At 66.6% G+C, this 56,952-nt stretch carries 48 protein-coding genes, 1 tRNA gene and 2 rRNA genes (1 of these 51 only partly in view); 28 read left to right on the plus strand and 23 right to left on the minus strand.

Annotated features, from left to right (window positions below; translation table 11 throughout):
- The 4 genes from MU521_RS04050 to MU521_RS04065 form a co-directional block, all read right to left on the minus strand.
- Nucleotides 1-2,588: ribosomal RNA gene (locus MU521_RS04050) — 23S ribosomal RNA — on the minus strand; the annotation flags it as partial.
- 343 nt (nt 2,589-2,931) lie between these two features.
- Nucleotides 2,932-3,003 (minus strand) — tRNA-Ala (locus tag MU521_RS04055).
- A 109-nt stretch (nt 3,004-3,112) separates the two neighbouring features.
- A 16S ribosomal RNA gene (locus MU521_RS04060) occupies nt 3,113-4,585 on the minus strand.
- Nucleotides 4,586-5,342: 757 nt separating this feature from the next.
- Entirely contained in the window at nt 5,343-5,654 is a 312-nt protein-coding gene (locus MU521_RS04065) for a non-histone chromosomal MC1 family protein (RefSeq protein WP_092688381.1), read from the minus strand.
- 282 nt (nt 5,655-5,936) lie between these two features.
- On the opposite strand from MU521_RS04065, the gene MU521_RS04070 reads away from it, so the two are divergent.
- The 4 genes from MU521_RS04070 to MU521_RS04085 all read left to right on the plus strand — a co-directional run bounded on the left by MU521_RS04070 (nt 5,937) and on the right by MU521_RS04085 (nt 10,950).
- A complete protein-coding gene (locus tag MU521_RS04070; protein ID WP_049995293.1) occupies nt 5,937-6,134 on the plus strand; it encodes a hypothetical protein in 198 nt (65 codons plus the stop codon).
- Nucleotides 6,135-6,185: 51 nt separating this feature from the next.
- Nucleotides 6,186-7,238, plus strand: a complete 1,053-nt coding sequence (locus tag MU521_RS04075; RefSeq protein WP_092688378.1) for a quinone-dependent dihydroorotate dehydrogenase — start codon at nt 6,186-6,188, stop codon at nt 7,236-7,238.
- A gap of 64 nt (nt 7,239-7,302) precedes the next feature.
- On the plus strand, nt 7,303-9,093 hold the full coding sequence (locus MU521_RS04080; RefSeq protein ID WP_092688375.1) for a histidine kinase N-terminal 7TM domain-containing protein: 1,791 nt from the start codon (nt 7,303-7,305) through the stop codon (nt 9,091-9,093).
- Between the two features lie 63 nt (nt 9,094-9,156).
- Nucleotides 9,157-10,950, plus strand: coding sequence for a sensor histidine kinase (locus MU521_RS04085; RefSeq protein WP_092688372.1), 1,794 nt, complete (start codon nt 9,157-9,159; stop codon nt 10,948-10,950).
- Nucleotides 10,951-11,271: 321 nt separating this feature from the next.
- On the opposite strand, the gene pheT is transcribed toward MU521_RS04085, so the two are convergent.
- Together pheT and pheS are read right to left on the minus strand one after the other, a co-directional pair.
- Nucleotides 11,272-13,017 carry a phenylalanine--tRNA ligase subunit beta gene (gene pheT / locus MU521_RS04090; RefSeq protein WP_092688369.1) on the minus strand — a complete coding sequence of 582 codons (1,746 nt, stop codon included), beginning with the start codon at nt 13,015-13,017 and terminating at the stop codon, nt 11,272-11,274.
- Complete coding sequence (pheS, locus tag MU521_RS04095) at nt 13,017-14,528, minus strand: phenylalanine--tRNA ligase subunit alpha (protein WP_092688366.1); 1,512 nt, start codon at nt 14,526-14,528, stop codon at nt 13,017-13,019. Before pheS ends, pheT begins: the two co-directional genes overlap by 1 nt.
- 299 nt (nt 14,529-14,827) lie before the next feature.
- Here pheS and MU521_RS04100 point away from each other — a divergent pair, with 299 nt between their 5' ends.
- A complete protein-coding gene (locus MU521_RS04100) occupies nt 14,828-15,253 on the plus strand; it encodes a hypothetical protein (protein WP_092688363.1) in 426 nt (141 codons plus the stop codon).
- Between the two features lie 3 nt (nt 15,254-15,256).
- Here the strand turns inward: MU521_RS04100 and MU521_RS04105 are convergent, their stop codons facing one another.
- The 7 genes from MU521_RS04105 to MU521_RS04130 form a co-directional block, all read right to left on the minus strand.
- Nucleotides 15,257-16,861, minus strand: coding sequence for a tryptophan--tRNA ligase (locus tag MU521_RS04105; RefSeq protein WP_092688417.1), 1,605 nt, complete (start codon nt 16,859-16,861; stop codon nt 15,257-15,259).
- A 226-nt stretch (nt 16,862-17,087) separates the two neighbouring features.
- Nucleotides 17,088-17,420 carry a hypothetical protein gene (locus tag MU521_RS04110; RefSeq protein WP_092688360.1) on the minus strand — a complete coding sequence of 111 codons (333 nt, stop codon included), beginning with the start codon at nt 17,418-17,420 and terminating at the stop codon, nt 17,088-17,090.
- A 114-nt stretch (nt 17,421-17,534) separates the two neighbouring features.
- A complete protein-coding gene (locus tag MU521_RS21410; protein ID WP_281186996.1) occupies nt 17,535-17,657 on the minus strand; it encodes a hypothetical protein in 123 nt (40 codons plus the stop codon).
- Nucleotides 17,658-17,707: 50 nt separating this feature from the next.
- Nucleotides 17,708-18,730 (minus strand): tRNA-intron lyase, encoded by a 1,023-nt coding sequence (gene endA / locus MU521_RS04115; protein WP_092688357.1) that lies wholly within the window; start codon nt 18,728-18,730, stop codon nt 17,708-17,710.
- A gap of 51 nt (nt 18,731-18,781) precedes the next feature.
- On the minus strand, nt 18,782-19,525 hold the full coding sequence (locus tag MU521_RS04120) for a DUF91 domain-containing protein (protein WP_092688354.1): 744 nt from the start codon (nt 19,523-19,525) through the stop codon (nt 18,782-18,784).
- A gap of 201 nt (nt 19,526-19,726) precedes the next feature.
- Entirely contained in the window at nt 19,727-19,969 is a 243-nt protein-coding gene (locus MU521_RS04125; protein ID WP_092688351.1) for a DUF8028 family protein, read from the minus strand.
- A gap of 214 nt (nt 19,970-20,183) precedes the next feature.
- On the minus strand, nt 20,184-22,544 hold the full coding sequence (locus MU521_RS04130) for a DEAD/DEAH box helicase (RefSeq protein WP_092688414.1): 2,361 nt from the start codon (nt 22,542-22,544) through the stop codon (nt 20,184-20,186).
- Nucleotides 22,545-22,695: 151 nt separating this feature from the next.
- Between MU521_RS04130 and MU521_RS04135 the strand changes: the two genes are divergently transcribed.
- The 5 genes from MU521_RS04135 to MU521_RS04155 all read left to right on the plus strand — a co-directional run bounded on the left by MU521_RS04135 (nt 22,696) and on the right by MU521_RS04155 (nt 28,838).
- A complete protein-coding gene (locus MU521_RS04135; protein WP_092688348.1) occupies nt 22,696-23,796 on the plus strand; it encodes an outer membrane protein assembly factor BamB family protein in 1,101 nt (366 codons plus the stop codon).
- Nucleotides 23,797-23,860: 64 nt separating this feature from the next.
- Nucleotides 23,861-24,787 carry a lipoyl synthase gene (lipA, locus tag MU521_RS04140; RefSeq protein WP_092688345.1) on the plus strand — a complete coding sequence of 309 codons (927 nt, stop codon included), beginning with the start codon at nt 23,861-23,863 and terminating at the stop codon, nt 24,785-24,787.
- A 227-nt stretch (nt 24,788-25,014) separates the two neighbouring features.
- Entirely contained in the window at nt 25,015-26,121 is a 1,107-nt protein-coding gene (gene pdhA, locus MU521_RS04145; RefSeq protein ID WP_092688412.1) for a pyruvate dehydrogenase (acetyl-transferring) E1 component subunit alpha, read from the plus strand.
- 1 nt (nt 26,122) lies between these two features.
- Nucleotides 26,123-27,130, plus strand: coding sequence for an alpha-ketoacid dehydrogenase subunit beta (locus tag MU521_RS04150; RefSeq protein ID WP_092688342.1), 1,008 nt, complete (start codon nt 26,123-26,125; stop codon nt 27,128-27,130).
- Between the two features lies 1 nt (nt 27,131).
- Nucleotides 27,132-28,838: a dihydrolipoamide acetyltransferase family protein gene (locus tag MU521_RS04155; protein ID WP_092688339.1), complete on the plus strand. Its 1,707-nt coding sequence runs from the start codon at nt 27,132-27,134 to the stop codon at nt 28,836-28,838.
- A 20-nt stretch (nt 28,839-28,858) separates the two neighbouring features.
- Here MU521_RS04155 and MU521_RS04160 read toward each other — a convergent pair whose 3' ends face one another.
- Nucleotides 28,859-29,383 carry an HVO_2922 family protein gene (locus MU521_RS04160; protein WP_092688336.1) on the minus strand — a complete coding sequence of 175 codons (525 nt, stop codon included), beginning with the start codon at nt 29,381-29,383 and terminating at the stop codon, nt 28,859-28,861.
- Nucleotides 29,384-29,456: 73 nt separating this feature from the next.
- On the opposite strand from MU521_RS04160, the gene lpdA reads away from it, so the two are divergent.
- From lpdA to MU521_RS04215, 11 genes are all read left to right on the plus strand, one after another.
- Entirely contained in the window at nt 29,457-30,881 is a 1,425-nt protein-coding gene (gene lpdA / locus MU521_RS04165) for a dihydrolipoyl dehydrogenase (protein ID WP_092688333.1), read from the plus strand.
- Between the two features lie 145 nt (nt 30,882-31,026).
- Nucleotides 31,027-31,677, plus strand: coding sequence for a hypothetical protein (locus tag MU521_RS04170; RefSeq protein ID WP_092688330.1), 651 nt, complete (start codon nt 31,027-31,029; stop codon nt 31,675-31,677).
- A gap of 90 nt (nt 31,678-31,767) precedes the next feature.
- On the plus strand, nt 31,768-32,763 hold the full coding sequence (locus tag MU521_RS04175; RefSeq protein ID WP_092688327.1) for a hypothetical protein: 996 nt from the start codon (nt 31,768-31,770) through the stop codon (nt 32,761-32,763).
- Between the two features lie 134 nt (nt 32,764-32,897).
- A complete protein-coding gene (locus MU521_RS04180) occupies nt 32,898-33,848 on the plus strand; it encodes a hypothetical protein (protein ID WP_092688325.1) in 951 nt (316 codons plus the stop codon).
- 89 nt (nt 33,849-33,937) lie between these two features.
- Nucleotides 33,938-34,750, plus strand: coding sequence for a prephenate dehydratase (gene pheA / locus MU521_RS04185; RefSeq protein ID WP_092688323.1), 813 nt, complete (start codon nt 33,938-33,940; stop codon nt 34,748-34,750).
- Nucleotides 34,751-34,824: 74 nt separating this feature from the next.
- The gene (locus MU521_RS04190) at nt 34,825-35,262 is read left to right on the plus strand and encodes a peroxiredoxin (protein WP_092688321.1); all 438 of its coding nucleotides are present in this window, start codon (nt 34,825-34,827) and stop codon (nt 35,260-35,262) included.
- A 67-nt stretch (nt 35,263-35,329) separates the two neighbouring features.
- Nucleotides 35,330-36,646, plus strand: coding sequence for a methyl-accepting chemotaxis protein (locus tag MU521_RS04195; RefSeq protein WP_092688319.1), 1,317 nt, complete (start codon nt 35,330-35,332; stop codon nt 36,644-36,646).
- A gap of 66 nt (nt 36,647-36,712) precedes the next feature.
- A complete protein-coding gene (locus MU521_RS04200) occupies nt 36,713-37,138 on the plus strand; it encodes an Hsp20/alpha crystallin family protein (protein WP_092688317.1) in 426 nt (141 codons plus the stop codon).
- A 37-nt stretch (nt 37,139-37,175) separates the two neighbouring features.
- Nucleotides 37,176-37,631 carry a peroxiredoxin gene (locus MU521_RS04205; protein WP_092688315.1) on the plus strand — a complete coding sequence of 152 codons (456 nt, stop codon included), beginning with the start codon at nt 37,176-37,178 and terminating at the stop codon, nt 37,629-37,631.
- 141 nt (nt 37,632-37,772) lie between these two features.
- Nucleotides 37,773-40,745 carry a leucine--tRNA ligase gene (leuS, locus tag MU521_RS04210; protein ID WP_092688313.1) on the plus strand — a complete coding sequence of 991 codons (2,973 nt, stop codon included), beginning with the start codon at nt 37,773-37,775 and terminating at the stop codon, nt 40,743-40,745.
- A 72-nt stretch (nt 40,746-40,817) separates the two neighbouring features.
- Nucleotides 40,818-42,359, plus strand: a complete 1,542-nt coding sequence (locus tag MU521_RS04215; protein ID WP_092688311.1) for a methyl-accepting chemotaxis protein — start codon at nt 40,818-40,820, stop codon at nt 42,357-42,359.
- On the opposite strand, the gene MU521_RS04220 is transcribed toward MU521_RS04215, so the two are convergent.
- Nucleotides 42,356-42,517 carry a hypothetical protein gene (locus MU521_RS04220; RefSeq protein ID WP_175452772.1) on the minus strand — a complete coding sequence of 54 codons (162 nt, stop codon included), beginning with the start codon at nt 42,515-42,517 and terminating at the stop codon, nt 42,356-42,358. The two genes, MU521_RS04215 and MU521_RS04220, sit on opposite strands and share 4 nt — an antisense overlap.
- Before the next feature lie 43 nt (nt 42,518-42,560).
- On the opposite strand from MU521_RS04220, the gene MU521_RS04225 reads away from it, so the two are divergent.
- On the plus strand, nt 42,561-42,737 hold the full coding sequence (locus tag MU521_RS04225) for a hypothetical protein (protein ID WP_175452771.1): 177 nt from the start codon (nt 42,561-42,563) through the stop codon (nt 42,735-42,737).
- A gap of 12 nt (nt 42,738-42,749) precedes the next feature.
- On the opposite strand, the gene MU521_RS04230 is transcribed toward MU521_RS04225, so the two are convergent.
- Complete coding sequence (locus MU521_RS04230; protein ID WP_092688309.1) at nt 42,750-43,739, minus strand: ornithine cyclodeaminase family protein; 990 nt, start codon at nt 43,737-43,739, stop codon at nt 42,750-42,752.
- 93 nt (nt 43,740-43,832) lie between these two features.
- Here MU521_RS04230 and MU521_RS04235 point away from each other — a divergent pair, with 93 nt between their 5' ends.
- A complete protein-coding gene (locus MU521_RS04235; protein WP_092688307.1) occupies nt 43,833-44,537 on the plus strand; it encodes a hypothetical protein in 705 nt (234 codons plus the stop codon).
- 221 nt (nt 44,538-44,758) lie between these two features.
- Here MU521_RS04235 and thsA read toward each other — a convergent pair whose 3' ends face one another.
- Nucleotides 44,759-46,441 (minus strand): thermosome subunit alpha, encoded by a 1,683-nt coding sequence (gene thsA / locus MU521_RS04240; protein WP_092688305.1) that lies wholly within the window; start codon nt 46,439-46,441, stop codon nt 44,759-44,761.
- Between the two features lie 209 nt (nt 46,442-46,650).
- On the opposite strand from thsA, the gene MU521_RS04245 reads away from it, so the two are divergent.
- Both MU521_RS04245 and MU521_RS04250 read left to right on the plus strand, forming a co-directional pair.
- Nucleotides 46,651-47,145, plus strand: coding sequence for a hypothetical protein (locus MU521_RS04245; protein WP_092688302.1), 495 nt, complete (start codon nt 46,651-46,653; stop codon nt 47,143-47,145).
- Between the two features lie 51 nt (nt 47,146-47,196).
- Complete coding sequence (locus MU521_RS04250) at nt 47,197-48,735, plus strand: uracil-xanthine permease family protein (RefSeq protein ID WP_092688300.1); 1,539 nt, start codon at nt 47,197-47,199, stop codon at nt 48,733-48,735.
- Nucleotides 48,736-48,789: 54 nt separating this feature from the next.
- Here the strand turns inward: MU521_RS04250 and MU521_RS04255 are convergent, their stop codons facing one another.
- From MU521_RS04255 to eif1A, 3 genes are all read right to left on the minus strand, one after another.
- Nucleotides 48,790-49,338, minus strand: coding sequence for a KH domain-containing protein (locus MU521_RS04255; protein WP_092688298.1), 549 nt, complete (start codon nt 49,336-49,338; stop codon nt 48,790-48,792).
- 82 nt (nt 49,339-49,420) lie between these two features.
- Nucleotides 49,421-50,308 carry a serine/threonine-protein kinase Rio1 gene (gene rio1 / locus MU521_RS04260; RefSeq protein ID WP_092688409.1) on the minus strand — a complete coding sequence of 296 codons (888 nt, stop codon included), beginning with the start codon at nt 50,306-50,308 and terminating at the stop codon, nt 49,421-49,423.
- A gap of 192 nt (nt 50,309-50,500) precedes the next feature.
- On the minus strand, nt 50,501-50,788 hold the full coding sequence (eif1A, locus tag MU521_RS04265) for a translation initiation factor eIF-1A (RefSeq protein WP_092658708.1): 288 nt from the start codon (nt 50,786-50,788) through the stop codon (nt 50,501-50,503).
- A gap of 206 nt (nt 50,789-50,994) precedes the next feature.
- On the opposite strand from eif1A, the gene MU521_RS04270 reads away from it, so the two are divergent.
- On the plus strand, nt 50,995-52,062 hold the full coding sequence (locus tag MU521_RS04270) for a zinc-dependent alcohol dehydrogenase family protein (RefSeq protein WP_092688296.1): 1,068 nt from the start codon (nt 50,995-50,997) through the stop codon (nt 52,060-52,062).
- A gap of 39 nt (nt 52,063-52,101) precedes the next feature.
- On the opposite strand, the gene MU521_RS04275 is transcribed toward MU521_RS04270, so the two are convergent.
- Nucleotides 52,102-53,859, minus strand: coding sequence for a carboxypeptidase regulatory-like domain-containing protein (locus MU521_RS04275; RefSeq protein WP_092688294.1), 1,758 nt, complete (start codon nt 53,857-53,859; stop codon nt 52,102-52,104).
- 164 nt (nt 53,860-54,023) lie between these two features.
- Here MU521_RS04275 and MU521_RS04280 point away from each other — a divergent pair, with 164 nt between their 5' ends.
- Nucleotides 54,024-54,218: a DUF7470 family protein gene (locus MU521_RS04280; protein ID WP_092688292.1), complete on the plus strand. Its 195-nt coding sequence runs from the start codon at nt 54,024-54,026 to the stop codon at nt 54,216-54,218.
- Here MU521_RS04280 and MU521_RS04285 read toward each other — a convergent pair.
- Nucleotides 54,215-56,191 carry a DUF460 domain-containing protein gene (locus MU521_RS04285; protein WP_092688289.1) on the minus strand — a complete coding sequence of 659 codons (1,977 nt, stop codon included), beginning with the start codon at nt 56,189-56,191 and terminating at the stop codon, nt 54,215-54,217. The genes MU521_RS04280 and MU521_RS04285 overlap by 4 nt on opposite strands.
- 81 nt (nt 56,192-56,272) lie before the next feature.
- A complete protein-coding gene (locus tag MU521_RS04290; RefSeq protein WP_092688286.1) occupies nt 56,273-56,689 on the minus strand; it encodes an HIT family protein in 417 nt (138 codons plus the stop codon).
- A 78-nt stretch (nt 56,690-56,767) separates the two neighbouring features.
- Here MU521_RS04290 and MU521_RS04295 point away from each other — a divergent pair, with 78 nt between their 5' ends.
- On the plus strand, nt 56,768-56,952 hold the 5' portion of the coding sequence (locus MU521_RS04295) for a DUF433 domain-containing protein (protein ID WP_092688283.1). The gene runs 118 nt beyond the window's last position; only the first 185 of its 303 coding nucleotides appear in the window; it begins with the start codon at nt 56,768-56,770; its stop codon lies beyond the right edge, outside the window.

Below are 56,952 nucleotides of genomic sequence, written 5' to 3' on the forward strand. Positions count from 1 at the left end.
TAGGCGAACAACCTCACCCTTGCCCGCTTCTGCACGGGCAGGATGGAGGGAACCGACATCGAGGTAGCAAGCCACTCGGTCGATATGTGCTCTTGCGAGTGACGACTCTGTTATCCCTAGGGTAGCTTTTCTGTCATCAATGGCCCGCATCGGGCGGGCGCATTGGTTCGCTAGACCACGCTTTCGCGTCAGCGTTCCTTGTTGTGCAGAACACTGTCAAGCCATCTTTTGCTCTTGCGCTCTTCGCCGCGTCTCCGACACGGCTGAGATGGCCTTAGGGCGCGCTCGATATTCTTTCAAGCGCGTACCGCCCCAGTCAAACTGCCCGGCTATTGGTGTCCTCCTCCCGGAGTGAGGGTCACAGTCACTAACGGGTAGTGTTTCATGTGTGCCTGGGTGGCCCGCTAGCGCGGGTACCTCTGTAACGGCTCCTACCTACTCTGCACATTAGCGACCATGTCCCAGCAACAGCCTGCAGTAAAGCTCCATAGGGTCTTCGCTTCCCCTTGGGGGTCTCCAGACTCCGCACTGGAACGTACAGTTCACCGGGCCCAACGTTGGGACAGTGGCGCTCTCGTTAATCCATTCATGCAAGCCGCTACTGAAGCGGCAAGGTACTACGCTACCTTAAGAGGGTCATAGTTACCCCCGCCGTTGACGGGTCCTTCGTCCTATTGTACTAGGTGTTCAGATACCCGCACTGGGCAGGATTCAGTGACCGTACGAGTCCTTGCGGATTTGCGGTCACCTATGTTGTTACTAGACAGTCGGAGCGCCCGAGTCACTGCGACCTGCCCCTTTCCGGGGCAGGCATCCCTTATCGCGAACTTGCGGGACTAACTTGCCGAATTCCCTAACGTCGGTTGTCCCCGACAGGCCTTGGCTTTCGCCGCCACGAGCACCTGTGTCGGATCTCGGTACGGATTCTCTGCTCCCTTTTCACGGGCCCCAGGTTGAACCGGCTTGCGCTATCCCGCCGTTCGTCCGCTTCGTGCCGTTACGGCTTCCACGGATTTGGACGGTTCGTCCGGGCGAAGGCCCGGACCGGTCGACCCCGAGGCGTCGGTTTCACTGCAGAGAAGCACTGGAATATTAACCAGTTTCCCTTTTGTCCGTCGCGAGTTACGAACGGACTTAGGACCGGCTAACCCTCGGTTGACGAACAGTGCCGAGGAACCCTTGCTCGTAAGGCCGTCGGGATTCTTACCCGACTATCGCTGCTACTATGGCCAGGATTTTCGTCACTGATCGGTCCACAGGAGTCCTCACCCCTGCTTCCACCCAATCAGAGCGCCGACCTACGCGGTCGCCCGGTAAAGGGCGCGGCCAGGTCTCGGTGGTGGACTTGAGCCCCGATCATTTTGGGCGCCCCGAACCTCGGCCGGTAAGCTGTTACGCTTTTCTTAGAGGGTAGCTGCTTCTAAGCTCACCTCCCGGCTGTTTAGGGCTCGGGACAACCTTCGATCGCACTTAGTCCACACTTTGGGACCTTAACCCAGCTCTGGGTTGTCTCCCTCACGGTACACAGGCTTACCCCGCATACCGGACTCCCCGCGTCGACAGCGTCCGTAGGTTTGGAGTTTGACAGTGGAGCCGACTCCTCTCGGAGGCGGACACCACAATCGGTCGCTCTACCCCACGGACTACCTCGGCGGAGGTCATGCTTCGACATGTTTCGGTCGGAACCAGCTGTTGCCGGATTCGATGGGCCTTTCACCCCTACACGTAGGTCACGGGAGGGTATTGTAGGACACCATCCCTAACAGGCTTCCACGTGCCTTTCGGTACGCTTCACCTTGCCCACGCGTAGATCATCCGGTTTCGGGTCGTACCCGTTTGACTCCCCGCGCTTGAACACGGCGGCCCTGGTGCAAAGCACTGCGGCCATGTCGGTTTCCCTGTGCCTTCCCCGATGACCGGGTTAGACTCGCCAAACTGGTACACTCCCTGGCTCGTTTTTCAAAACGTACGACGGAACACCGGCTTCCTGTGGGTCCTACTGGAGGGTCGCCCCTCGGTCGTTTGCCACAGGACCTTTCATGCCCCGTCGCTCCATCGCCAACTGATTTCAAGCCCTATTGCACCTCCCTTCTGAGGGTGCTTTTCAGCGTTCGCTCACGCTACTTGTTCACTGTCGGTCTCAGGTAGTATTTAGCCTTGGCAGTCGATGCCTGCCGTGTTCACGAGGGATTTCCAACCCCCGATACTCTGGAACTGACGCACACCGTACTGGTCTTCACTACGGGGTTGTCACCCTGTTTCACGCTCCGTTCCAGGAGACTTCGTGAAGACGATCCGGTGATGAGGGTCAGCCCGAACACCACATTGCCCGAAGGCTTCGGTTTGGGCTGTGTCGCGTTTACTCGCGGTTACTAACGACATCACATTCGTTTTCTCTTCCTGCCGGTACTGAGATGTTTCAATTCCCGGCGTTCCCCATTGCGCGAAGCAATTGCGGTGAGGATTCCTATTCGGAAATCTCCAGTTCTTCCCCTCCGTGCGGGTCCCTGGAGCTTATCGCAGCTTGGCACGTCCTTCATCGGCACCTGAGCCGAGCTATCCACCAGCTGGCATAGTAGCCAATCGCTGATGATGACCTGGAATGACTCCAGATCATGTTGGTGACCCGGACGAGGTCCGGGTCGTGTAGTGACTCGGATATGATTCCGAGTCGCGTCCGCCAGACTACGTCTGGCGTGCTGTCAGACTCAGAGAGTCTGACAACGTCTTAAGACTCGATGAACTGCACACGAGTCCAGTGGACGCCTGGATCGCACGTACACACAGTCTCATCTGCAACGCCCGGTGGTTGCCGGTGCGTGCATCAACCCTTCCCACTCGCGTTCACACGGAGTGGTGCATCGGTCTTCCGTACACGGATCGAACGTCGTGTCCCACTTAAGGGGCACGGTTCGGATCCGGGACGGGATATGGACCCACTGGGATTTGAACCCAGGGCCTCCGCCTTGCAAAGGCGGCGCTCTGCCGCTGAGCTATGGGCCCTTCCCTGCGGACAAATGTTAGCCCTGGCAGTTCATAGGTGCTCGGTCGGTTCGTGGCTCGAACGCGATCCTCCAAAGGTGGGCTGGGTGTGACCCCAGTCCCGGTCAGTAGGAGGTGATCCAGCCGCAGATTCCCCTACGGCTACCTTGTTACGACTTAAGCCCCCTTGCGAAGCCCAGATTCGACCACCGCATGGTGGCCTCATCCGGACCTCACTCGGGTGCTTTGACGGGCGGTGTGTGCAAGGAGCAGGGACGTATTCGCCGCGCGCTAATGACACGCGACTACTACCGAATCCAGCTTCATGCGGGCGGGTTTCAGCCCGCAATCCGAACTACGACCGGGTTTAGGAGATTAGCTCTCCCTCTCGGGGTCGCATCCCACTGTCCCGGCCATTGTAGCCCGCGTGTTGCCCAGCACATTCGGGGCATACTGACCTACCGTTGCCCGTTCCTTCCTCCGCTTTGGCAGCGGCAGTCTCCCTAGTGTACCCAGCCAACACGAGGTTGCTGCTGGCAACTAGGGATGCGGGTCTCGCTCGTTGCCTGACTTAACAGGACGCCTCACGGTACGAGCTGACGGCGGCCATGCACCTCCTCTCAGTGGCTCCAGTAAGATCATCAACCTGACCTTCACTGCACACTGTCGGTGCTGGTGAGATGTCCGGCGTTGAGTCCAATTAAACCGCAGGCTCCTCCGGTTGTAGTGCTCCCCCGCCAATTCCTTTAAGTTTCATCCTTGCAGACGTACTTCCCAGGCGGCTCGCTTCACGGCTTCCCTACGGCACAGCGCAGGCTCGTAGCCTGCGCCACACCTAGCGAGCATCGTTTACAGCTAGGACTACCCGGGTATCTAATCCGGTTCGAGACCCTAGCTTTCGTCCCTCACCGTCGGGTCCGTTTTTCTGAGGCGCTTTCGCCACCGGTGGTCCGTCCAGGATTACAGGATTTCACTCCTACCCCAGACGTACCCCTCAGATCTCCCGGCCCCAAGCCGAACAGTTTTCGCCGGACGCCTGCCCGTTAAGCGGGCAGATTTCCCAACGAACTTGCTCGGCCGGCTACGGACGCTTTAGGCCCAATAATAGCGGCCATCACTCGTGCTGCCGGTATTACCGCGGCGGCTGGCACCGGTCTTGCCCAGCACTTGTTCCTGTACCGCCTTACGGTACAGAAAAGCGAGGACTGTATGCCCTCGCACTCGGAGTCCCCTTATCGCACTGTCGTGCAGTGTAAAGGTTTCGCGCCTGCTGCGCCCCGTAGGGCCCGGAATCTTGTCTCAGATTCCGTCTCCGGGCTCTTGCTCTCACAACCCGTACCGATTATCGGCACGGTGGGCCGTTACCCCACCGTCTACCTAATCGGCCGCAGCCACATCCTATGGCGCCGGAGCGTTTCCAGCTCTCTGCACTCCAGCATGAGAGCTGTATTGGAGATTGACCTCAGTTTCCCGAGGTTGTCTCCATCCATAGGGCAGTTTGGCCACGTGTTACTGAGCTATCTGCCACGAGTCTGAACTCGTGCGACTAGCATGGCTAAATCGGACTCCGATAGCAATGGCCTCCGGCAGGATCAACCGGAATGTCTCCTGGCCGAAGCCAGGAGGGTTAGGCGGGACACACTCTCGAAAGAGTGTGACTATCGAAGGTATAACACGTTCGACGACACACGGACCGACCGAGTGTCACCGAACTGCCAGGGCTAACATCAGATCCCATCTATACGGCGGACCGCAGGGGTGGAATCCTCATTCATTGCGGACCTAATTGTACACCGGGACACCACATAAGGGCTTCGGTGTTCGTTCGGACCGCTGCCGGGCGATGTCGGCCCCGGACCGGCCGTGTCTGCATTCCGTCCGAGTGCCCTGTTCCACTTAAGGGCATCGGATCGGCCTCAGCCGGAATCCGCATCCGGGAAGGCCGTGCGTGTTTTCGACGATCCCCTTCGTAGACTTAAGCGGATCGATGCAGACCGCCGGGCAGTGGGATCCGTCCCACCGCCCCGCCTTCGTGTTTCTCTCGATGGGGGTGATTTACTTAAGCCCGTCGAACCGGAGCCGATACGGCAGGCGATTCCATGGGAACTGCTCGCGCGCGATCGAGCCTCGTGGCAGCTTTCATATATGTATAGCATCTGGTGTGTAGAGCGTACCCAGGTCGGCAGAAACTGTCGCGTGGGCGGAGGCCGGCCGGTCATCCCGCGCGTGGTGCGTTCGGTCTGGCCGGGTGTTTCCACGCAGTCGGTGGTTGGAGCGAGGAACGGCTTATCTTTGTGGATACGTGCCCGTGTGCGCCGGGTGAAAATGCGACCGAAGAAACCTCCGTCGAAGCCGCGTACTCAGATTTCCTCGAGGTGTTCGACGCCTTGTTTTTCGACGTTGCCTTTCGTGATCTCGTTGGGCATCCAGTCGGGTTTGTCGTCCGGTGCGTCTTCCTCCCAGGCCCACCCTTCGTAGATGTGCACTTTGTGCGTGCCCTTCTCGCGGAGCCGGAGCTCCGTTCGGTCGGCGACGGACTCACTGCTCGCCGGATCGAGCCGCCGGGCCGCCTTCAGTGCTGCCTGCCGGGGTGTGCCACCGGAGAAGACGCTGGACTCGTCTCCGTTCGACTCTCGAAGCGCGAAGTTACGCTTATCTTGGTCACGTGCCATGGTTTTCGCCTCTCCGTGTCAATTCAGCACATGACCAACCATAAATATACCCCCGGATCCCCCCGCCGTCGGGCGGTGAATTTATATAGTATCCGATAAACCGCTCGCCAGTTTAGGTGATAATCAACCGGTATCGGGCGGATTTCGCCCGTGCTGGCGCGCGGGCGCGGCGGAAGATGCCCCGCTCCGGGCGGTTCGACGCCAGCGACCTCCCGTGAGAGGGCGACCTCGCACGGTAAGCTTAAGTAACTCCTACGGCGAACCACGACGTACGATAGCGCGATGGTGCGAAAAAAGAAGCTGAGTCCGAGTGGCGCCAAGGACGAGGATGGCGAGTACCACAACGTCCACATCAACCTGCACGAGGACGAGTTGGCGGTCGCCGGTATGGAGATCGGCGACGAAGTGTTCGTTCGGGTACGGGACAACAAGATCATCATCCAGAAGGCCGACCCGGAGGACGTCGAACACGAGTTCTAACGCCCCAGTCGTATCGAGCCATCGCCGACCACCCACCTACGAGGAGAGAGTGTGATCTACGAACTCGCGAAACCGCTGTTGTTCAGACTCCCAGCCGAAACCGCCCACCGGAGCGTCCACAGCCTGCTCGGTGTCGTCGACGGCACGCCCGTCGCCGACGCTATGGTCCGGCACTACACCGTCGAGGACGACCGCCTGACCGTCGAGGCGTTCGACCAGACGTTCCCCAACCCCGTCGGCGTCGCGGCCGGCTTCGACAAGAACGCCGAGATCCCCGGCGCACTCGCCGCACTGGGCTTCGGCTTCGTCGAAGTCGGTGGCGTCACGGCCGTCCCCCAGAACGGCAATCCCCGGCCGCGGATGTTCCGCCTCCGCGAGGACGAGGCGCTGATCAACCGCATGGGGCTGAACAACCACGGGGCGGCCGCCGTCGGCGATCGCCTGGCGACCACCGACGCCCCCGTCCCCGTCGGCGTCAACGTCGCCAAGTCCGAACACGTCGCCCCCGAGGACGCCCCGGCCGACTACCGCGAGACCTACGAGCAGGTGGCCGAGGGTGGAGATTTCTTCGTCGTCAACGTCTCCTGTCCCAACTCCCAGGGCTTCGCCGAACTCCAGAACCGCGATTCGATGGAAGCCATCCTCGGTGAACTCCAGGACGCGGGCGCGTCGCCGCTCCTGGTCAAACTCTCGCCGGACCTGCCCGACCCGGCCGTCGAGGACGCCCTCGATCTGGTCGACGAACTCGATCTCGACGGCGTCGTCGCCACGAACACGACGACGGACAGGCCAGCCCCGTTGCGCAGCCCCAACCGCGCCGAGACGGGCGGCCTCTCCGGGAAACCCATCGAACACCGGGCGACGGAGATGGTCCGGTTCGTCGCCGAACGCACCGACACCCCGGTCGTCGGCGTCGGCGGCGTGGCGACCGCCGAGGACGCCTACCGGAAGATCCGCGCGGGCGCGAGCGTGGTCCAGTTGTACACTGGCCTGGTCTACCGTGGGCCGGGAATCGCCCGCGACATCAACCGCGGCCTGCTCGACCTGCTCGAACGGGACGGGTTCGACTCCGTACGCGAGGCCGTCGGCGCGGCTCTCGACTGAAAATCCGTATCAGCCGCGGTAACCGCCGGGAATTTTTAACGGCTGTTGGACTCTAGACGAATCAGTGACGTGGGAACTCTCCCAGTGGACGGTCCCGCTCGCGATCTCGGGGGTTCTGGGACTGGCTGTCACCGCCGCGGTCTGGCGGGAACGGCCAAAGACCGGGGCGACCTGGCTGTCGTTCGCGGCCCTCGCCGTCGCCGCCTGGGCGGTCGGCCAGGTCGTCGTCGTCTCGAACACGACCCACTCGGTCCGGCTGCTGGGCAGCGGCCTGACCGTCGCCGGGATGGTGTTCACGCCGCCGCTGTGGCTCCTGTTCTCGCTGGAGTACACCGGCCACGACGCGTACATCAGTTCGCCCCTGGTGGCCGTGTTGCTCCTCGAACCGACGATACTCAGTGCGCTGGCGCTGTCGGGGAGCCCCCTCATGTTCGCCGAGGGAGCCCTCGCGGCCGGGGCGGCGGGCGCGACGCTGTTCGTCAAGTACGGCCCCGTGCTCGTCGCCCAGCACGCCTACGGCTACGCGCTGCTGTTCGTCAGCGAGTTCCTCCTCTACAGGATGTTTCTGGGCACTCGCAACGTCTTTCGCAAGCGCACGTTCTTCCTGCTCCTGTTGATCGTCGTCCTCCACGCCTGCCACGTCCTGAGCGTGGCGGGTCTGAGCCCGACACCGTACCAGACGCTCACGCCGCTTGGCTTCCTGCTGTTCGGCGCGCTCTCGCTGCTGGCGCTCGTGAGCTACCGGGGGTACGAGTTCCTCCCGCTCCAGCCGATCCTCGGGCTTTTCAGCCGGCACTCGAAGAATCTCACCCCCATCGCACGGGAGCGTGCCATCGAGGAGATGGCGACCGGCTTCATGGTGATCGACCACGCCGGCCGGATCGCCGACATCAACCCGATGGGCAAACGTATCCTCGCCCGCGAGGGCGAACGCGTCGTCGGCAAGGAACTCGCGACGGTGATCCCGCCGGAGATCTTCGTCGACGACGTCCCGGAGTTCTTCGACGACGAGACGGACGCGAGTGGTCGGTACTCCGGCATCTGGGTCGAGACCCCGGACGGTGAACAGCGCTGTTTCGACGTTCTCGTGACGAGGCTGGGCGACGACGCGGAGTCCGGCGCAGTCGCCCTGATCCACGACGTGACCGACCGTGAACGACGGAAACGCAAACTCCGGGAGCAAAACGTAGAACTCAAGCGACAGAACGAGCAACTCGACAACTTCGCCGGTATCGTCTCCCACGACCTGCGCAACCCGCTGACCGTCGCCGACGGCCACCTCGAACTGATCGACCGCGAGACCGACAGCGACCACGTCGACCCCGCCAGGGCCGCCCTGGACCGGATGCGCCAGATCATCGACGACGTGTTGACGCTCGCCCGGAGCGGGCAGTCGGTCAGCGACACCGAGCAGGTCGACCTCGCGGCGGTCGCGACCGAGGCCTGGGAGACCGTCGACACCCGCGACGCGGCCCTCACCGTCGACGTCGACCTGACCGTCGAGGGCGACCCGAGCCGCCTGCGCCAGCTGTTCGAGAACCTCTTCCGGAACAGCGTGGAACACGGTGGTCCCGAAGTTGCCGTCACCGTCGGCACACTCGACGGTGACGGTGGGTTCTTGATCGCCGACGATGGCCCCGGCATCCCGCCCGACCGACGGGCGGAGGTCTTCGACGAGGGGTTCTCGACCGACGACGACGGCACGGGCTTTGGCCTCGCGATCATCGAGACCATCGTCGAGGCCCACGGCTGGGAGATCGCCGTCACCGAGAGCGAGCAGTCCGGTGGTGCGCGTTTCGAGATCACCGGCGAGAGCCTCGCCAACGACCAGGACGTCCGGGCCGTCGCCGACTGAGCCAGTATCACGCGAGATAACACGGAAGCGAGGTTTATCCGCCCCGGCAATCCACGTCCGAGTATGCCCTGGCAGGTGACGCCGTACACGCTCCTGTTGGCACTGTCGACACTACTCGGGGTCGCGGTCACCGCCGCCGTCTGGCAGGAGCGGCCGAAAGGCGGGGCGACGTGGCTCTCGCTGGCGGCGTCCGCGGTCACGCTCTGGGCGGCCGGTCAGGTGATCGTCGTCTCGACGACGGCCCTGGAGATGCGACTGCTCGGCAACCGCATCACCATGGCGGGCGCTATCGCCATCCCCTCGCTGTTCCTGCTCTTCACCCTCGCGTACACGGGCCGCTCCGACGGGGTCGGCAGGCCGCTGAAAGCCCTCGTCGTCCTCGAACCGCTCGTCGTGATCGCCCTGGTGCTGGTCGGCCACGACCTCGTCTCGCCGGCGGTGACGCTCGCGCTCGGCCGGGGCGAGGCGTTCGGTGCCTTCGGCTACGACCTCATGACGGTTCACTACGTGTTCGGCAACGCCCTGCTGTTCGTCAACGAAGTCCTCCTCTACAAGATGTTCCTGCGCTCGCGCAACGTCTTTCGCAAGCGCACGTTCTTCCTGCTGGCCCTGCTCGGCGTGTTACACGCCACGCATCTCGTGACCGTCCTCGGCCTGAGCCCGACGCCGTACTACACGCTTACCCCGCTCGGATTCCTGTTCTTTGGCACCCTCTCGCTCGTGGTGACGGTCAGCTACCGGACCCTCTCGTTCCTGCCGCTCCAGCGCCTCCTGGCGACGGTCGGCCGTCACTCGAAGAACCTCACGCCGCTGGCGCGGGATCAGGCCATCGAGGAGATGGCCACCGGCTTCCTCGTGGTCGACCACCAGGGCCGCATCGTCGACACCAACCCGCTCGGCAAACGGATGATCGGACGGGCCGACAGCCGCGTCGTCGGGAAAGACCTCGAAACGGTGATCGCCCCGGACCTGTTCGTCGACGGGCCACCCGAGTTCATGACCGTCGACCCCGGCGAGGTGGTCAACGGCCGCTACACCGGCCTCTGGATCGAACCCGCCGACGGCGACCCCCGCTGTTTCGACGTACTCGTGAGCGCACTCACCGAGGATGGGGAGATGCAGGGCTACGTCGCGTTGATCCACGACGTGACCGAGCGCGAGCGACGCAAGCGCAAACTCGAACAGCGCACGGCCGAACTGGAGCGGCAGAACGACCAACTCGAGGACTTCGCCGGCATCGTCTCCCACGACCTGCGCAACCCGATAAACGTCGCCAGCGGTCGGCTCCGGATGATCGACGCCGGCGACGACCGGGAACACCTCGACGAGGCCCGACAGGCGCTCGACCGGATGGAGGCCATCGTCGACGACGTGTTGACCTTCGCTCGCCTCGGCAAGACCATCGACGACACCGAACCGCTCGACCTCGCGGCGGTCGCCCGGGAGGCACGGGGGAACGTCGACACGAAGGACGCGACTCTCGAACTCCCGGCCGACCTGACCGTCGCCGCGTCCCGCGGTCGCCTCCTCCAGGTGTTCGAGAACCTCTTTCGGAACAGTGTCGAACACGGCGGCCCCGACGTCACCGTCACCGTCGGCGAGTGCGACGGCGGCTTCGTCGTCGCCGACGACGGTCCCGGCATCGACCCAGACCACCGCGAGCAGGTCCTCGAACAGGGGTTCAGTTCCGACCCCGAGGGCACCGGCTTCGGCCTCGCCATCGTCCGCACCATCGTCGAGGCCCACGGCTGGGAGATCGCCGTCACCGAGAGCGAGAGGGGCGGCGCGCGCTTCGAAGTCACCGGCGACATCCGCGCCAACGGCGAGAGCGCACGGCCGTCGTCCGTCGACCGATAGGGTCGTGGACTGCGTACGAGCATCCGCCGAGCGACGTTTTGGGTCGTTCGATCCCTCGGTTGTTCCCTGCGGTCACTCACGAACACACCGGACGCGAACGAACGCAGTGAGTGAGCCGTCCGGCAGTTTTTCCCCACGTTTTTGCGACCGAGTGGTGGCCACAGGCCACCCGAGGGAGTAAAAAGTGGGCTCGCGGTCCCTACCGCAGTGCGGCCAGGTCGAACTGCGACCACCTCTTTCATCGTCGGGTTCGCTCGCGATGCTCGCGAACCCTCCTCGAAAAAGCTGGATCAAAAATGCCGCTCGCTTCGCTCGCGGTCCCTAGCGCAGCGCGTCCAGGTCGAACTCGAACGCCGCCACCGGCAGTTCGATGTCGTGTTCGACGATCACTTCGGGGTGGACCTCGCCGATGACACCGACGTCCTCGCCGTCGATTACGACGCTGGCCGTTCGACCGGAGATGAAGGTCGGATGTTCCGTGGCTGGCGTCTCCAGGTCCTTGTCGAACCCGTCCACGAGCGCCCGGAGCGCGGCCTTGGCGTCCTCGTAGGACGCGCCGGCGTGACAGAGCGCCGCGGCGACGGTCCGTCGTTCCGCGACGTTGGTGTTCTCGCGCTCGTCGACGTGCGCCGAGAACCCGACCTCCGCGAGATCCTGTGGGTACGCACGGTGCGTGTTGTTCTCCAGGACCATCATGATCGAGGGCAGTGCCCACGAGCGCACCATGGTGAAGTCCTCGCTGTAGGGCTGTTCGATGGTGACGGCCTCGCCGCCGCCGACGGCGTCACTGCCCTGGGAGACGTTCAGGCGCTCGTAATTTTGCTCCTCGTCGATCAGGTGGAAGTTCAGCAGGTCTTCGAAGCCCTGCCCGACCAGCCGGTCGCGGACGGCGTCTTCCAGCCGGGAGCGTTCGTGTCGACCGCCAACGGTCGACACGTCGGGGTAGCGCGGTTCGAGTTCGTTGAACCCGTAGGCCCGCCCCACGTCGTCGATCAGGTCGACCGGGTGGAGCACGTCGACCCGGTAGGGCGGGACCTCGACCCGGTAGGCCGCCGTGCCGTCGTCGGTCTCGGTGGGTTCGGCGTCCATCCCGGCCCGCTCGATCAGGTCGACCACGTCCCGTTCGTCCAGGTCGACGCCGAGCATCGTCTCGATGTCGCCGTGGGCGACGGTCTTTTCCTTGGTCACCAGATCCGGCCGGATCAGTTCGCGCCCGGCGTCGGGCGTCACGGGTGCGTCGTCGGTGTACTCGACGTCGACCTCCTCGACTTTCCCGCCGCGGGCGTCGAGGGCGTAGCAGACGATGTTCAACATCCTGTCGACCGTCCACTGGTCGGTGCCGGTCATCTCGATGAACAGATCACGGGAATCGGCCGAGACCTCCGTCCGACGGCCGTTGACCACCGGCGGGAACGAGAACAGCCCGATCTCGTCGTAGATCGCAGGCATCGACGCGTAGTCGGCCACGAGGTCGGCGTACTCCTGACCGATGTGGTGGACCTCCAGCACTTCCCGCAGTGTGAGTTCCTGATCGCCCTCCAGGGGCACCATCGTCTCCTCGTCGGCGTCGACGCCGGTGTAGGTGATCGACTTCGCGCTGTCGTCGTCGTCCTTCAGCGTCTCGCCTTTCAGCATCGTCAGGTCGTGGACGCCGATGGCGCCCTTCGCGCGCTGGCGGCCCATCGTCGCGTGGAGCTTCTCCTGCAGCTGGATCAGCGAGTCCAGCGCGGCGTCGTCCATGTCCAGCCCGCGGACGATAGCGCCCGTCACGTAGGGCCGGTCCTCGGGCACGTCCGCGACGCGGATGGTCCACTCGGCGTCGTTCGTGCTGGGGACGTACACCCCGCGGTCGTCGCCGTAGTGATAGCGCAGCGAGCGAGCGACGCCCTCGACGGAGAGCCGGTCCAGTCGGTCGGGCGCGAACTCCAGTTCGAACTCGCCGTCGTCGGTCTCGCCCTCGAACTCGAGGCCGAGGCCGAACAGGTCCTCTTTCAACTCTGCGTCGTCTTTTTCGTCGTGGCCGGTCAGGTACCGGAGTTCGTCGGGATCGATTTCGACGGTTGGCATCAGTATGTCACCTCCTCTTCGCGCAGGAATTCGAGATCGACCAGCGTGCCGTGCACGTCGCGGATGTCCTCCGCGCCAGTGGCGAGCATGAACAGCCGTTCCAGCGCCAGTCCCCACGCCATCACGTCGCAGTCGACGCCGAGGGGGTCCAGCATCTCCGGCCGGAAGATCCCCGAGTTGCCGATCTCGATCATCTCGCCCGTCTCGGGGTGGCGACCGAAGAGCTCGAAGCTCGGTTCGGTGTAGGGGTTGTAGTGGGGCTTGAACTCGATGTCCGTGATCCCGAACTGCTCGTAGAACTCGGTGAACGTCCCCATCAGGTCACGCACCGAGAGGTCCTCGGCCATCACCCAGCCCTCGATCTGGAAGAACTCCAGCAGGTGGGTCGCGTCCAGCGTGTCGTTGCGGTAGGCCTTCTCGATGGAGAAGAACCGCTGGGGCGGCTCCAGGTCGCCCATCGCCTCGCCCGAGAGGTGCCGGGCGGTGAGCGAGGTGGTGTGGCCCCGCAGGGCCAGCGCCTTCGCGAAGTCCAGGTCCCACGGCGAGTGATACCCCTCGCCGTCCGGGCCGACACCCTCGCGGTGGGCCGACTCGACGGCGTCGGCGAGGCCCGTGGGGAGTTCGTCGATGGACTCTGGCGTATCGAGCGCGAACCGGTCCCAGTGGTTGCGCGCCGGGTGGTCCTGTGGCATGAACAGGCAGTCGTTGATCCAGAAGTCGGCGTCGACGTGTGGCCCCTGCATCTCCTGGAAGCCCATCCCCACCAGCGCGTCCGTGACGCGTTCGGCCATCTCCCGGAGCGCGTGCTTGCGGCCGGGGACGACCCGCTCGGCGTCGGCTTCGACGTTGTACTCGGCGAACTCGACGCTCTCCCACTCGCCGCTGGTGAGCATCTCGGAGGTGACCTGGCCGACGGTCTCGGCCGTCTCGATGCCGGCCATCAACTCCGTGACACCGTCGTCGGTGAGCGTCACCGAGCGGACGACGGTCTCAGTCTGCTCGATCAGCCCGCGGTTGTCCAGGTCCTCGAGTGCCGTCTCGCGCGCGTACGCGCCGGCACCCTCCGCGAGAGCGTCAAGGGCCGTCGCCTCCTCGTCGGCGTCGGGGTCGGCCTCGGGGTCGGCGGAGATCTCGCCGCTGTCGATCTCACCGTACCCCTTCCGGGCGTAGTTCGACAGCGCGATGTCGACGGCGTCGCCCGCCAGTCCGGACGCGCCGATGACCTGGCCCATCTGGACGGGGTCTTCGTCTGCTCCCGCGTCGACGGCGGCCTCGTAGAGGCGGAGTTCGGGCAGGCCCGCCTCGACGTAGCGCTCGGCCTCCTCGGTCAGTTCCACGTCGCTAGTGGTGCGTTCGGTCACCTCCAGCAGGCCCGCGTCGTCGAGTTCGAAGGCCGCTCGCGTGGCGGCCTCCGGTTTGAGGTCGGCGGCCTCGGCGATGCGGTCGATGGTTCGTTGCTCGTCTGCGCTCGCGGCCTCCAACACCGCGACCTGTGCCTGTGGCAGTTTCATGCGTGGATAGTCGTTGTTACGTACCGCGCGGGTCGGTCAGTTAACGGTTCTCACTCGCGGCTCGCGGCTCGCGTGTGACCGGTTTCGCTCGGCCCGGCGAGTTCCCCCGCCGCCCGAACTCCGCCGGACTCAGACGGCAAAAAAGAAGTCGAACCCCGCTCTCGGGACTCCCTGGCGCACGACCGACCGGCAATGGGGTTCGGATGCCATGTGCGAACGATTGTGAGAGGACGGCAAAAACGTACCGTTGTCGCCCGCGAGCGCAAGACCTATTGGCCAATCTGTAGCCACAGTCACACATGGGAGATCGAGATTCACGGGACCGGAACCGAGATACCGTCGTCGACCTGCTGTCGGCGGCGATGCCGCTGGCCGACCCGACGCCGCTGACCGACGTGGCCATCGAACTGCAGGACGGACTGGCGGACTTCGGACTGGGGCCGTCGGCCATCGAGCGCGTCCTCGACGGCACCAGCCTCCCCGAGGCCGGCGAACTCGACGTGACGAGGGTCACGCAACCGGACGCAGGCATCGCGGAGGACCAGGCCGACGCCGTCGTCGACGCTGGCGGGCAGGCCGCCGAGGTGATGATCGAGGGCAGCGGCGAGGCGGCGAAAGTCCTCGTCGACACCGGCGGTGACGTAGTCGAGATTACCACCGAAGGCGGCGAGGTCGCCGCCGAGGCGACCGCGGAGTTGCTCGTCGCCGCGCTCGACGGCGTGTGAAAGTCAGTCGCCGCTCGCTCGCTTCCGATCCGAATCGAACTCGAAGTCCAACTCGTCCAGTTTCGCCTCCCACTCCTCGCGTTTCTCCTGGTGGTCTTCGAGGAACTCCGCCATCAGCTCGGCGGCCTGCTCTTTGCACCCGCCACAGAGGCGTTCGCCGCCGACACACTCCTCGTAGACCTCCTTGGCGAACTCGTCGTCGTCACCCGAGAGGAGGTAGGCGTACAGTTCGTAGACCGGGCACTCGTCGGCCTTCCCGCCTTTCTCGCGCTGTTCCTCGGCGGTCTCCCGGCCACCCGTCGTCGCCGCCGTCACCTTGTCGTACCCCTCCTCGGGGTCGTCGAGCAGGCTGATGTGACTCGCCGGGATCGACGAGGACATCTTCCCGCCCGTGAGGCCGGTCATGAACCGGTGGTAGATCGAGGACGGCGGGACGAACCCGTAGCCGCCGTGGTCGACCTCGACCTGCCGGGCGAGTTCCTCGGCTTCGGCGTGATCCAGGTCGAACGCGTCGACGTGGGCTTCGTAGCGGCGTTTCTCCCCGTCGATTTCCTCGACCAGTGCGTCGAAGGCCTCGTCGGTGGCGTTGCGGTCGAGGAAGCGGGTCCGGGGTCGGAGCGGCTCTTTGCCGGCGTTGTCGAGTTTCTCGACCGCCCCATTGCGGGCCTCGGTGGCGCTGGTCTCGTAGTCGGCCAGCCACTCACCGGCCTCGCCACACCGGGGCTGGTCGGGGTCCTCGGCGTACTCCTCGCGGTGGTCGTAGGCGATGGCGACCAGTTCCCGCTCGGTGTCGGTCAACTCGAAACTGGCGAACGCGTCGGTCACCTTGAAGTAGCGCATCCGGGTCGACAGGTCCCGCGCGAACCGCATGTGCGGGTCCTGGTCCGGCCCGACCGGGATGACCGTCGGTTTGGGCTCGTCAAGCTGGGGATAGAGGATGTCGGCCATCTGGGTGACGACCGACTCCATGTGGGACACGTCGGTCTCTCCGTCGAAACCGTAGATGGCCTGGAACTCCGAGAAGTTCGCCTCGATCCCGAGTTCGAAGGCCAGGTCCTGCACCTTCCGGTTGGTGGACTGCCGGTAGAGGTCGCCCTCCTCGGGGTCGAACCCCAGCGCGAGCAGGCTCAGGATGTAGTTGCGCGTGTGTTCGTCGATCTCGTCCCAAGAGAGTCCGCGGGCGCTGTGGGCCTCGAGGTCCGCGATCAGGGCGTAGGCGTCCCCGCCCTGCTGTTGATGCCAGATGATCTCGTCGAAGACCATCTTGTGGCCGATGTGGGGGTCGCCAGTCGGCATGAACCCCGAGAGGGCGGCCCAGGGGTCGTCGTTGCGCATGGCGCGAGCGACGGGGCGGTAGTCGCGGTGGCCGAAGATCACGCCCCGGCGCATCAGGTAGTGGGGGTCGGGCACCTCGTCGAGCACCTCGTCGAACTGCTCGATGCCGAACTCCTCGAACAGCTTGCGGTAGTCCGAAACCGTCGAGGAGCCCCACGGATCCAGCGCCACGTCGTCGGCTCCGGCCGCGCCGCCATCTGGTAGCGCCTGTTCGACTGCTGGCGCGTCGTCTCCGGTCGGTTCGTTCGTGTCGGTATCGGGTTCGTGTGTCATCTGTGTCGTCTCCGGTGTCTGTTTGTCGGGCACTCGAAAAGCGAAGGGAGCAACGCCACCGCGGCCGCCGTCACCGGGCGGCCGGAGTCGCGAGACTGTCCGCTTCCGAAGTTCGCCAGCGCCAGCGCCATCCGTCGGAAGCGGCCATCTTGGGTGAACGTAACCGCGAGCAGGTGTTTAACGGTTTTCAATCTCGGTGCCTGCGATGGCCCCGGACCGGTCACAGTCAGACCTGGTACCCGAACCCGCCGAGGCGGTCGATCCGCTTCGGCACCCGCAGCAACGTGGCCGCGACGTGCTTCGGCCCGTCGCGCTGGCACGCCCCTTCCCGGTCGACATCCTCGTACCGCAACTGGATTTCCGTCAGTGGTACCCGGTCCCCGTACTCGCCCCACTTGAGCCGTTGCAGATCCCACGTCCCGCACGCGTTCACGTCGTACTGGTGGACGACGAGCGTCTCGCTGCCGAGGTCCGTCTCGTCGACGAACGCCCTGGCCGCGTCGCGACCGACCGTCGCCGACGGGAAGTCCAGCGCCGCCCGCTCGGTCTCGGCGGTCACGATCCAGTGGGTCGATCGGTGCTCGATCCGGTGATCGGCGACCGACGACCGAACCGCCGGCCCACCCGCCGGATTCCGGACCGTCCGCGCCGCCGGCGAGTCCGTGCTGTTCGCTCAGGACCGTTCGGTGACTGTCGGTGTCGGCGTCCCGCCGCTATCCGACCCGAGACAGCCGCTCGCTCCGGTGAGAAGTGCCGTGAGACTACCCAGAACCTGCCGACGCGACGGTGCTTCCATACCGGAGGCAGACGTATCGGTCGAATGAACGTTGTGGTTGCGAAATCGGGTCAGGGTGTCAGCCGCTCGGCCGAGAGCCACGCGATCCCCGCGCCCGTAAGCGCGAACACCATCCGCTTGCGGACCCCGCCGGCCAGGCGCACGTCCAGCGCGAGGTCCCGCGGCGCGAACCCGTGTCCATCGGGCACCACCCGGATCAGCAACTCCGAGTGACTGAGTTCCGACACCGACTCCACGTCCGCGTAAGTCCGAAAGTCCGCACCGAATTTATATCCCGTCTTGGGCACGACGCCGGCCGCCCGGAGCGCGGTGTAGACCCGGAGCCGGCGGTCGAACCGGTCGCCCTCGACGGTTCGGCCCCGCTCCAGCACCGCCTGCTCGTCGTCCCCGTCGGTCCCCAGCGCGAGCGCGCCCTGCCGGACGAGGTAGGCGGCCTCTACCAGCGAGAGCTGGAGCGTCTCGACGGTCTCGCCGTCGCGGTCCAGCGGCTGGCCGTAGAACCCCCGCTCGTAGATGTCGGCGGGCGGCTCCCAGAGCAGCACGCGGTCGTCCAGCAGCGAGCCCGGGGTGTCGGCGGGTGGCTCGTAGTCGGTCGACCCCGACACGTCGGGCCGGTCGGTTTCGAGGTAGGTGATCTCGCTCTCCTCGTCGACGACCGCCAGCACCACGTCGCCCAGGTCACTCGCGGGCACCGTCGCGCGCTCGCTGACGACGCGCACGCGGTAGGCCACCTGGTCGTCCCAGGGCCCCTTTCCGCGAGGGTAGACCACCAGGTCGGCGGTCCCGTGGTCGGCCACCCAGTCGGCACCGGTCGGAGAGAGGTAGAAACCCCGATCCCGGAGGTCCTTGTACACCAGAAAGTGTAGGTCCGGGCAGGCCGCCGAGGCGAGAAACTTCCGGAAGCCCATCCCGTCGACCGATTCGAGGTCCCCGCGGTAGAGGAGGTGGGCGGCCTCGACTGGTGCGAGGCGAACCCCCTCGCCGTCGGGGTCACCGTAGCCGCGAGCGTCGTGGAACTGCTCGCGGGCCTGGCGACCGGCGCGAACCACGCCCGAAGACAGCGTCGCGTCCATACCGCCACTCGCCCACGCGCGGACAAAGCCCCCACGGTCTCGACGGCGCGGTCACGACGGGGTCGCCGCTTCTCGCCCCGCTTCCTCACACCCGCTGTCCAGACACCGGTTCCCGCCCGCCGTCTCGAAGACCGGCAGGCCACAGGCACACTCGTCGACGACGGTGCCGGTCGGGATGCCCCACCCAGTCTCGCAGTCGGGATAGTGCTCACAGCCCGCGAGGAGGCCGCCCCGCCGGAGAATCCGGAGGTCGCCGTCGCAGTTCGGACAGTCCCACTCGCGGTCGAAAGCGTTCCGGACCGCCTCGTCCAACGACTCGCACTCCCTGTCGATGCAGACTTCGAACGCGCGCCCGCGCCGGACGCGCATCCGCGGACACCCGCAGTCACAGTCGGCGGCCTCGGTCAGTATCGTCGCGTCCCGCGGGAACCCGTACGCCGTCCGACAGCCGAGACAGGATACCGCCCCGTCGTCCCGGACGAGGCGGCCGTCACAGTCCGGGCACTCGCCGACCGGGATGCCGACCTCGGCGAGGGGGTAGCTGTCGTCGCCGTAGGTCTCGTGGACCTCGACGCGGAGAAACTGGTCGCCGTCGGTGGCGGTGAGGACGCCGTCCGCGACGGTCACGGTCTCGGCGCGGGTGAGCCACGCCACCGGCTGGTAGCCCGCGGCGTCGTGGACCAGTACGGTGTCGTCGGGCTTGCGGAGGACGATCACGTCACCACGACGGTCGTCGGGTTCGGTGTCGTCGCGGATGGTACACTCGCCGGCCAGCACGCGGGTTGCCTCGTGCATACCCCGGGCTGGTCGGGGTTTCGTATTTAAACGTCCGGGCGGGCAGACGCGTCGGTGGGAGAGACGGGTCGAGTCCGAGGCCCGATCCGGAGGGGGGAAGTGGGAGTGGTCCCGTCGGCGTCGGCGTCGGCGGAGACGGGTGGAGGGCGGTTGAGACGGATGCGGGGACCGTGGGGCAGGCGAGCCCACGCGTCCACGGCGTCAGTCGCGGTTGTAGTTCCGACCCAGGACCGCGCCGGCGAGGTTCGCGACGACGAGCGCCGCGAACAGCGGGAGGGACTCGCCAGCCAGTCCCGAAACCATCATCGGGACCAACACGAACGGGAGGACGACCGCGCTCCAGAAGGCCAGACACCGCACCGGGGCCAGGAGTTTGCGGCCGGCATCTTTGCGGGCGGTCCAGTCGGCGACGCCGTCGAACGTGGAAGTCGATTGCGTGGACATCGTGGGTCTCCCTGCACTCACCCCTTGGACGGACACCTGCATATAACGGGTCGACGCTTGCCGAGAATTCGCCTCGTTTTTGCGAGTTTGCGGTCCTTCAGTCACGTTTTACCACCTATCGATCGCCGTTCGTACGGCTCGCTAACGTTTTAGGACGTGTCTGGATATCTTTAGAGGTTTTATCGACGTTTTTGCGCCCGTTTCGATGATCCAGTCACTCGATGCGGACCGTCCGGGAATCGGAAACCGGCGCGAGCGGCAGATCGGGGAAATAGACCTCGGCGGTGTAGGTCAGCGTGTCGGCGTCGCCGCCGAACACGCCGACCGGGAGCGTCGTCGTCCCGAGGTAGCCGTCGGTCGTGGTCATCTCGTGGCCGTTGACCGTGACGCGGACGCCCGCCCGCGCACCGTCGCCTGCGTTGGTGACCGTCACCTCACACATCTCGTTGCCGCCGCTCGCGATGGCGTCGGGGAACTCGCCCCAGTCGAACTGGAGGGCAGGCAGTGACTGTGCGCTCCCGGCGACCTGTTTCGCGACGCCCTCGGAGAGCCCGGCCTCGACGAGACCCGACACGCCGGCCTCGCGCACGTCGGCCGGGGACTGCAGGCCCTTCGTGGCCAGTCGGGACGCCCGGCCCGATCCGACGCCGTCGAGCGCGGTCAGCCCGACCGCATCGGCGCTGACGCCGTGTTCGATGCGTGCCTCGACCCGGGCCGCGAGGTTGGCCGCGGCCGCCGTCCCCAGGTGATCGAGGAAGGCCCGGAGCGCGGCGAGCAGGCGGAGGGCGTTCTGGCGGATCACCCACGCGTCGCTCCGGAGTTCCGCCGGCGTGGCCGAGTCCATGCTCGAATCCAGGATCGCCAGCACCTTCCGGGGGCCGGGGTCGAGATTGCGCTCGCGGTCGCCCAGCACGGCGCGCACGGCGTCGCGTTCGTCCTTGCGGGCGCTCGCGCTGTCGAACTCCGCGGCCGTCGCGACCGCCCGGAGCACGTCGTCGGTCGTCAGTTCCGTCGCGGTCCCGTCGCCGCCCTCGGCCCGGCGCGCCAGGTCGGCGAACTCCCGGGCGGTGTCCAGACGGAGGTAGAACTTCGAGGCCAGTCGTCCGAGGCGGGTCGGCGAGAGCGACAGGCCGTCGCGTTCGACGAACCCGCGGTCGACCAGTTGCTCTAGCGTGTCGCTAACGCGGTCGCGCAACTGGCCGTCCGAATCGTAGCGGTCGGGCGCGGACCGTGCCCGCACCGCGTAGAACGTCGTCTCGATCCAGTCCAGCACGTCGTCGATGTCCTGGACCGTACCCAGCACGATCTCGGCGTTGAGGTGGGCGTCCAGGTCCGTGGCCAGTCGCGACTCGATCTCCTTGCCGTCCCGGAGCAACTGGCGGTACTTGTCGGCGTCCGAGCGGTCACAGACGACCCAGGCGTACCCCTGATCGTCGTAGCCCGGTCGGCCCGCCCGCCCGAGCATCTGGAGCACGTCCAGCGGACTCATGTCGACCTCCCCTTCGAGGGGGTCGTGGAGCTTCGTGTCCCGGATGACGACACAGCGAGCGGGGAGGTTGACCCCCCACGCCAGCGTCGAGGTCGAGAAGAGCAGGCCCAGGATCCCCTCACGGAACCAGCGCTCGACCAGATTCTTGTCGTCCTTCGAGAGCCCGGCGTGGTGAAAACCCACGCCGTCCAGCACGGATTTGCGGAGCGTCTCGTTCTGGAGCTGTTCGGCGTCCTGGTGGAAGTCGTAGTCGCCGCGGGCCCCCATGGGCACGTCCCGCTCGGCCAACTCGTCGCGGGTCTTCTTGGCGGCCTGCACGGTGTCCTGTCGAGAGGAGACGAACACGAGCCCCTGCCCGTCCTCCCGGAGGTGCGGTTCCACGAGATCGAGCGCGCGGTAGAGGCGACGGTACTTGTCGGCGAAGGCGTTCTCGCCGTGGGTGTAGGTCTTGACGCCAGCTTCGAGGGGCACGGGGCGGTACTCCTCGCCGAAGGCGAAGGTGGTCTCGGCGGGGGCGTCAAGCCACTCGGCCACGTCGTCCACGTTGGGCATCGTCGCCGAGAGCGCGACGATGCGGGGGTCACAGAGCCGCCGGAGTCGCGAGATGGTGACCTCAAGCACCGAGCCACGGCGATCCGAATCCAGCAGGTGGACCTCGTCGATGATACAGCAGTCCACGTCGGTGACGAAGCCGTAGCGGGGCGAGTCGTGTTTCCGGGTGGCTGAATCGGCCTTCTCGGGTGTCATGACGAGGATGTCGGCCCGCTCGGCCCGGCGGGGGTTCAGGTCGCGCTCGCCGGTGACGACGTACACCGAGTAGCCCAGGTCCTCGAAGCGCTCCCACTCGCTTTCCTTCTCGTTGGTGAGCGCCCGCAGGGGAGCGAGAAAGAGGGCGGTGCCGCCCGCGTCGAGGACCCGGCAGATGGCGACCTCGGCGAGCGCGGTCTTGCCGCTGGCGGTCGGTGCGCTGACGACGACGTTGTCGTCGCGCTCCAGGAGTGCCGGCAGGGCCTCCGACTGCATCCGGTTGAACGACTCGAACGGGAAGGCGTCGGCGAACTCGGGGAGGACCTCGTCGATAGCCACCTGCGGCTCGTGATCTACGCTCCCTGGCACGACAGCAACCGGGGGTGCCGAGAGTATAGGCGTTTCCGTCCCGGTCGGCACCGTGGCTCGGCCGGCACGGCAGGGACCCGAAGTGCGCACACTTACCTTAGTCGAGCGACGTGTCGGCAGTATGCGACGGCGGACGTACGTGGCGACGGTGGGGAGCGTGCTGGCCGGCGGCTGTCTCGGACTCGGGGGCAAGGACGGCCGGGGAACGGACGACCGCACGGGGACGCCGGCCGGCACGGAAGCGTCAGGCGGTGACCGGCCGGTCGGGTTCGAGCGCCAGTGGACGACCGAATTGGGCATCGATAGCCTCGATATGGCGCACGTCTCGGCCGCCGTGCGGGACGACACGGTGTACACGACACACGACCGGGGGATGAGCGCGCTCTCGCTCGCGGACGGCGACGAACGCTGGGCGAACCCGACGCAACGGACCTTCGACGCGTTGACAGCCGACGAGGACGGGCTGTACGCCATCTGGACGACGGGCGAGGTGCTGGCAGTCGACCCCGACACCGGCAAGGCGCGCTGGGAGCGCGGCGAAAGCGGGGACGAGAACACAATCTACGGCCCGGTCGTCACGACCGCCGACCACGTCGCCGCCAACGGCTCCGACGGCGTCGTCGTCTACGAAAAGACCGGCGGCCAGCGGCTCACGGCGCTCGACGAGTCGCCGACCTTGCTGGCCGCCCACGACGGTGGGTTTCTGGTCTATTCGAGAGCCGGACTCACGCGATACGAGCCGGACGGAACGGTCGACTGGCGTCTCGACGATGCCCCGTCCGGGTTCGCCGTCGGCGCAGCGGTCGGGGACGGGACTCCCGTCGTGGCCGGGGAGCGTTCGGTCGTCGCCGTCGACCCGGCGGATGGAACGAAGCGCTGGGAGCGAACCGTCGAGACCGACTTCAACGCGAGCGTGACCACAGCAGGGGGCGTCGCGTTCGTCAGCGAACGGTTCGACCCCACCACCGTGTCGGCCTTCGAGATCGATTCGGGGACCAGACTCTGGACCGAGAACCGAGATGGGGAGGTACCGTTTCCGACGGTCGGACTCGACTCGGCGGTCGTCGTCGAGGACGACGAGCGGGCACAGGCGCGGGATCACCGGACCGGGGAGGTCCTCGACTCGTTCGGGACGGGGTTCAACAAGTTCATCATGGGGACCGTCGGACGCGGCCGGACGTTCGTTGGCGTCGGACGCACGGTTTACTGCTACCACGTGTGACCGGTGCCCGGAATGGGGCCCCGGAACCCTACACTTTTCTCCCGACGGCCCCTCCTGTTCGACAATGAGTCGCGCCCGCAAGCCCGACTGGCTCAAGATGGCACCCCCGTCGGGCGAGCGATTCACCGACATCAAAGAGACCCTGCGCGAGCACGACCTCCACACCGTCTGTGAGGAGGCCAACTGTCCCAATCTGGGCGAGTGCTGGAGTGGCAGAGAGGGGCCAGGAACGGCGACGTTCATGCTCATGGGCGAGCGCTGTTCGCGAGGCTGTAACTTCTGTGACGTGGAGACGGGCGGGATGGACCCGCTCGACCCCGAGGAACCCCAGCAGGTCGCCGACGCCGTCGCCGAGATCGGCCTGGACTACGTCGTCCTCACGTCCGTCGACCGCGACGACCTGCCCGACCAGGGTGCGGGCCACTTCGCCGAGACGATCCGCGCGATCAAGGAGCGCCACCCCGGCATCCTGGTGGAGTGTCTGATCCCCGACTTCCAGGGCGAGGAACGACTCGTCCGGCAGATCGTCGACGCCGAACCCGACGTGATCGCCCACAATATCGAAACGGTGGACCGCCTCCAGTGGCCCGTCCGGGACCGCCGGGCCGGCTACGAGCAGTCCCTCTCTGTTCTGCGGCAGGTCGACCGTGAGTCGGACATCTACACCAAGACCAGCCTCATGCTGGGCGTCGGCGAGTACGACCACGAGATCTACCAGACCCTCCGGGATCTCAAGACGGTGGGCGTCGACGTGGTGACACTGGGTCAGTACCTCCAGCCCTCGCGGTCGCATCTCGAAGTCAGCGAGTACGTTCACCCCGACGCCTTCGACACCTGGCGACGGGTCGCCGAGGAGGAACTGGACTTCCTCTACTGCGCGTCGGGCCCGATGGTCCGGTCGTCGTATCGGGCCGGCGAGTTGTTCGTCGAGGCCGTGCTGGACGGCGAGGACCCGGCGGTGGCGCGCGAGCGGGCGCGGGCGAGCGAGTAGTCAGTTTTCCTCGGCGGGAACAGGTACCAGCGCCAGCCCATCGGCCCACGACACGAAACGTTCGTCCACTTCTGAATCCAGTCGACACCTGAAAGTTCCAGAATATCCAGCCCGGATCGGCAGACAGCGAACACGAGGGCGCAAGATTGCGTGGTAACGAAAGCTATTTGCCAAAAGCCTATTAGCGAGCGCCGCGACGTGTATGGTATGTGTTGTCGGAGGGCAGTATGAGTACCCTACAGCGTGACCCGGGCGAACGGGTCGAGATCCTCGACGAGGACGGCCAGGTCCGGGAGGGCGCGACGGTGCCGGACCTGGACGACGAGGAACTCGTCGACATGTACAGACAGATCACGTTAGCCAGACACTTCGATCAGCGAGCGGTCAGCCTCCAGCGGCAGGGCCGCATGGGGACCTACCCACCGCTTTCGGGCCAGGAGGCCTCGCAGGTCGGGAGCGCCCACGCGCTGGACGAAGCGGACTGGCTGTTCCCCAGCTACCGGGAGGCCGGCGCGGCACTGATCCGGGGCGTCCCATTGAAGCAGATCCTGCTGTTCTGGATGGGGCACGAGGGGGGCAACGCCGTCCCCGAGGCGGTCAACATGTTCACGATGGCGGTCCCCATCGCCACGCAGGTCCCCCACGCGACGGGGGCGGCCTGGGCCTCCAAATTGAAGGGCGAATGCAAGGCCTTCCTCTGTTACTTCGGGGACGGCGCGACCAGCGAGGGCGACTTCCACGAAGGCATGAACTTCGCGGGCGTATTCGACGTACCTGCCGTGTTCTTCTGTAACAACAACCAGTGGGCCATCTCGGTGCCCCGCGAGCGCCAGACGGCGAGCGCGACGCTGGCCCAGAAGGCCCACGCCTACGGGTTCGAGGGCGTCCAGGTCGACGGGATGGACCCCCTCGCCGTCTACCAGGTCACCCGCGAGGCCGTCGAGAAGGCCAAAGATCCCAACGAAGGCGAGTTGCGGCCGACGATGATCGAGGCCGTCCAGTACCGCTTCGGGGCCCACACCACCGCCGACGACCCGTCGGTCTACCGGGACGACGACGAGGTCGAGGAGTGGAAGGGTAAAGACCCCATTCCGCGGCTGGAGACGTTCCTGCGCGAGCGGGGCCTGCTGGACGACGAGACCGTCGCCGCCATCGAACAGGAGAACTCGGATCGGGTGGCCGAGGCCATCGACGCCGCCGAAGCGGTCGAGCGGCCCGAACCCGCGGAGATGTTCGCACACGTCTACGCGGAGATGCCCCAACGCTTACAGCAACAGCTAGAGTACTTCGAGCGCGTCAGGGACCGACACGGCGACGACGCCCTCCTCGAATAACATGAGTCAGGCAACCGACACCGAGACCGAGGCACAGGATCTCACGCTCGTACAGGCCGTCCGCGACGGGTTGTACGGCGAGATGCAACGGGACGACGACGTGCTCGTGATGGGCGAGGACGTGGGCGAGAACGGCGGCGTCTTCCGGGCCACGCAGGGCCTCATCGAGGAGTTCGGCGACGACCGGGTGATCGACACGCCCCTCGCGGAGTCGGGCATCGTCGGCACCGCCATCGGTATGGCCGCCTACGGCCTCCGCCCGGTGACCGAGATCCAGTTCATGGGGTTCATCTACCCCGCGTTCGACCAGATCGTCTCCCACGCCGCCCGCCTGCGCACCCGAAGCCGGGGCCGGTTCACCTGCCCGCTCGTGGTACGGGCCCCCTACGGCGGCGGCATCCGCGCGCCGGAACACCACTCCGAGTCCAAGGAAGCGTTCTTCGTCCACGAGGCCGGCCTCAAGGTCGTCATCCCCTCGACACCGTACGACACGAAAGGGTTGCTCGCCTCGGCGATTCGCGACCCGGATCCAGTGATCTTCCTCGAACCGAAGCTCATCTACCGGGCGTTCCGCGAGGAAGTGCCCGACGAACCCTACACCGTGCCACTGGGCGAGGCCGCGGTCCGCCGGGAGGGGACCGACGTGTCCGTGTTCACCTGGGGTGCGATGACCCGCCCGACGATGGAAGCCGCCGAGAACCTCGCAGAGGAGGGCGTCGACTGCGAGGTCGTCGACCTCCGGACCCTCTCGCCGATGGACGAGGAAGCCATCAAAGAGTCGTTCAAGAAGACCGGGCGGGCGGTCGTCGTCCACGAGGCCCCCAAGACGGGCGGGCTGGCCGGCGAGATCATCGCCACCATCCAGGAGGACGTCCTGCTCTACCAGGAGGCCCCCATCAACCGCGTGACGGGCTTCGACACGCCCTACCCGCTGTACGCGCTGGAGGACTACTACCTGCCCGAGGCCGCCCGCATCGAGGACGGCATCCGCGAGACCGTGGAGTTCTAGGATGGTTCGTGAGTTCAAACTCCCCGACGTGGGCGAGGGCGTCGCCGAGGGCGAAATCGTCCAGTGGCTCGTCGGCCCGGGCGACCCCGTCTCCGAGGACCAGCCCGTCGCCGAAGTCGAGACCGACAAGGCCGTCGTCGAGGTCCCTTCGCCGGTGAACGGCACGGTCAAAGAACTGCGGGCCGAGGCTGGCGACGTGGTCCCGGTCGGCGAGGTCATCATCGTCTTCGACGTTCCCGACGAGGGAAGCGAGTCGGGTGCAAGTCGGACGGAGTCCGACTCTGTGGAGGGCGAGGAGGCCGAGGAGACCGGCGAGGAGGCGACACCCGAACCAGCGGCGGGCGGTGAACCAGCCGAGGACCCCGCGGCCCCGAGTACGAACGGCGAATCGGGCGGTCGGGTGTTCGCCGCGCCCAGCGCCCGCCGACTGGCCCGCGAACTCGGCGTCGACCTCGCCGCCGTCGACGGCTCCGGTCCCGGCGGGCGCATCACGGAGATGGACGTTCACACCGCGGCCGAGACCGACGCGGACGGACCCGAGGAAGCCGAACCGACCGCCGGCGCTGACGGGACGGCGACCGGCGCCGACGAGACTGGCGAGGAAGCCGAGGCCGCCATCGCCGAGGCCGAGGAACCGCTGGGCGGCGCCCAACCGACCGTCGCCGAGGGGAGCCAGCCCACGACGGAGGGGGCGGCGGCCCCAGCGGCCGAACCGGCCGACCGCGACCGCACGCTGGCGACTCCGGCGACCCGCGGCGTCGCGAAGGAACTCGACGTGGACATCAACGCGGTGCCCGCGACCGAGGAACGCGACGGCGAGGCCGTCGTGACGGACGACGCCGTCCGGCAGTACGCCGAGTCCCAGCGGGCGGCCCAGGCGGCCGACGCGGAAGCGGTCAGCGCGGGCGGCGAGCGCGAGGAGGGCACGGCGGCCGAGTCGGAGCGCCCCGAAGTCGCCGCCGGCACCGAGGAGCGACTCCCCTACCGCGGCGTCCGGCGGACCATCGGCCAGCAGATGGAGCGGTCGAAGTTCACCGCGCCCCACGTCACCCACCACGACCAGGTGGACGTGACCAGGCTGGTCGAGGCACGCGACGGTCTCGCGGAACGGGCCGAAGATAGGGGCATCAAGCTCACCTACCTGCCCTTCGTCGTGAAGGCCGTCGTCGCCGCGCTCCGGGAGTACCCGATCCTCAACTCCCAACTCGACGAGGAATCGGAGGAGATCGTCAAGCGGGGCGACTACAATATCGGGATCGCCACCGCCACCGACGCCGGGCTGATGGTGCCCGTCGTCGAAGACGCCGGGCGGAAATCCCTGCTGTCGATCGCCAGCGAGGCCAACGAACTCGTCGGGAAGGCCCGTGAGCGGTCGATCGGCCGCGAGGAGATGCAGAGCGGCACCTTCACCATCACCAACTTCGGGGCCATCGGCGGCGAGTACGCCACGCCGATCATCAACTACCCCGAGACCGCCATCCTCGGACTCGGCGCGATCAAGAAGCGGCCGTGGGTCGTCGAGGACGAACGCAGTGAGTCCTCGGAGAGCGCGAGCGGCGAAGCCGTGAGCGGCGAAGTCGTCCCCCGCCACGTCATGACGCTCTCGCTGTCCATCGACCACCGCGTGATCGACGGCGCGGAGGCCGCACGGTTCACGAACACGCTGAAGGAGTACCTGCAGGACCCGACGCTGCTCCTGCTGGAGTGACGTCGGGACCGTCCAGACGGCTACTCTTCGATCTCCACCTCGGCTCCCAGAGCGTTCCGCTGGACGCTCTCTAACCCATTCATCGCGTCTTTCCGGCGCGCGTACCCCTCACCGCTGTCGGCGACGATGTTGCCGTTGCGGTGGCGGAGCCGCCAGCGCCACTCGTCGGCCTTGTCCCGAAATACCTCGAAGGTGGCCTGTGAGGCGGGTGTGGCGTCGGCCGACGCGTTCGTGGGGTCGGCCGTGGTGTCGGCGGAGTCGGTCGCCGACGGGTCGTCCGTGCCGGCCGTCTCCGTCACCGCGGTCTCGCGCTCGTCGGCGGGGTCCCACAGGAGTTCGACCTCCAGTTCCCGCTCGTCGGTCTCGGTGTCGTGGTCGACTTCGATGTCGACGGTCATCTCGGTCGGGACGCCGACGTCGGTGTCGGCGCCGGCCAGCGCGTCGAGGCCGGTCCCCGATTCGAGGTCGTCGGCGAGCGAGCGCAACAGGGCGGCCGTCGCCGTGGCGTCGCGCTCGTCGGTCTGTTTGAACAGGCGTTCCTCCATACCCCGACTGGTCGGGTCGGCGAGGGATAAAGCCAACCCGCACACTCAAAGTCCGGGGGTGCGTTGCCGTGGTATGGTCGTCGGCGACATCGCGACTGGCACCGACGTACTGGTAATCGGCGCGGGCCCCGGCGGGTACGTGGCGGCGATCCGGGCCGCCCAGTTCGACCTGGACGTGACCCTCGTCGAAAAAGAGGCCTACGGCGGGACCTGTCTCAATCACGGCTGTATTCCCTCGAAGGCACTCGTCTCGGCGACGGACGTGGCCCACGAGGCCCGCGAGGCCGAACACATGGGCGTCCACGCCGACCCCGCCATCGACATGGCCGGCATGACCGCCTGGAAAGACGAGGTGGTCGACCAGCTCACCACCGGCGTCGAACGGCTCTGCAAGGGCACCGGCGTCAACCTCGTGGAGGGCACTGCGGAGTTCGCCGACGAGAACACGGCGCGGGTGGCCCACGGCGGCGAGGGGCAGGGCTCGGAATCCATCGAGTTCGAACACGCCGTCGTCGCGACGGGGAGCCGCCCGGTCGAACTGCCCGCCCTGCCGTTCGACGGCGAGCGCATCCTCTCCTCTCGGCACGCCCTCGCGCTGGAGTCCGTTCCGGACAGCCTGCTCGTGGTCGGGGCGGGCTACATCGGGATGGAACTGGCGACGGTGTTCGCCAAGGCCGGGAGCGACGTGACCGTGGTGGAGGCGCTGGATCAGGCGCTCCCGATGTACGAGGCCGACGTGACTCGCGTCGTCACCCAGCGGGCGAAGTCACACGGGGTCGACTTTCACTTCGAGGAGGCCGCCGCCGACTGGGAGGAACGGGAGGGCGGGGTGACGGTCGTCACCGAGGGCGAGGACAGCACGGTCTCGGAGCACGACGCCACGAAGGCGCTGGTCGCGGTCGGGCGCGAACCCGTCACCGACACCGTGGATCTGGGCGCGGCGGGCGTCGAGACCGACGCGGACGGGTTCGTGCCGACGGATGACCGCGCGCGCACGAACGTGGACCACATCTTCGCCGTCGGTGACGTGACCGGCGAGCCGATGCTCGCCCACGAGGGGATGAAAGCCGGCGAGGTCGCGGCGGAGGTGATCGCGGGCAAACCGGCCGCGCTCGACCAGCAGGCCGTCCCTGCGGCGGTGTTCACCGATCCGGAGATCGGGACGGTCGGCCTGACCGAACGCGAGGCCGAGGAGGCGGGCTTTTCGCCGGTCGTCGGGGAGTTGCCCCTGCGTGCGTCCGGGCGGGCGCTGACCCACGACGACACCGACGGGTTCGTCCGGATCGTCGCCGACGCGGCCGACGGGTTCGTCCTCGGGGCCCAGATCGTGAGCCCGGACGCCTCGGAGTTGATCGCCGAGGTCGGACTGGCCATCGAGATGGGAGCCACCCTGGAGGATCTGGTGGCGACGGTCCACACCCACCCGACGCTCTCGGAGGCGGTGATGGAGGCGGCGGCCAACGCGATGGGGCAGGCGATCCACACGCTGAACCGCTGAATCGGACCCCTCCGCAGTCGGGCAAAAATCGTGCACGTTTTCCGACAATCGTGGCCCCCTGCTGCGATGGGCTCAGTGGTGGAGGTGACCAAAAGAGCTATAGTTGCGATTTCGAAATTTCGGAACACGAGTCAACCGAATAGCCATGACGGACGATACGGACGATACGGACGATACGGACGACGACGCCGCAGACGACATCACGAGCGCGATCCTCTCGGGTTCGATGTACGATCAGTTGCGCCTCCAGCGACGGACGTACTTCTCCCAGCCGACTATCACGAAACTGACGTGGCAGAGCCTCCTGCTCGGCGGTCTCACACTGCTCTTGCCGATCTATCTGCTCTTTCCGGCGACGGTGCGGGAGTACGTGCCGTCGGCCGATCCGGCGACGGCCTCGCCGAAAGTGTTGATTCTGGGGCTGGTCGGCGCGGGTGTCGTGACGTTCACTGCCCTCCTGCTGGTCGGCGGTGCGCTGTACCGCATCCGCAACCACCCCCTCGACGAGACGGAGGCACAGGCGATCCTCAACGTCGAGGACTTCGCGTCCTACCTGGCCTTCGGGACCGGCGGCCTGGCGATCGGGCTGACCGTCGTCTACTTCCTGCTCGGCCTCGGCGGCGGTGCGGCCGTCGGGAGCTACGTGCAGGCGATGGACGGCGTCAACCCGTTCGCGTCCTCGGGCACGGGGCTGTCCGTCGTCCAACTGGCCGTCGGCTCCTTTCTCGGGTGTATCGTCTTGCTCATGATCCGGCTGTACCTCAAGCTCCGACTGTTCGAACTCGACGGCGTGTGAGCCTGGGGCCGCCGGACGTGGCCGGCCAGTGATTGCTGACGGACGTATAGTATCGAATAGATCTTATGTGATTACATACAGGAATACGCCATGGAACAGACACGTCGGCGGTTTCTCACCGCCAGTGCAACGCTCGGGACAGGTGCGCTCGCGGGCTGTAGCACGGTCACGGACGCGATCCCGTTCATCGGCGGTGGCGGCCTCGGCGACTACGAGCAGTGGGTCTACGAACCGGATCGGTTCGCGAGTTCCGACGGGGGCGGGGACTTCGGTGACGAGAACGTCGCGTTGAGTCTCTTCGCGATCAACCAGCAGTCGATCTACGAGAACCGCAAGGACCTGTATCCGAGCACGTACAACTCCCTGTCGACGAACTTCGCGTCGAACACGGGAATTCTCCCGCGAAACGTCTCCTTGCTGCTCAGCCTGCCCGAAGGGCTGGTCCTCTCGGGGTCGTTCGAGCGGAGCGAGGTCACCGCCGAACTCGAAGACGACAGCAACACCGAGTACGAGAGCGACGGGAGTTACAGCGGGTTCGACCTGTACGTCCGGTCCGAGCGCGAGGAATCGCCGGACGCGTTCGGCGTGTCCGGTAATGCCGTGGTCCGGGGCCAGCGGGTCGACAACTTCGGGTCCGGTTCGGACACAGTCCCGGCCACGGACGTGGTCGAGGGGATCATCGACACCGAGCGCGGCAGTGCCAACAGGTACGTGAACGCCAACGACGCCTTCGGAACGCTGGTCAGTTCACTCGGCGGCAGCAGTTTCCTCAGCGCGACCGTCCGGAACGAGCCAATCAGTGCCGACGACGCCGACGAAGACAGCGGCGAATTCGAGGGGCTGGTCGCCAGCGGGCAGGCCTCCAGCATCAATGGCGCGAAGACCGACTCCCAGTCCGTGTTCGTCTTCGACTCACAGGGCGACGCCGATACGGGGTCGGTCGACGACTACATCGAGTACAACGACAACAGCGGCCAGTTCGCCCGCGCCAGGAACGTCGAGGTCAGCCAGAGCGGCCGGACGATCACCGTCAGCGTCACCTCGGACACCTACACCTCCCCCAACCTGGGGACCGGCGGCCAGTAACGCCACACGTCCGCCGTCGACCCACTCCGCCTCAACCGCCGTAACGGCCCGCTACCCCGCCTCGAACGCGGACGCGGGACACCTGGGGTGTTACTATCGAATATATTTTATGTTATAACATACAGAAACAGTACATGGAACAGACACGTCGGCGGCTTCTCACCGCCAGTGCTGTGCTGGGTACAGGTGCGCTCGCGGGCTGTAGCACGGTCACGGACGCGATCCCGTTCATCGGCGGTGGCGGGCTGGGCAACTACCAGCAGTGGGTCTATCCGGCCGACCAGTTCAACCAGGACGCCGACAGTCTGAACTTCGACGGCACGAATCAGAAAGGCATCTACGACAGTCGCAAAGCGTTCTACCCGAGTACCTACAGTTCGCTCGCGGCGAACTACGGCACGGTCGGACTCACGGGTCGGTCCGTATCCATGGATCTCGGTCTGCCCGAGGGGCGCGTGCTGAAAGGGTCCTACGACACGGCGGCGGTCGTCGCCGAACTCGAAGACGACGCCAATACCCAGTACGAGAGCGACGGGAGCTACAGCGGCTACGAGCTGTACGTCCCGTCGGACAGGGACACACCTTCACAGGCGGTGGCCGTCTCGAACAACGCCATCGTGTTCGGCCGGCGCGTCGAACCGCCGTTCGGTGCCGACTGGGACGCGGTCGCCGCGACGGACGTGGTCGAAGGCATCATCGACACCAGCGGCGGGAGCGGCACCCGCGCCGTCGACGAGAACGACGACCTGACGACGCTGGTGAACGCGCTGAACAGCGGGACCAACGTCAGCGGCGGTACCCGAGCGGACGAGGTGGATTCGGATCAGGCCGACGCCGAGTCGGGCGTCTTCGACGGCCAGGTCGCCAGCGGCCAGTCCTGGTCGGTCAACGGGAACACGACCAGCCGCCAGTGGGTGTTCGTCTTCGACTCCGAGGGTGACGTGAGTACCACCGACCTCAACGACTGGGTCGAAGCCAACGATACCGGCGGTGTGTTCACCCGCGCCCGCAACGTCAAGGTGAGCCAGAACGGACGTGCGGGCGTCGTCACTGCCAAGATCGACACCTACGACCTCTTCCGCTGAGACGGCTCCGTGGCGAAATCGAGTGCTGGACATCCGTCTCCGGGTCGACACCACGACGCTTTTTATCCGCAGGAGCGAAGACGACGACGATGAAGGCACTCACGCTCGGTCCGACGGGAACCTACTCACACCGGGCCGCGACGGCCGTCGCCGACGAGGTAGCCTTTACCGAATCGGTGACGGCCATCGTCGAGGCCGTCGCAGGGGGCGAGTACGACCGCGGCGTCGTCCCGGTCGAGAACAGCATCGAGGGCAGCGTCACCGAGTCGCTCGACGCCTTCGCCGAACACGACGTGGCGGTCGTCAGGGAACTGATCACCCCCATCCGCCACGCCCTGCTCGCTCAGAGTCCCGACTTCGAGTTGATCGCCAGCCACGCCCAGGCGCTGGCCCAGTGTCGGGACTACCTCGACGCCGAGTATCCCGACGCCGACCTGGAAGCGGTCGCCTCGACCGCCCGCGGCGTCGGGCGCGCCCGCGAGGACCCGTCAGTCGCGGCCATCGGCCACCCCGAGAACGCGACCAACGGCACCGACCTGGCGGTGCTGGCGAAAGACATCCAGGATCAGTCCTCGAACGCGACCCGCTTCCTGGTGGTCGCGCCCGAGAGCGAGCGCTCCGAGGGCGGCGGCAAGACCTCGCTGATCGTCTACCCCAACGTCGACTACCCCGGGCTCCTGCTGGAGATGCTGGAGCCCTTCGCCGAGCGGAACATCAACATGACTCGCGTCGAGTCCCGCCCCAGCGGCGAACGCCTGGGCGATTACGTCTTCCACATCGACATCGCGGCCGGGCTCTACGAGGACCGGACCCAGGACGCCCTCGACGAGATCGAGACCATCGCCGAGGACGGGTGGGTCCGCCGGTTGGGGTCCTACGATACCGAGCACGTGGTGGAGTAGGAGGCTCGAACGCAGTGAGAGCCTCGCTGTCTGGAAGACAGTGTTTTCACCCGTCGGCGCGACGGAACGAACCGATGCTCGACACAGGCGATGCGGTACCCGAAATCGAGGCACAGAACCAGAACGGTGAGACGGTCACACCGACGTTTACCGGGCCGACGGTCGTCTACTTCTATCCCCGCGACGGGACGCCGGGCTGTCAACTCGAAGCCCGCCAGTTCCAGGCCGAACTCCCGGACTTCAGGGACCTGGGCGCGACCGTCTACGGCGTCTCGACCGACGACGTGGCTTCCCACCGCGCGTTCGCCGACGAGGAGGCCCTCGATTTCGACCTGCTGGCCGACCCCGACGGCGAGGTGGCCGCGGCGTTCGGCCTCGACACCGAGGGCGGGTACGTCGAGCGGATCACATTCGTGCTGGCCGACGGGGCGGTGCAGGCGGTCGTCGACGCCGACGACGTGAACCCGGACGGCCACGCCGCGACGGTCCGCGAGCAGGTGGCGACCCTCTAGCCCGTTATCGCGTTCGATAAAATCGCCGAAACGTTGAGGAGCGGGGTGTGAGAACGCACAGGGAGAGATGTCAGAACAAGAGCGGCGCGGGGCGGCGGCGGGCGTCTACGCCGACTTCGACGACGCCGAGATGATGTGGGTACAGGCGTTGCTGGACCTACCCGTGCCCATCGTCGTCACGGACGATGAGCCGAACATCCTGCTGTTCAACCCCGCCATGCAGGAGTTGATGGCGCTTCCCCCCGAACGCGTCCCGGAGATGGAGGGCCACGAGGTGTTCCGGACCGAGGAGACACACGGGACACAGACGACGACGGCCCAGCGGACGATGGCCAACGAGACCCAGATCAGGGGCGTCGAGGCGAAACTGTTGAACCACGACGACGAGGAGCGGACGGTCAAGATCACGAGTACGCCGATGTACGACGCCGACGGCGACCTCGCGGGGTCGGTGACGGCACTCCAGGACGTGACCGAGTTGCGCGAGAAGGAGCGCCGCCTCCAGGAGAGTCAGGAGCAGGTCGCCGAGCGGCTGACGGACGTGATCGCGCGGCTGGAGACGGTCGCGGGCGACGTGGCCGACAACGCGGCCGACATCGAGGACCGGGCGGTCGCCCAGGACGACCGGCTCGACGAGATCAGCGGGGAGATGGAGTCACTCAGCGCGAACATGGAGGAGATCGCGGCGACGACCGACGAGGTGGCCGAGACGGCGGCCAGCGCCCGCGAGGCTGCCCGTCGCGGCCAGGAGGCGGGCACGGAGGCCGAATCGGCGGCCGACGACATCCTCGCGACCAGCGAGAATCTGGAGGCGACGGTGGACCGACTGGCCGACCGGATGGACGACATCGAGGCGGTCGCCGAGATCATCGCCGACATCGCCGAGCAGACGAACATTCTGGCGTTGAACGCCAACATCGAGGCGGCGCGGGCGGGCGATTCGGGCGAGGGGTTCGCCGTCGTCGCCGACGAGGTGAAAGACCTCGCGGACCAGACCCGCGAGTACACCGACGAGATCGGCGACGAAATAGAGGCGATCACCGGCGAGACCGACCGGACCGTCGAGGAAGTCGAACGAGCCCACGACCGCGCCGTCGAGGTGAGCGACCGCGTCGACGAGACCCTCGACGCGCTGGAGGAGATCGTCGAGCACGTCGAAGACGCCGCGGATGGGGCCGAAGAGATCGCGACGGCCAACGACGACCAGGCGGCCCACATCGAGGAGGTCACCGCGTCGGTCGAGCAGAGCGCCACGGAGGCGGGCGAGATCCACGAGACCGCCACCGAGACGGCCGACCTGACCGAGCGCCAGCACGACATCGTCGAGGAGGTCCGCGAGGCTGTCGAGGAACTCTCCGAGGACCTCGCCGAGGGGGACGACTGACGGGCAGGGTGGGCCTCGCCGACAGACAGTTTTAACGGGCCGTCGTAATCGTGGTGGGGTGAACCCATGGATCGACAGAACCCATTCGAGGAGATCGACCGGCTGTTCGACCGGATCAGCAGCGAATTCTCCGAGCTCCCGGCGGCCGGACCGGGTGGCAGCGTCGCCGTCGACGTGGCCGACACGGGCGAGGCCTTCGAGGTGACCGCCGACGTGCCCGGGTACACCAGTGACGACATCGACGTGACCCTGCCCGACCCGCGGACGGTGCGGATCGCCGCCGGTTCGGAGACGACCAGCGAGACCGAAGACGAGGACGACGACCACCGGTACCTCCGCCGGGAACGGACCCGCCGCTCGACGAGCCGCACAGTGGCGCTCCCCCACCGCGTCCGGAAAGGAGACGCCGAGGCGAGCTACGACAGCGGCGTCCTGTCGATCACGCTCCCAAAACAGGAGGCCAGCGAGGGGACGGACATCCCGGTGAACTAGCACAACGGCCTTCCCGCCGGCCGTCGAATCGGCGGGTATGCTCGAACCGGGCGACCCGGCACCCGACGTAACGGCACGGAACCAGCACGGCGAGTCCGTCTCGCCGACGTTCACCGACCCGACGGTGGTCTACTTCTATCCCGAGGACGGGACGCCGGGCTGTACGACCGAGGCCGAACAGTTCGCGCGCGAGCGCGAGACCTACGACGACGCCGGCATCACGGTCTACGGCGTCTCGACCGACGACGCCGAGTCCCACCGCGCGTTCGCCGAGGAGACCGGCGTCGAGTTCGACCTGCTGGCCGACCCCGACGGCGAGGTAGCGGCGGCGTTCGGCGTGCCCCTGGACGCGCCCGGCGATTCGACGCCCCGGACGACGTTCGTCCTCGTGGATAGCGTCGTCGAGCGGGTCTATACCGGCGTGAACCCGGACGGCCACGCGCGCGACTTGCTGCTCGAACTGCTCGACGACGGCGTCGTCACGCTGGACTGATCCGGCCGGCGGGACGCGGTCGAACTGACGACGCTGGGCGCGACGGTACCTCGAACTCGGATGGGGACCCACCGACCGGACGAGGGACGGTGACTCGGCAGATAGGGAGTTCTTTTAGGCTGGCAGGGGGAACCGGTACGTATGGATTACGAGCCCCAGGAACTCGAAGCGAGGTGGCGCGATCGCTGGGCCGAAGCGGGACGGTACGAGGCCGATCCCGACGGCGAGGCCGAGCCGACGTTCATCACCGTCCCCTACCCCTACCCGAGCGGCGGTATGCACATCGGGCACTGCCGGACCTACACCGTGCCCGACGTGTACGCCCGCTACCGCCGGCTCCAGGGCGACGACGTCCTCTTCCCCATCGCCTGGCACGTCACTGGCACCCCGATCATCGGTGCCGTCGAGCGCCTGAAGAAAGGCGAAGAGGATCAGCTGTCGGTCCTGCGGGACACCTACAACGTCCCCGAGGACACCCTCGAAGACCTCGAAACCCCGATGGGCTACGCCCGCTACTTCATCGAGAATCACTACAAGTCGGGGATGAAGCAACTCGGCCTCTCCATCGACTGGCGGCGGGAGTTCACGACGAACGACGAGCGCTACTCGAAGTTCATCACCTGGCAGTACGAACGGCTCAAAGAACGGGGCCTGCTGGAGAAGGGGCTCCACCCCGTGAAGTTCTGTACCGACGAGGAGAACCCGGTCACCACCCACGACCTGCTCGAAGGCGAAGAGGCCGAGTTCCAGGAGTACACGCTCGTGAAGTTCGAATCGGAAGTCGATGGTGCGGACACAATCTTGCCGATGGCCACGCTCCGACCCGAAACCGTGCGGGGCGTCACGAACGCCTACGCCCACCCGGACGGCGAGTACGTGCGGGCGACGGTCGACGACGAAACGTGGGTGGTCTCCAGCGCGGCCGTCGAGAAACTGCGACTCCAGGAACGCGACATCGAGATTCGCGAAGAACTGAGCGGTGCGGACCTCATCGGCGAGACGGTGACGAATCCGATCACCGGCGACGAGGTGCTGATCCTGCCGGCGACCTTCGTCGACACCGACAACGCCACCGGCGTCGTCATGTCCGTCCCGGCCCACTCGCCCGACGACTACCTGGCCCTACAGGAGGCCAAGGCCGACGACGAACGAATGGCCGAGTACGGGATCGACCCCGCCGACGTGGCCGACATCGAACCGATCCCGATCCTCGACATCGAGGACTACGGGGAGATCCCCGCGAAGACCGCGGTCGAGGACGCCGGTATCGAATCGTCGGACGACCCCGAGCTGGAGGGCGTGACGGCCGATCTCTACCAGGCCGAGTTCCACCAGGGGATCATGCACGACGACTACGGCGAGTTCGCGGGCATGACCGTCGAGAACGTCCGCGAGGAGTTCCGCGCCCACTACCAGGACGAAGGCGCGTTCGACGAGATGTACGAGTTCACCGAGGAGGTCGTCTGTCGCTGTGGCGGCGACGTGGAGGTCGCCAAACAGGACACCTGGTTTTTGCGCTACAACGACGCCGAGTGGACGGAGAAAGCCCACCGGGTGCTGGACGGCATCGACACGATTCCCGAGAACACCCGCGACCAGTACGATCACACCATCGACTGGCTCAACGAGTGGCCCTGCATCCGCAACTACGGGCTGGGCACCCGCCTGCCGTGGGACGAGGACTTCGTGATCGAACCGCTGTCGGACTCGACGATCTACATGTCCTACTACACCATCGCCCACCGGCTGGACGAGATCCCGCCCGAGGACCTCGATCCCGAGTTCTTCGACGCACTGTTCTACGGCGAGGACGCGGTCGACGCCCCCGACGAGCGCGCGCTCGAACTGCGCGAGGAGTTCGAGCACTGGTATCCCGTCGACTGGCGCTGTTCCGGCAACGACCTCATCAACAACCACCTCACTTTCTTCCAGTTCCACCACGGCGAACTGTTCCCCGAGGACAAGTGGCCCCAGGGGATCACCATCATGGGCATGGGCCTGCTGGAAGGGGAAGCGATGTCCTCCTCGAAGGGGCACGTCGTCCTGCCCTCGAAGGCAATCGACGAGTACGGAGCCGACACCGTCCGATTCTTCCTGCTGAACTCCGCGGAGCCGTGGCAGGACTACGACTGGCGCGACGACCTCGTGGGGAGTACGCGCGACCAGCTCGAACGGTTCTGGAGCCGGGCCCAGGAAGTCATCGACTTCGACATCGACGAGATGGTCGAGATCACGCTCGAAGTCGAGGGCGAGGAGACGACCGACGTGGCCATCGACGAGGAGGCGCGACCCGACCTCGAACACATCGACCGGTGGCTCCTCTCGAAACTGCAGAGCACGATCCGGGAGGCGACCGAGGCCATGGAGGGCTTCGAGACGCGGACGGCGAGCCAGGCGATCTTCTACAGCTTCGAGGAACACCTGAAGTGGTACCGGCGGCGGGCCGACCTCGACCGCGAGGGGGCCCAGTGGACCCTGCGTGAGGTCCTGCGGACGCGCCTGCGCCTGCTCGCACCGTTCGTCCCGTTCATGGCGAACGAACTCCACGAGCAGTTGACCGGCGAACCGGCCGAGGACGCCGACTGGCCCGAGCCCGACCCCGCGTTCGAGGACGAGACAGTCGAGCGCCGGGAGCGACTGGTCGAAGCCGTCACCGACGACATCCACGACATCGTGGACGTGACCGGGACCGACCCGGACACGGTACGGGTGTACGTGGCGGCCGACTGGAAACGCGACGTGTTCGAGACCGTCCGGGAGCGCGCGGAACGGAGTTCCGGGGACGGCGCGAGCGGCGACAGCCGCGAGCAGGGACTCGACGTGGGTGCGATCATGGGGCAGGTCATGGAGGACCCGGACCTCCGGGAGAAAGGCGACGCGGTCAACGACCTCGTGCAGGACCTCGTGGAACTGGTTCGGGAGCGCGACGCGGACGAACTCGCCGCACTAGCCGATGTCGACGAGCAGGCCGTCTACGCGGACGCCGGAAGCTTCCTCGAATCCGAGTTCGACGCGACCGTCGAAGTCTACGACGAGGCCGACCCCGACGCCGTCGACCCCGACGGGAAAGCCGACAGTGCCGTCCCGTTCCGGCCGGCGATCCACCTGGAGTGAAACAACCCGCGAGCCGGTGTCGATCGGAAAGCGGAACGTTGTTGTGAGAAACTCTTTTCGGTCGCGATAACGATGACACAGAACCGAAGCGCAGACGACGGCTTCGGCTCCTCCGGAAACGGAACTTCGGAGCCTGATAGTGCCAGTACCCCGGATTTTCCACTCGGGTTCGGGTCGATTCTCGACCGGATCGACGGTGCGATCTTCGTTCTCGATTGTGATAGCAACATCGTGAGCTGGAACGAGGGGCTGGAGCAGTTGACGGGCCACTCGGAAGCCGAGGCACGGTCGATGGAGATGGCCAGTCAGGCGTTCTACCACGACGGGCGGCGCTCGAAGACACTGGCGGACAAGGTGGTCGCCGCGCCGGAGCGGGCCGACGATGAGTTCGGCGTCCCGCGGGCCGAAGACGTGGACTACACGCTGTACCGGGACACGAGCACGATGGTCGCGGCCGACGGGACCGAGCGGGAGATCGAATTCAGCGCCGCGCCGCTGTACGAGGGCAGCGAGGGACAGGGTCCCTCTGGCAGCCGGACGCAGTCCGGCGACGGCGAACTGGTCGGGGCCGTCGAGATGGTACAGGACCGGACAGCGGAGGTCCACCGCCGCGAGCAGTTGCAGGCGCTTGTCGAGGAGGTCTCCGGGACGCTCACGGCGATCGCAGAGGGGAACCTCGATGCGCGGGCGTCCTTCGAGTCCGAGCATCTCGACGACGAGGTGGTGGCGGTCGTCGACGCCGTCAATCGGATGGCCGAGCAGCTGTCGGAACTCGTCGCGGACGTGGGCAGACGGACCGAAGAACTGGAGCAGTCGGCCGCGGACGTGGCCGAAAGCGCCAGCGAGATCAGCGACCTCGCCGACGAGCAGACCGAGGACGTCGAAACCGTCGCCTCCGAGGTGTCCCAGTTGAGCGCGACCGTCGAGGAGATCGCCTCGACCTCCGACGAGGTGGCGGCGACCAGCCGCGAGGCCGCCGACCTCGCCGACGAGGGGCGAGCGGCCGGCCGCGAGGCCATCGACGTCATGGACGACGTGAACGATTCGACGGCGTCGGTCACCGACTCGGTCGACGACCTCCGGACCCGTGTCGACGAGATCGACGAGATCGTCGAGGTGATCAACGACATCGCCGACCAGACGAACATCCTGGCGCTGAACGCCTCCATCGAGGCCGCGCGGGCGGGCGAGGCTGGCGAGGGCTTCGCCGTCGTCGCCGACGAGGTCAAGGAGTTGGCCGGGGAGTCACAGGATCGGGCCGGCGAGATCGAGACCCGGGTTCGGGCGATTCAGGACGACACCGAGAGAACCGTCGAGCGCCTCGAGCGGATGACCGAGCGGGTCGAGGCGGGGATGGAACAGGTCGAAACGGCGATGGAGCGACTGGAGGAGATCGCCGACGTGGCACGGGAGGCAGCCGACGGTGTCCGGCAGGTGTCGGAGGCGACCGACGATCAGGCCGCCTCGACGGAGGAGATCGCCAGCATGATCGACGGCGTCGTCGAGAAGGCCGAACGGGTTTCCGCCGAGATCGAGGACGTGGCCGCCGCCAACGAGGAACAGACCGCGACCGTCACCGAGATCAACGGGTCGCTCCAGCGGCTGACGGACTAGATCTCCGCCAGCGATTCGTACTCGTCCCAGCAGTCACAGTCGAGGTCCTCGATCGAATCTACCTCGTCCGGCAGGTCCGAGAGCGGCATCCACCCCGACTCCTGTTTGGCGCACTCGTCGGCGTGAACGCTGAAATCGTCACCCGACATGTAGGGCATATCGGCAGGTATGGCCACAAGATTGAAAACAGTATCGTCGGGTTTGGGGAGGGAAAACGGCGGCCGAACCGACAGCGGCCCCGACGTAGGCGGGTCTTGCCGCGACGCCCGGACCGCTTCGACCGGGGAGATCGCGAGCATGATCGACGGGATCGTCGACCGGGCCGAGGCGGTCGCCGCCACCGAGGAACAGACCGCGACCGTCACCGAGGCGGAGTGACCGCGACGCGGCTCACAGGTCGGTCCCGACGAGTTCCATCGACTCGCCCACGCCGTGCTCGCGGGCGTACTCGTAGACGACGTGGGCGCTGGCCACGTCCTGGATGGCCAGTCCCGTGGAGTCGAAGACGGTGATGCCGTCGTCGGTCCGGCCGCTGGCCTCGCCGATCACGACCGCGCCCAGTTCCGCGTGGATGTCCTCGTCCCCGAGCGTACCGGCGGCGTAGGGGACGTTGATCTCCCCGGAGTGGGTACACTGGGCGTGGTCGTCGATGACGAGTTTCGCGTCCAGCAGAATCGCGTCGTCGAGTTCGTGTTTCCCCTCGGCGTCGGCCCCCATCGCGTTGATGTGCGTGTGGTCGCCGACAGCCTCGCGGGGGACGATGGGGTCGCGGACCGGCGTCGTCGTCGACACCACGTCACAGTCGACGGCGTCGGCGATAGAGCCCCCATGGACCTCGAACTCGTCGCCGGTCTCGGCCCGGAACGCGTCGACGGCGTCGGGGTCCTTGTCGGCGACGACGACAGTCTCGATGTCCCGGACGGTGGCGATGGCATCGAGCTGGGCGCGGGCCTGGACGCCGGCCCCCACCAGGCCCAGCGAGGTGGCGTCGGCGACGGCGAGGTGATCGGTGGCGACGGCGGCGGCCGCGCCGGTCCGCTTGCGGGTGAGCGTGGTCCCGTCGATGATCGCCAGCGGGACCGCCGTCTCGGGGTCGGAGTAGATCATCGTCCCCATCACCGTCGGCAGGCCGTGGTCTTCGGGATTCGACGGGTGGGAGTTGACCCACTTGATGCCAGCGCCGTCCCAGTCGTCTGCCTCCAGATAGGCGGGCATCGACCGGAAGTCCCCGTCGTACTGCGGGAGGTCGATGTATGACTTGGCTGGCATCTGGGCGTCGCCGCGGGCGTAGGCGGCGAAGGCGGCCTCGACGGCGTCAACGACCGCCGGCACCTGGGCGCTCTCCTCGACGGCGGCCGGGTTCAACAGCAGCGTCTCCATACCGGCATCTGGTCGGCCGGGCGACTTAGTTCCAACCCCGCCTCCAGCCGAACCCGTCCCGAGGTTTATTTCGGCACAGTCCTACCAGTGGCCATGTCCCGCCTCGCGCCGGCCGTCCTGTGCTGTGCCCTCCTCGTGGCCGGCTGTGCCGGGTTCGCCGCCGACGAGCCCGAGACCCCCGGCCCCGTCTCCGTGCCCGAGGTCACGGTCCCGACGCCCGAGGCGACGCCGACCGCGACCCCACGCCCGCGGATCGCCGCCGGCGTGACCCGCGAGCGCGTCGTCGCCCCCGAGGCACTCGTGGCCGCCCACGTCGGAACCCTCCGGAACGCCTCCTTTCTGTTCACCTACGAGCGGACGGTCACTGCCGAGAACGGGACGGTCCAGCGACGGGTGATCGACGGTCGTGTCGACCGCGGCGCCAACGACACGACGACCTGGACCGTGACGAACGCGAGCGACACCGCCGCCGGGACCGAAACCGAGACACGGTCGGGCGAGAACTGGTCGTTCTCGCCCTCGTTCCGGGACCGGCTGCGACCGGTCCTCTCCGCGGTCGAACTGGTCCGGGCCGACGATCCGAGCGGAGTGCCACTGCGGACGACGACGTACTACTACCGGGCCAACGCGACGACCGCGACGCTGTTCGGGGAGCGAGCGCGGAACGTCTCGGTCCTGCTGGAGGTCGAGCCCAGCGCCGTCGTCATGTCCTACGAACTGCGCTACGAGCGGGCCGGGACCGGCGAAGAAGTGGTCGAGCGCCTGAACTACGGCGCGGTCTGGTTCGGGAACGGCTGAGCCGTCGCTGGTCGAGCGGTACCGAAAGAAAGCGTCGTTTCGTTCGGCGGAGCGATGCGGGTGCGGTGCGGCGGGCACTTGGGTATCGTGCCGCACGCGAGGGCCGTCAGGCCCGAGCGCGCGGAACCTCGGCGTCCGACCAACGGGAGGACGGCGAGATTTTTCCCCAAGTTTTTGCCGCGAGTCGCGCCTCTGGCGCGACGAGCGTGCAAAAAGTGGGCTTACATCATCCCGCCCATGCCGCCGCCCATGCCGCCCATGCCGCCGCCCATGCCGCCGGGCGCGCCGCCGGGGCCGCCTGCGGGTGGTCCTTCGTCGCCGTCGTCGTCGCTCTGGCCACCCTTCATGTCGCCGGCCGCGATCACGTCGTCGATGCGCAGGATCATGACTGCGGCTTCGACGGCGGACTCGACGGCCTGGGTCTTGACGCGCAGCGGCTCGACGACGCCGTCGTCCTCCATGTCGACGACCTCGCCGGTGTAGGCGTCGAGACCGACGGTGGTCGAGCCCTCGTCGTGCTGGGCGCGGAGGTCGACCAGCGAGTCGATGGGGTCGAGGCCGGCGTTCTCCGCGAGCGTGCGCGGGATGACGTCGATGGCGTCGGCGAAGGCCTCGACGGCCAGCTGTTCGCGGCCGCCCACGGAGTCGGCGTAGTCACGCAGGCCGAGCGCGAGCTGGGTCTCGGGGGCACCGCCGCCGGGGAGAACCTGCCCGTCTTCGAGCGTGACGGACACGACACCCAGCGAGTCATCGACGGCGCGTTCGACCTCGTCGACGACGTGGTCGGTGCCGCCGCGCAGGATCATGGTGACCGCGCGGGCGTCCTCGACGTCCTCGACGAAGATGCGCTGGTCGCCACCGATGTCTTTCTCCGCGACGGAGCCGGCGAAGCCGAGGTCGTCCTCGGTGACGTCGTCGATGTTGGAGACGACGCGAGCGCCCGTCGAGCGGGCGAGCGCCTTGATGTCGGACTTCTTGGCCCGACGGACCGCGAGGATGCCCTCCTGAGCGAGGTAGTGCTGGGCCATGTCGTCGATGCCCTTCTGGCAGAAGACGACGTCAGCACCGGCTTCGTCCAGGTTGTCGACCATCTCCTTGAGCTGTTTCTCCTCCTGGTCGAGGAACTGCTGGAGCTGGTCGGGGTCGGTGACATTGACCTCGGTGTCGAGTTCGGTCTCGGGGACCTCGATAGCCGTGTCGAGCAGGGCCACGTTGGCGTCCTCGACGCCGTAGGGCATGTTGTCGTGGACGCGTTCCTTGTCGACGATGACGCCCTCGACGAGTTCGGACTCGTCGATGGAGCCGCCGACGACCTTCTCGACCTTGATGTTGTCAGTGTCGATACCCTCGTCGTCGGCGACCGAGCGGACGGCGTCGACGACCAGTGCGGCGAGGGTGTCCTTGGCGTTTTCGGCACCCTTGCCGGTCATGGCGGTGGCGGCGATCTGCTCGAGGATGTCGGTGTCGTCCTCGTCGACCTCGATAGCCATGTCCTCGAGGATCTCCTTGGCCTCCTCGGCGGCCTGGCGGTACCCCTGGGCCAGGATAGTGGCGTGGATGTCCTGGTCCAGCAGGTCCTCGGCCTTCGCGAGGAGTTCACCGGAGATGACGACGGCGGTCGTAGTGCCGTCGCCGACCTCGTCTTCCTGGGTCTGGGCGACCTCGACGATCATGTTGGCCGCCGGGTGCTCGATGTCCATCTCGTCGAGGATGGTGACGCCGTCGTTCGTGACGACGACGCTACCCGTGTCGCCCACGAGCATCTTGTCCATCCCCTTCGGACCGAGGGTGGTCCGAACGGACTCGGCGACGGCCTTGCCGGCCGTGATGTTCATCGACTGTGCGTCTTTCCCCGATGTCCGCTGACTCTCCTCGGAGAGTACGATGAGGGGCTGGTTACCCATCTGCTGAGCCATAGTCAAGCAAAGAATTGTATTGCCATTCTATATAAAAGTTGTGTTACCCACAGCCGAAACCGCCAACGGGCGACGCGTCCGAACCGCGTGGCACCGGATACCAAAGCAGGCTTTAAACAGCCTGAGGGCGACCGCTCCGGTCGCCGGCCCGGGTTCGGCACCGGGATTTAGGTGCTGGGTACACGAACGTTCGGGCGATGGAGATTCGCCTACGCCTGGACGACGACCTGGTCGCGGAGCTAGACGAGGAGGCCCAGCTCCAGGGGTTCGACGACCGGGGCGCGTACCTCCGGTGGATCGTCGCCAACCGCCCGATGTCGGACCTGGCGACCACACAGGCGCCGGCCGTCGCGAGCCGTGTCTCGGAACTGGAAGAGCGCGTGAAACTGCTCGAACGCCAGCTGGACCTGGACGAACCGACGAACCCCGACGCCGACCTCGGACAGTCCGGCGGGTCGGGGCCCGTGACGACGGAGTCTGACACCGGCGGTGCGGAACTGGAGCCCAGCGGGACGAGCGACCCCGACGAGACCGCGGGCGGCGAGCCGACGAGTCTGGACGACGACATCGAACCCGACCAGGAAGCGATGGACCTCGACGAGGACGAGGAGAGCGAGGAGGAGGCCGCGGCCGACGACGACATCGCCGAGGCCATCGGGGACGTATCACTGGAAGACGACGACGAGGAGTGAGCGCCGGCCGAGACCGACGGGGTTTTGCCTGCTAAGCCACAGCCCCGACCGATGGGTACCGAGGCCGACGAGAGTGCGGAAGCGTCGTTCGTGGAGTACGGGGTCGACGACTGGCCGGGAACCTGGCCGTCGATACTGCTCGGCCTCCAGCACTACCTGACGATGGTCGGGGCGAACGTCGCCGTCCCGCTGATCCTCGCGGGCGCGATGGGGATGCCGACCGACGTGACCGCGCGGTTCGTCGGCACCTTCTTCGTCGTCTCCGGCGTGGCGACGCTGGCCCAGACCACCCTCGGGAACCGCTATCCGATCGTCCAGGGCGCGCCCTTCTCGATGCTCGCGCCGGCGATCGCCATCGTGACTACCGTGACCGCCACGGGCGGACTCCCGGGCTGGCAGGCCAAACTCCAGGTCCTCCAGGGCGCGATCATCGTGGCGGCGCTGGCGGAGGTCGCTATCGGCTACCTGGGGATCGTCGGGAAACTCAGAGCCTTCCTCTCGCCGGTCGTCGTCGCCCCCACGATCACCCTCATCGGACTGGCGCTGTTCGACGTGTCACAGGTCACCGCCGCCACCACGAACTGGTGGTTGCTCGGACTCACCCTGGGCCTGATCGTCCTGTTCTCGCAGTACCTCGACCGCAGTCACCGCGTGTTCAGTCTGTTTCCGGTCCTGCTGGGCGTGGTGATCGCCTGGGTCGTCGCGGCCGGCCTCTCCGTGGCCGGCGTCTACACCCCGAGTGCGGCCGGCTTCGTCGATCTGGGCGCGGTCACCGAGGGTCGGCCGCTGTTCCCGATCTACCCCTTCCAGTGGGGGCTGCCCCGCTTCGAGCTGGCCTTCGCCATCGGCATGTTCGCCGGCGTCCTCGCCTCCATCGTCGAGAGCTTCGGCGACTACCACGCCGTCGCGCGCCTGACCGGGAGCGGGATGCCCAGCGAGCGCCGCATCAACCACGGGATCGGCATGGAGGGGCTCACCAACGTCTTCTCCGGGATCATGGGAACCGGGGGCGCGACCTCCTACTCCGAGAACATCGGGGCCATCGGCCTGACGGGAGTGGCCTCGCGCGCGGTCGTCCAGATCGGCGCGCTCGTGATGCTGGTGGTCGGATTCGTCGGCTACTTCGGTCGGCTGGTCGCGACCGTGCCCGATCCCATCGTCGGCGGCCTGTTCGTCGCCATGTTCGGCCAGATCGTCGCCGTCGGCCTCTCGAACCTGAAGTACGTCGATCTGGACTCCTCGCGGAACGTGTTCGTCCTCGGCCTGGCGCTTTTCGTCGGCCTCGCCGTCCCCGAGTACATGGCCAACGTCGGCGACGTGGCCACGTTCCAGGCGGGACTGGCCGGGATCCCACTCGCCGGCCCGGTTCTGGGCACGGAAGCGGTCGCCAACACGGTCTACGTGATCGGTACGACCGGCATGGCCGTCGGCGGCCTCACGGCGCTCGTGTTCGACAACACGATCCCCGGGAGCGACGCGGAGCGCGGGCTCACCGAGTGGGATCGGATCTCCGAGGCCGAGGACGCGTTCCAGCCGGTGTGGACCCGCTGGTTCGGGCAGGAGTCGACGGAGTTGGACGAAAAGCGGTAGAACGGTCAGCTCGTGTCCACACGAGCGGAGGGAGTGTGGGCTCGGATAACCGTGTTATCCGGTGAACTGGTGGTACTCCATGCCCTTCTGTTTCATCTCGTTGTGGCGACGCTCCAGGAACGAGTAGACCGAGCCGTGGGGCGCGCCGTCGAGGATCATCTCGGCGGCCTCCCGGACGGTGTCGACCTGTTCCGGTTCGCCGATGATCGACAGCGTGGAGCCGTAGATGACGACGGCCGCGCCGGAGAGTTCTTCCATGAGCTCCCGCGTCCGGCCGTCTTCGCCGATGAGTCGGCCCTTCTTCCGTCGCATGTCTTTCTTGTTCCGGGAGGCGGCTTTCAGATCGACCACGTCGAACATCATCAGGTCGTCCTCGAGCAGTTCCAGTGCGTCCTCGGGGGCGAACCCGCGGCCGATGGCCTTCACGATGTCCGGACCGTTCAGCCCCACGATGGGATCACCGACCGTCTCGACTTTGACGGACCCGCTTTCGGAGTCGATGTCGAGTCGCACCTCCGCGCGCTCTTCGATCTCGCGCATCGTCTCCCCACCTTCGCCGATGAGCACGCCGATGCGGTCCTGCGGTATCTTCACGTGCTGCATAATATGCTCGCCACTACGGTACCCCACGGTTTCAAGGCTTCGCACAGTGGCCGCCACCGAACCGTCGCTCCGTGGCCGTCGATCAGTCCTCGTCGCCGCCCGTCACAAACGCCAGCAGGTCGTCGTCCTCGACCGCCAGTCCCTGCCGACGGAAAAACGAGGCGACGTTGTGACAGTCCCGTTCGAGGAAGTCGCGGCTGTTGGGATGGTGGACGGTGACCGCCTGGCCCAGGTCGATGACGACCAGTTCCTCGCCGTGGAGGATGATGTTGTACTCCGAGAGGTCGCCGTGGACCAGGCCGGCACTGTGGAGCCGGCGCATGTACTCCCGGACCACCTCGAAGGCCGTCTCGGGGTTCTCGACGTGGACCTCGGCCAGTCGCTTGGCGCGACCCTCGCCGTCGTCGATTCCCAGCAACTCCATCACCAGGACGTTGCGCTCGACGGCGATGGGTTCGGGGACGCGGACGCCGGCGTTGCGCGCGCGTTCGAGGTTGGCGTACTCCTTGCGGACCCACGCCTTGACGATGTCGCTCTTCTTCGAGCCGATGCCGTCGAACCGGGGGTCGCCGTCGAGGTAGCCCCGCATGTCCTGGAAATCGGAGGCGTTGATCCGGTAGATCTTGACGGCGACCTCGGGCGAGTCCGCGATATCCAAAGCGTCGGCGGCCGCCCGGCCGCCCAGCGCGGAGTAGACGTTGGCCTCCTTGCCCGTCGAGATCGGGCCGCCGAATGCGTCGATGTGGCCGTCCTGGACGAGTTTGTAGAGAGCACCGAAGGTGGCGTCGTCGAAGACGGACGCCTCGACCTTGAACTGGTCTGCGTCCTTGATCCGCTCGCGGAACTGGCTGAACTCCCGGTCGCGACTCCGGGCGATGCGGTCGGCCTCGGTGTCGGCGACGTCGATCTCCTCCCACTCGTCGCCGGGCGAGTCCACGTCGTCGGTGTCGACGAGATCGAACTCAGCCACCTTTCTACACCCCCCTCGTTCGCGTTCGCTCACTCGGTCGGGCAAAAATCCGGGCCAGAAATCGTGGTTCGGTTCGGTCGCGCTCGCTGCGGTCGCGCGTCGCCTCCCCGCGGCGCTCGCTCACTCCGTTCGCTCGCGTCGACTGTACGTTCTCGGGGAGGCCACGTGGGGCCGGGGAGACAAACATCACCGCTACTCCTGGATGTGTCCCTCCTGTCGAAGCTGGTCGGCCTCCTGTTTCTCGTAGCGCCACGTGATGTCCGCCTTCTCGTCCTGCCAGTCCCACGGTTCGACCAGCACCACGTCGTCCTCGCGGATCCAGATGCGTTTCTGCATCTTTCCAGGGATGCGCGCTGTACGTTCGACACCGTCCATACACCTGACGCGTACCCGGTTCGCACCGAGCATGTTCGTAACGACCGCAAAGACCTCGTCGTCGTCGGGCATACGAAGGTCTTTGCGTCCCTCGTTGTCGCTCATAGTCGCCCCTTCGGCGGGCAGACGGTTTAAGTTTTTCAACACTGAGAGGGGCCGTGGCACCCCACAGAGGGGCCGAAATCGGCGACGTACGCGTGATACCACACCCCACGAAATACAGCCGCATATAACCGGTTAACCCTGAAAACTCCGGGGTATGAAAAGGCCTACCAATGTTTTATTACGGTGTCTCTATTGATACGGGCTGTATGAAAGCAGCAGTCTTTCAGGGGGTAGAGGAACCCCTCGAGATTCAGGACGTGGAGGAGCCGACGGCCGACGAAGACCAGGTGGTCGTCGAGACGGAAGCCTGCGGGATCTGCCGGAGCGACTGGCACGCCTGGAAGGGGGACTGGGGACACATCGGCGTCGTCCCGACGGAGGGGCTGATCTTCGGTCACGAACCGGCCGGCCGCGTCGTCGAGGTGGGGGACAACGTCGATCGGTTCCGCGAGGGCGACATGGTGACCGTCCCGTTCAACCTCTCCGACGGGACCTGTCAGCACTGCCGTGACGGCCGCGGGAACATCTGTGACCGGATGGTCCCACTCGGCTTCCTGCAGATGGCCCCCGGGGCCTTCGCCGAGCGGTTCCCCGTCCGGGAGGCCGACCACAACGTCGTGAAACTCCCCGACGACGTGGATCCAGTCAACGTCGCCGGCCTGGGCTGTCGGTTCGCGACCGCGTTCCACGGCCTGGTCAGCCGTGTCGACGTCACCCCCGGCGACTGGGTGGCCATCCACGGCTGTGGCGGCGTCGGCCTCTCGGCGGTCCACATCGCCGACGCGCTGGGTGCCAACGTGATCGCCGTCGACATCAAGGACGAACAGCTCTGGGCCGCCGAGGAACTCGGTGCCGACGAGATCATCAACGCAACCGACGTAAAGGACGCCGCCCAGGCGGTCAAGGCTCACACCGAAGGGTCCCACGGCGTCGATGTAGCCGTCGACGCACTGGGAGTCGCCCAGACCTGCAAGAACGCCGTCAACTCGCTGGGCAAAGCCGGGCAGCACCTCCAGATCGGTCTCACGACCGGTGAGAACGACGGGAAGGTCGAACTCCCGGTCGACAACATGGTCATGGACGAACGCGAGTTCTACGGCTCCTTCGGGATGCCCCCGAACGAGTACGACCAGATCTTCCGCATGATGTCCCGCGGCAAGATCGACCCCGGCCAGATCGTCACCGAGACCGTCAGCCTCGAGGAAGTGCCGGACATGATCGGCAACATGGGGAACTACGAAACCGTCGGCATCCCCGTCTGTAACGAGTTCTAACTCGCGATCCGTTTGCTTTCTGCTGAAAACGAGCGCCGCCTAGTCCGGCGAGAACGAAAAGGCCGGTCCGTTCGAATCGGTGCCGAAAGCGAAGTCCGCACCACCTGCGTCCGTGCCGAGGTCGAAGCCGGACCCGCCGGTGTCGTCACCGAACCCGAAGGACGGCGTGTCCGAGTCGGTCTCGAAGCCGAACCCGGACCCGCCCGCGTCGCTGCCGAACTCGAACGCCGGTCCGCTCGCGTTCGTCGCGAAGTCGAAGCCGGAACCACTGCTCTCGGTGTCGAACTCGAACGCCGGTCCACTCGACCCCGACTCGTTGAACCCGTCGAACGACCCGTTGGTCTCGTTCCCCATTCCATCGAACATCCCACCGCTCGAATCGTTGCCTGCCTCGAACGTCGGATCGGAGTCCGTCGAGTCGTTGCCGTCCCCGAACGTGGGGTCCGAGTCGCCGGTGGTCTCGTCGGTCCCGCCCCCGTCGGTCCCACCGTCGGTTCCGCCCCCGTCGGAGGTGTTCAGCGACGGGTCGACGGTGAGGACGGTCGAGGCGGCCGCGTCGCCGCTCCGGACGGTGGCGGTATAGCTCCCATCGGCGTCGGCGCTCGCCGTCCACACGAGCGTGAGCGACTGGGTCGCGCCGGCGGCCACCGAGACGAACGTGTCGTCGACGGTCGCGCCGTCGACGACGAGCGAGACCGGCTGGCTGACCGTTTCGTCACGCTGGTTCGTCAAGGACACGTCGACGGCGACCGTGCCGCCCGGCGCGACCGGATCGGACGTACCGGTGATCGCGACCGCGAGCGGTGCCCGGGACGCGTTGCGTTCGGTGAGGGCGAAGTCGGTCTCCGTGGTCCGGCCCGCCTGGACGGCGACCTCGCTGGTGGTCGGCTGGTAGCCGTCGGCGTCGGCGACGACCGTGTACGTGCCTGCGGCCATCGTGAGGTCGAAAGCGCCGTCGGCACCGGTCGAGGCGGACATCGTGCCGTCCAGCGTCGTCACGGTGGCGTTCGGGATCGGCGTCCCGTTCTCGTCGGTGACGGTACCGGCGATTCCCCCGTCGGCCCGGTCGAGCGTGAAGTTCCGCGTCAGCGTCTCACCCGGTAAGAGCGAGACATTCGTCACGCGGAGCTCGTACGCGACGCTCCCGGCTCCGAGGTCGTACTCCCCCGGGTCGACGGAGAGCTGGTAGTTCCCGTCGGCGGCCGGCTGTGTGCGAGCTACGTACTCGTCGGGGAACCCGGCGGTGTCCGCGAACCCGCCGGGCTGGCGCAGGTCGACCAACACCGAACTGATCGGCTCGCCGTCGCTGTCGGTCACCGTCCCCTGGATCGTCGCGGTCACCGTCACGGTCACGTCGACGGTCGTCGTCGTGTTGGCCGTCACGTTCACCGACCGTGTGGCGACCTGCTCGCCGTCGACCGACACCGCGAGCGTGTACGTCCCGGTCTGCACCGCGACCGCGTACCCCCCGGTCGCGTTCGTCGTCGTCGCCGCCGGGCCGACCGAGACGGTCGCATCCGCCACCGCCGCACCACTGCCGTTCGTCACCGTCCCCGTGACGCCCCCGATGGTAATCCCGTCGGTCGTGTCCGTACCGTTCGTCCCGTCAGTCGTGTTCGTGTCGGTCGTGTTCGTCGTGTCCGTCGTATTGGTCTCGTTCGTCTGTATCGTCCCGAGCGACGCGTCCGCTGCGTCGGCTCCTGTCACGGCTGTCCCGCCGACAGCACCCGCAACCCCCACGGCTGCGATAGCGAATGTGACGACGGCAACCACTGCTGCGATCCGTATCTCCCCCATAGTGTTCACTTAATTTCTATATTTTCTGCTTAAAATTTTTCTGTCTGTTTTAATTATAAATTCGTGTCTCGTTCCCGTCGCTCGGGTCGTCGGGACAGCCCCCAGCACCGGCGCTGTCGTGTCGAGTCACGGTTTTTAAGCTACCCGAGATGGGAGGGGAGTGTATGCTTGACAAAATCGGGACGGCTGGGGTTCTGGGGCTGGTCCTCCTGATCGGGGGTATCGGTCTCGTCGCGGTAGAGAACCCACTCGTCGCGGCTGGCATCTGTTTCGCCATCGCGGGCTTGCTACTGGTGGCGTACGGGTTCGTGACGACGATACTGAGCGCGCTCGGGATGGGACTGGGCGACGTGACCTAGCTCTCCGGGCGGTCGGCCCGGTGTTCGCTGATCAGTCGATCCACCATCTGTTCGTTGTTCTGTTTCTCGCGTTCCTCGGCCCGGTCTTCCCAGTCGTCGATGACGGTCTCGACCTCGCTCTCCCGGGCCACCGCGAGTTCGTCGACCTCCTGAATCCCCACGTCCTCGGCGGGGCCAATCGGCACCTCGTGTTCGAAGAGCAGGTCGTCGGCAGCCTCGGAGAGCTGGCCGCCGTCCCGCAGGACCACGCGCGGGTTCACGTCCGCGAGGCGCTGGGCGGTCGACCGACCGGCACCGCTCCCGTCGCGCAGGTAGATCACGTCACCCTCGGCGAGCCCGTAGGCCTCGTCGGCGCGTTCGATTGCGTCTTTCGTGAACTCCTCGATTACCTTCACCGGGACGAGGTCCTGCTGTTTCTCCGATACGTCCGCGAAGTTCGAGTGGTCGAGTTTCCACAGCGCCTTCAGGCGTTCGAGTTTGGTCTCCAGTTCGTCGACCCGCTCGCGCTCCTCGTCGAGTTCCCGTTCGAGCCGTTCGTTCTCCCGCTCTAGCCGCGTGATCTCCCGGCGCTCGCGGGCCTCGCGGCGCTCCTCGCGGCGAGCCTCAGAGAGCTCCTCCTCGTACTCCTCGATCCGGTCGTCCTTGCGCGCGATGGTGTCTTTCAGATCCTCGTTGTGGTCTTCCAGCCGGTCGACCCGCGCTTCGAGGCGATTGATTTTCTTCTCCTCGGCGGTGAGTTCCCGCTCGGTGTGTTCGGTCGTCTCCTCGTCCTCGTCGGGGTCCCGTTCCAGATCAGTGATGACGGCCTCGACGGACTCCTCGCCGGCGACGACGCGGGCCAGCACCTCCCCGAGGTCGAACTGGGGCGGCACTTTCTCCGCGACGCGCTCGAACTGGTCCTCGTGGGCGTCGAACGCCGACAGCGCCGCCGCCAGGGCGTCGCGCTGGTGGTCGTCGTCGTATCCTTCCTCACGGGTGCGGTGTTTCTTCTCGTCGATCGGGAGGTCGCTGGCTGGCACCCACGCGGCGGCCTCGAAGCTCCGACGGATCTTCTCGACGGTCTCGGGCATCGGCTCCACGTCGGCGGCGACGACGATGGGTCGGCCGCGCTCGATGATCCACTCGATCACGTCCGCGGTGTCCGCAGTACGAGTACTGAACACGTCCAGTACCTCGCCGTGCACGTCGACGACGGCCGCCGCGGTGGTCGTCCCGGGGTCGATGCCGACGATGACGTGATCCCGGCGCTTGACCAGCGGCTGGAACTCGATGCCGTCGCGGCGCTCGCGCTCGATTTCGACGCGCACGTCACCCGAGCGGTGCGCCGAGACCGGAATGTCGGCGGGCCGCCCCTCGACCTCGAAGATGGCGTTGGAGAAGCCGCCGTACTTCTCGGTGGCGTCCCGCTCGTAGTCGAGACCGGCGTCGTCCAGTTCGGACTCGACCTCGCGGGTTCGCTTCTTGACTGCCCCGTGAATCCGGCGGGTATAGCGGTCCTCCGACCAGCCCCCCTTACCGGTCGAGCGGCCGCGAGCGACCTTCACGCGGGTGGTGTTCGTGAAGGCCGACACCTCCTGCCCGACGTTCATCGCGGCGAGGCGGGCCGCGGCCTCGGCCTCTTTCATCGGGTCCTTGCCGTAGGGGACGTTGTGCCGGCCGGCGACCCGCGAGAGCGGTTCCGGTCGCTCCGCGCCGGTAACCTGGACGAGTTTCGTCTCGTCGGGGAGCTCGCCGAGGAAGTGGATCAGGGCGTCCTTGTCCGCGGCGAGTTCGTACATGTTGTCCGTGGCGACGATGGCCGGCTCACGGTCGGCGATCAGCCGATTGAGTTTCCGCCGGGAGACCACGTCCCGGCTCACGGACTCGCCGTCGAAGACGACCAGTGCGTACGACGGTGCCGACCCGCGTACGTCACCGCTCTGGATGTCCACCCCGAAGACGACTGCATCGAGCGCGCTCGTGCGGGCGTTCACGACTACCACGGACTAGGAGCCTGCGAGCCATAAACTTCGTGCCGGTCCGACACCCGGGCTGACCGCGAACGGGACGGCGACCTACAGTTCCGCGGCGACCGCGTCGGCGAGTTCGTCCAGCCGCTCGCGCCCGGGCTCGGACCGCTCGAAGCCGAGCGTGACGCTGTCGTCGGCCGTCCGGGGAATGACGTGCAGGTGGACGTGGAACACCTCCTGGCCCGCGACCGCACCGTCCGCCAGGAAGAGGGTGATCCCCTCGGTCGGCACGGAGGACGCTCGCACCGCCGCGGCGATCTCCTGGCCCACCCGAAACAGTCGCCCGCCGGTGTCGGGGTCCAGTCCGTCGAGTCCCGCCGAGTGGGCCTTCGGAATCACCAGCGCGTGGCCCTCCGTGACGGGCGCGATATCCAGGAACGCGAGCGTCTCGTCGGTCTCGTGGACGACGCTGGCCGGCGCGTCACCGGCGACAATGGCACAGAACGGGCAGTCGTCGGGCATAGCGGCGATGGGGCGGGCGAGAGGAAAAGTTCGGTCCCCGGCAGTACGTTTTTTCGGTTGCGGGTCCGAGATGCCGGTATGGCGGAGCGTGACACCCGACGGATCGCTCGTGAGCGCATGGGTGAGCCCCACATTCGTGGTCGACGGATCAGCGTCCGGCAGGTGTACGCGCTCGTCGAAGAACGCGGGGAAGACCCGGAAACCGTCGCGGACCGATACGACCTCGACATCGCCGACGTGTACCACGCGCTCGCCTACTATCA

It is taken from the genome of Halorientalis regularis (genome assembly GCF_023698535.1).
In the GTDB taxonomy this organism is placed as follows: domain Archaea; phylum Halobacteriota; class Halobacteria; order Halobacteriales; family Haloarculaceae; genus Halorientalis; species Halorientalis regularis.

What these genes read in the sequence shown, in the direction of transcription:
- MU521_RS04065 (WP_092688381.1), bottom strand. Translation starts at nt 5,654, where the DNA reads ATGGCACGTGACCAAGATAAGCGTAACTTCGCGCTTCGAGAGTCGAAC.
- MU521_RS04070 (WP_049995293.1), top strand. Translation starts at nt 5,937, where the DNA reads ATGGTGCGAAAAAAGAAGCTGAGTCCGAGTGGCGCCAAGGACGAGGAT.
- MU521_RS04085 (WP_092688372.1), top strand. Translation starts at nt 9,157, where the DNA reads ATGCCCTGGCAGGTGACGCCGTACACGCTCCTGTTGGCACTGTCGACA.
- pheT (WP_092688369.1), bottom strand. Translation starts at nt 13,017, where the DNA reads ATGCCAACCGTCGAAATCGATCCCGACGAACTCCGGTACCTGACCGGC.
- pheS (WP_092688366.1), bottom strand. Translation starts at nt 14,528, where the DNA reads ATGAAACTGCCACAGGCACAGGTCGCGGTGTTGGAGGCCGCGAGCGCA.
- MU521_RS04100 (WP_092688363.1), top strand. Translation starts at nt 14,828, where the DNA reads ATGGGAGATCGAGATTCACGGGACCGGAACCGAGATACCGTCGTCGAC.
- MU521_RS04105 (WP_092688417.1), bottom strand. Translation starts at nt 16,861, where the DNA reads ATGACACACGAACCCGATACCGACACGAACGAACCGACCGGAGACGAC.
- MU521_RS21410 (WP_281186996.1), bottom strand. Translation starts at nt 17,657, where the DNA reads ATGGAAGCACCGTCGCGTCGGCAGGTTCTGGGTAGTCTCACGGCACTT.
- endA (WP_092688357.1), bottom strand. Translation starts at nt 18,730, where the DNA reads ATGGACGCGACGCTGTCTTCGGGCGTGGTTCGCGCCGGTCGCCAGGCC.
- MU521_RS04120 (WP_092688354.1), bottom strand. Translation starts at nt 19,525, where the DNA reads ATGCACGAGGCAACCCGCGTGCTGGCCGGCGAGTGTACCATCCGCGAC.
- MU521_RS04125 (WP_092688351.1), bottom strand. Translation starts at nt 19,969, where the DNA reads ATGTCCACGCAATCGACTTCCACGTTCGACGGCGTCGCCGACTGGACC.
- MU521_RS04135 (WP_092688348.1), top strand. Translation starts at nt 22,696, where the DNA reads ATGCGACGGCGGACGTACGTGGCGACGGTGGGGAGCGTGCTGGCCGGC.
- lipA (WP_092688345.1), top strand. Translation starts at nt 23,861, where the DNA reads ATGAGTCGCGCCCGCAAGCCCGACTGGCTCAAGATGGCACCCCCGTCG.
- pdhA (WP_092688412.1), top strand. Translation starts at nt 25,015, where the DNA reads ATGAGTACCCTACAGCGTGACCCGGGCGAACGGGTCGAGATCCTCGAC.
- MU521_RS04150 (WP_092688342.1), top strand. Translation starts at nt 26,123, where the DNA reads ATGAGTCAGGCAACCGACACCGAGACCGAGGCACAGGATCTCACGCTC.
- MU521_RS04155 (WP_092688339.1), top strand. Translation starts at nt 27,132, where the DNA reads ATGGTTCGTGAGTTCAAACTCCCCGACGTGGGCGAGGGCGTCGCCGAG.
- MU521_RS04160 (WP_092688336.1), bottom strand. Translation starts at nt 29,383, where the DNA reads ATGGAGGAACGCCTGTTCAAACAGACCGACGAGCGCGACGCCACGGCG.
- lpdA (WP_092688333.1), top strand. Translation starts at nt 29,457, where the DNA reads ATGGTCGTCGGCGACATCGCGACTGGCACCGACGTACTGGTAATCGGC.
- MU521_RS04170 (WP_092688330.1), top strand. Translation starts at nt 31,027, where the DNA reads ATGACGGACGATACGGACGATACGGACGATACGGACGACGACGCCGCA.
- MU521_RS04175 (WP_092688327.1), top strand. Translation starts at nt 31,768, where the DNA reads ATGGAACAGACACGTCGGCGGTTTCTCACCGCCAGTGCAACGCTCGGG.
- MU521_RS04180 (WP_092688325.1), top strand. Translation starts at nt 32,898, where the DNA reads ATGGAACAGACACGTCGGCGGCTTCTCACCGCCAGTGCTGTGCTGGGT.
- pheA (WP_092688323.1), top strand. Translation starts at nt 33,938, where the DNA reads ATGAAGGCACTCACGCTCGGTCCGACGGGAACCTACTCACACCGGGCC.
- MU521_RS04190 (WP_092688321.1), top strand. Translation starts at nt 34,825, where the DNA reads ATGCTCGACACAGGCGATGCGGTACCCGAAATCGAGGCACAGAACCAG.
- MU521_RS04195 (WP_092688319.1), top strand. Translation starts at nt 35,330, where the DNA reads ATGTCAGAACAAGAGCGGCGCGGGGCGGCGGCGGGCGTCTACGCCGAC.
- MU521_RS04200 (WP_092688317.1), top strand. Translation starts at nt 36,713, where the DNA reads ATGGATCGACAGAACCCATTCGAGGAGATCGACCGGCTGTTCGACCGG.
- MU521_RS04205 (WP_092688315.1), top strand. Translation starts at nt 37,176, where the DNA reads ATGCTCGAACCGGGCGACCCGGCACCCGACGTAACGGCACGGAACCAG.
- leuS (WP_092688313.1), top strand. Translation starts at nt 37,773, where the DNA reads ATGGATTACGAGCCCCAGGAACTCGAAGCGAGGTGGCGCGATCGCTGG.
- MU521_RS04215 (WP_092688311.1), top strand. Translation starts at nt 40,818, where the DNA reads ATGACACAGAACCGAAGCGCAGACGACGGCTTCGGCTCCTCCGGAAAC.
- MU521_RS04220 (WP_175452772.1), bottom strand. Translation starts at nt 42,517, where the DNA reads ATGCCCTACATGTCGGGTGACGATTTCAGCGTTCACGCCGACGAGTGC.
- MU521_RS04230 (WP_092688309.1), bottom strand. Translation starts at nt 43,739, where the DNA reads ATGGAGACGCTGCTGTTGAACCCGGCCGCCGTCGAGGAGAGCGCCCAG.
- MU521_RS04235 (WP_092688307.1), top strand. Translation starts at nt 43,833, where the DNA reads ATGTCCCGCCTCGCGCCGGCCGTCCTGTGCTGTGCCCTCCTCGTGGCC.
- thsA (WP_092688305.1), bottom strand. Translation starts at nt 46,441, where the DNA reads ATGGGTAACCAGCCCCTCATCGTACTCTCCGAGGAGAGTCAGCGGACA.
- MU521_RS04245 (WP_092688302.1), top strand. Translation starts at nt 46,651, where the DNA reads ATGGAGATTCGCCTACGCCTGGACGACGACCTGGTCGCGGAGCTAGAC.
- MU521_RS04250 (WP_092688300.1), top strand. Translation starts at nt 47,197, where the DNA reads ATGGGTACCGAGGCCGACGAGAGTGCGGAAGCGTCGTTCGTGGAGTAC.
- MU521_RS04255 (WP_092688298.1), bottom strand. Translation starts at nt 49,338, where the DNA reads ATGCAGCACGTGAAGATACCGCAGGACCGCATCGGCGTGCTCATCGGC.
- eif1A (WP_092658708.1), bottom strand. Translation starts at nt 50,788, where the DNA reads ATGAGCGACAACGAGGGACGCAAAGACCTTCGTATGCCCGACGACGAC.
- MU521_RS04270 (WP_092688296.1), top strand. Translation starts at nt 50,995, where the DNA reads ATGAAAGCAGCAGTCTTTCAGGGGGTAGAGGAACCCCTCGAGATTCAG.
- MU521_RS04275 (WP_092688294.1), bottom strand. Translation starts at nt 53,859, where the DNA reads ATGGGGGAGATACGGATCGCAGCAGTGGTTGCCGTCGTCACATTCGCT.
- MU521_RS04280 (WP_092688292.1), top strand. Translation starts at nt 54,024, where the DNA reads ATGCTTGACAAAATCGGGACGGCTGGGGTTCTGGGGCTGGTCCTCCTG.
- MU521_RS04290 (WP_092688286.1), bottom strand. Translation starts at nt 56,689, where the DNA reads ATGCCCGACGACTGCCCGTTCTGTGCCATTGTCGCCGGTGACGCGCCG.